Raw genomic sequence first — 57,671 nt, forward strand, 5'->3', positions numbered from 1 at the left:
CATGACCCAAAAACACGACAACTACATCAACGGCGCCTGGGTGGCCGGCAATAGCTACGCCCCCAACATCAACCCGTCGAACCTGTCCGACGTCATCGGCGAGTACACCCAGGGCGACGCCGCCCAGCTGGATGCAGCCGTGCAGGCGGCGCAAGCCGCCTTCCCCGCCTGGTCGACCGGCAATGTGCAGGCCCGCGCCGACGCACTGGACAAGATCGGCACCGAAATCCTGGCCCGCCGCGAAGAGCTGGGCACGCTGCTGGCCCGCGAAGAAGGCAAGACCAAGGCCGAAGGCATTGGCGAGGCCACCCGTGCCGGCAACATCTTCAAGTTCTTCGCTGGCGAATGCCTGCGCCTGACCGGCGAGATCGTGCCCTCGGTGCGCTCCGGCGTCGGTGTGGAAATCACCCGCGAACCGCTGGGCGTGGTCGGCCTGATCACCCCCTGGAACTTCCCCATCGCGATTCCTGCCTGGAAGATCGCCCCGGCCCTGGCCTACGGCAACTGCGTGGTGTTGAAACCCGCCGACCTGGTCCCCGGCTGCGCCTGGGCCCTGGCCGAGATCATCAGCCGCAGCGGCATCCCTGCCGGTGTATTCAACCTAGTGATGGGCCGTGGCTCCGTCATCGGCGATCCGCTGGTCAACCACCCTGGCATCAGCGGTATCAGCTTCACCGGCTCGCAAGGCGTGGGCGGCCGTATCGCCCAGCAGTGCGCGGTGAACCTGAAGAAGGTCCAGCTGGAGATGGGCGGCAAAAACCCGCAAATCATCCTGGACGACGCCGACCTGAACCAGGCCGTCGAGCTCAGCGTGCAAAGCGCGTTCTTCTCCACCGGCCAGCGCTGCACCGCATCCAGCCGTTTGATCGTCACCGACGGTATCTACGGCAAGTTCGTCGACGCTGTGCAAGCCCGCATGGCCACGCTGAAGATCGGCGACGCCCTGGCGGCCGGTATCGACATCGGCCCGGTGTCTTCGCTGTCGCAACTGCAGCAGGATCTGGACTACGTGGCCATTGGCCAGGCCGAAGGCGCCCAGCTGGTGGCTGGCGGTACCCGCCTGGAGCGCACGACCGAAGGCTTCTACATGGCACCCGCCTTGCTGCTGGACACCACAGCTGCCATGCGCATCAACCGCGAAGAAGTGTTCGGCCCGGTGGCCAGCGTGATCCGCGTCAAAGACTACGAAGCCGCACTGGCCGAGTCCAACAACACGCCGTTTGGCCTGTCGGCGGGCATTGCCACTACCAGCCTCAAGTACGCGACCCACTTCAAGCGCCACAGCCAGGCCGGCATGGTGATGGTGAACCTGCCGACCGCGGGTGTGGACTACCACGTGCCGTTTGGTGGGCGCAAGGGCTCCAGCTACGGTTCGCGCGAGCAGGGGCGGTATGCGCAGGAGTTCTTCACTACGGTGAAAACCGCCTACACCGGAGCCTGATCGGTATGCAGCGTGTCGTCTTGTTTGGTGAGTGCATGTTGGAACTCCAGGGGGAGGCTTTTGGCAGCATGCAGCAAAGCTTTGGGGGCGACACCCTCAATACCGCCGTCTACCTGGCGCGTTGCGCTACCGGCCTGCAGGTCGGCTACGCCACCGCGCTGGGCGACGACAAGCTCAGCGCTGGCATGCTGGCGCGCTGGCAGGCCGAGGCGCTCGACGTATCGCTGGTGCAGCGCCTGCCGGGCCGCATGCCCGGCCTGTACCTGATCGAGGTCGACGCGCACGGCGAGCGCAGCTTCAGCTACTGGCGCGACAGCAGCGCTGCTAAAGCCTATTTCGACGCCGAGCAGACGCCGCTGGAAGCCGCGGCCGACTCCCTCGGCGCCCTGTATCTCAGCGGCATCAGCCTGGCGATCCTGCCGGCTGCTGGCCGCGAACGCCTGTTTGCCCTGATGGCCCGTTTGCAGGCCCGCGGCACCCCGGTGATTTTTGACAACAACTACCGTCCGCGCCTGTGGGCCAGCCGCGAAGAGGCCCTGACCAGCTTTGAGCGCGCCTACAGCCTTTCGAGCATCGCACTGGTCACGGCCGACGACGAACAAGCCCTGCGTGGCCTGCCGCTTCTTGACGACGCCGTCGCTGCCGCCAAGGCCTTACCGTGCCCCGAAGTCGTCATCAAGCGCGGTCGCAACCCGACCCTGGTACGCACCGCCAGCGGGTTGCAGGAAGTGGCGACCGAGCTGGTTGCCAAAGTGGTGGATACCACCGCCGCTGGCGATTCATTCGCCGCCGGCTACCTGGCCGTGCGCCTGCAAGGCGGCGATGTGGTGGCCGCGGCCACCCAGGGCAACCGCCTGGCCGGACGTGTCATCCAGCACCGCGGGGCTTTGATCCCCATGGATGTGATGACCGACCTGGTGCTATCGAATAAATAGCTGCTTGCGCAGGTACTAGCTGCGCTGCAGGGCTTTTTTCTTTAAATATCTAGAATCACTAAGGTACCGTGGCTGCCCGGCGCCACCGCATGCGGTGTGCCGGCCGGCACCATGTACAGCTCGCCTGCGGCCACGGTCACCGGTGTGCCTTGCACGGTCAACTGCATCTCGCCCTCCAGCACCAGCAGGCCTTCGGCGTAGTCGTGGGTTTCGTCGGGGTAGTCGCAGCTGTCCATGCGCAGCACCTTGATGCGGGTGCTGCCGACATGGGCCTGGATTTGCGAGGTCCAGGCCTGCGGCAATTGGGCGGCGATGGCGGTGAGCGGGATAAGCGGCATGGGCTGTTTTACACCAGCCGCGCCACATGTTCAGCGATGGCCAGACAGCTGGTCAGGCCTGGCGATTCGATGCCGAATAAATTGACTAGACCCGGCACGCCATGTACTGCGGGGCCCTGGATCAGGAAGTCTTTCGCCGCCTCGTGCGGCGCCTGGATCTTCGGGCGGATGCCCGCATAGCCGGGCAGCAGGGCGCCATCCGGCAGGCCGGGCCAGTATTTGCGCACCTCGGCATAAAACGCCTCGCCCCGTGCCGGGTCGACCACCAGGTCATCCGGCGAATCCACCCATTGCACATCCGGGCCAAACTTGGCCTGACCGCCCAGGTCCAGCGTCAGGTGCACGCCGAGCCCTGCGGCTTGCGGCGCCGGGTAAATCAGGTGCTGGAACGGCGCGCGGCCCGCGAGGGTGAAGTAATTGCCCTTGGCGTAATAGCTGGGCGGCACATGGCGTGGGTCCAACCCTGCGCAGCGGCGGGCCAGTGCCTGGGCCTGCAGCCCGGCAGCGTTGACCACCGTGCGGGCCTGCAACTGCGTGCCGTCTTCTGCTTCCAAAATAATAGCGTCTTGCGCAATCTGCATCTGCGTCAGCGGGCTGTTAAGGGCCAAAAGTCCGCCTGCGTTCTCCAGGTCGCCCAGCAACGCCAGCATCAGCGCGTGGCTGTCGACGATGCCGGTGCTGGGCGACAGTAGCGCGCCCGAGCATTCCAGCTGCGGCTCCAGCGCGCGAGCGGCGGCGCGGTCCAGCAGCTGCAGGTCGTCCACGCCATTGGCGGCGGCCTGCAGGCGGATTTTTTCCAGCTGCACCAGCTGGTCGGCGTTGGTGGCGACGATCAGCTTGCCGCAGCGCTGGTGGGCGATGCCGCGCTCGGCGCAGTAGGCGTACAACAGCTGCTTGCCCTGCACGCACAGGCTGGCCTTGAGCGAGCCCGGCGCGTAGTAGATGCCGGCGTGGATGACTTCGCTATTGCGCGAGCTGGTGCCAGTGCCGATGGCGTCGGCCGCTTCCAGCAGCAACACCTCGCGCCCCTGCAAAGCCAGCGCCCGCGCCACTGCCAGGCCGACCACACCGGCTCCTATGACGACTGCATCCACTTGGTCCATCACTGCAGCTTATCGCGTTGGGCCAGGCCGGGGAATATCTTCAACCACAGGGCCGCCACCACCAGCGTGCCTATGCCGCCCAGCACCACCGAGCCGACTGGCCCGAGCAGGGCGGCGGTGGCGCCCGATTCAAACTCACCCAGCTGGTTGGACGCGCCGATAAACACCGAATTCACGGCGCTGACACGGCCGCGCATTTCGTTCGGGGTTTCCAGCTGCACCAGGCTTTGCCGCACCACCACGCTGACCATGTCGGCACCGCCCGAAATCGCCAGCACCGCCAGCGACAACACCAGGCTGGTCGACGCGCCAAACACCACCATGCACACGCCGTACAGCCCCACCGACAGCAGCAAGGTGCGGCCGACCTTGCGTTGCAGCGGCCAGCGCGTCAGCACGATGGAGATCAGCAGCGCACCCACGGCCGGTGCGGCGCGCAGCAGGCCCAGGCCCCAGGGGCCGGTGTGCAGAATGTCCTTGGCAAACATCGGCAGCAGGGCGGTGGCGCCGCCTAGCAGCACCGCAAACAGGTCGAGCGATACGGCGCCCAGAATCGGCTTGTGCTCCCAGATGAAGTGCACGCCGGCCAGCACGCTGCGCATCGTCATGGGTTCGCGCGGCGGCGGCACATGCTCGTAGCGCAGGCCGCTCAGCAGCACCACGCTGACCGCGAACAGCAGCACGCCGCTCGCGTACACCGCGCTGGCGCCGGCCAGGAAGATCGCCCCGCCCAAGGCCGGGCCGCCGATGGTCGCTGCCTGCATGCCGGCCGCGCTCAGCGACATGGCCTGCGGCAGCAGCGCGGGCGGCACCAGCAGCGGCGTCAACGCCTGCTGGGCCGGCATCTGGAAGGCCCGGGCCGTGCCCAGCACCAGGGAGATGCCCAGCAGCCAGGCGCGGCTGACCCAGTGTTCGTAGGTGGCCAACAGCAGCAGCACAGCGACCAGGGCTTGCAGGCCCACGCAGACGGCGACGATGCGACCGCGGTGCACCCGGTCGGCCACATGGCCTGCCACCAGGGTCAACAGCAGGGCGGGCAGGAATTGCAGCAGGCCGACCAGGCCCAGGTCCCAGGCGCTGCCGGTCAGGTCGTACATCTGCCAGCCCACGGCGAGCATCAGAATCTGTGTGCCCAAGGTGCCGAATACGCGCGCGGTCCACAGGCGCATGAACGCACGTTGTTGAAAAAGGGGTGCCAACGAAAACCTTGGTTGCTATTGAATGAATAGCTGCCAGCGCAGGATCTACTGCGCTAGAGACTTATTTTTACCTTGGAATCAGTGCAGGTGCTGGCCGTTGGGGCCACCGGGGGCGATGTTGAAGAAACCGGTGCCGGCGGTGCCGCTGCCGATTTCGTCTTCGGTGGCTTCACGCACACCGGCCACGCCCAGCTTGAGCCGCAGTGCGATGCCGGCCAGCGGATGGTTGCCGTCCAGCACCACGTGTTCGGGGTAGATTTCGGCCACGGTGTACAGACCTTCGCGCGGCAGCTCGGGGCTCAGGCCTTCGGGCAGGGCGGCGCCGTCGAAGCTCATACCGGCTTCCAGCACATCGGGGAACAGCGCACGCGGTTCCAGAAAGATCAGCTGGTCATTGAAGTCGCCAAAGGCTTCCTCGGGCTCGAGGTGCAGCTCCAGCACATCGCCAGCCACATGGCCTTGCAGGGCCTCTTCGACTTTTTTCAGCAGATCATCGCCGCCGACCAGAAATTCGACCGGTTCGTTGAGTACGTCCAGGTCTTCGCCAAGGGTGTCTTTGAGCGTCCAGGTCAGAGCGACGACGCATTGTTGTGTGATTTCCATACGAGAATTGTCGCAGTTTAGGCAGTTGTTTTAAAACCCAAGGATTTTGATGGACGTCACCCAAATATTGCCTTTGCTGGGCGACCTGAGCCCGCAGCAATTCATGCAGCGCTACTGGCAGAAGAAGCCCCTGCTGATCCGCCAGGCCATACCCGGCTTCCAGGCCCTGCTGGACCGCAGCGCGCTGTTTGCGCTGGCCGAACAAGAAGAAGTCGAGTCGCGCCTGATCACGCAGGCCGGCACCGGCTGGAAGCTGAAGAACGGCCCGCTGCCACGCCGCGCCTTGCCGCCGTTGAAGACCCCCGGCTGGACCCTGCTGGTACAGGGCGTGGACACGCATGCGGCTACCGTGCACGAACTGTTGCAACAGTTTCGCTTTGTGCCGGATGTGCGGCTGGACGACGTGATGGTCAGCTTCGCTACTGACGGCGGCGGCGTGGGGCCGCACTTCGACAGCTACGACGTATTCCTGCTGCAAGCCCACGGGCAACGCCGCTGGCGCATCGGGCGGCAAAAGGATTTGAGTCTGGTGGAGGGAGCGCCGCTGAAGATTCTGGCCAACTTCGAGCCCGAGCAAGAGTTCGTGCTGGAGCCGGGCGACATGCTGTACCTGCCGCCGCGCTACGCCCACGACGGTGTCGCGGTCGGCGAATGCATGACCTATTCCATCGGTTTTCGGGCGCCGCGCCGCAGCGAACTGGCCCGCGAGCTGATGCAGCGCATGGCCGAGGAGGCCGAGGATGTGGTCGGCGAGGCCTTGTACAGCGATGCCGGGCAGCCGGCGGTGGAGCATCCGGGCGCAATTCCCGCATCTTTACAAGACTTTGCACAGACCGCTTTGACGGCTTTGCTGGACGATCCTACGGCGCTGCAATGTGCTTTGGGCGAGGTGCTGACCGAGCCCAAGGCCCAGGTCTGGTTCGAGTCGCAAGAGCCGCCCGCCAGCCTGGACCAGGTGGCGCTGGACCCGCGCACCCGCATGTTCTACGATGCCCACCACGTGTTCATCAATGGCGAAAGCTACCGCGCCGCCGGCCGCGACGCCACCTTGATGCGCCGCCTCGCCGATGCGCGGAAACTGGGCCCCAAGGAGCTGGCCCGCGCCAGTGCAGATGCGCGGTCTTTGCTGCTGTCATGGTGTGCGTCCGGCTGGGTGCACGCGCACTGAAAAGGTGTTCTATGGACGACTCGCAAACCCCTTCTGAAGCACCACCCCGGCCCACGGGGCGCTTCCAGGGCCGGGTGGAATTTCAGCAGCGGGTGCGCGATGCTTTCGCCTGTGCGGCCCACGAGGGCTGGCGCGAAATCGTCATCTGCGATCCCAACTTTGAAGATTGGCCTTTGGGCGAGCGGGCGGTGGTCGAATCCCTGCAAGCCTGGGCCCGGCCCGGCCGCCAGTTCACGATGCTGGCCATCGCCTACGACGAGGTGGTGCGGCGCCATGCGCGGTTTGCGGTCTGGCGGACCACCTGGTCGCATCTGGTGGACTGCCGCTCGTGCCGGCAGGCCAGCCCGCAGGATCTGCCTAGCGCGCTTTGGAGTCCGGCTTGGGCCATGCGCCGGCTGGACCTGGAACGCAGCGATGGCATCTGCGGCGACGAGCCCCAACGGCGCCTGCTGCTGCGGCAAAGCATCGACGAATGGCTGCGCAAAAGCAGCCCGGCGTTCCCGGCCTCCATCCTCGGTTTGTGAGCTTGCCTGTTGCTTTTACGCCCTAGGGTTTTTAAGCATTGCCAAAGAAGAAGCTTATAATCGAGGGCTGAGTTGAAAGAGCTCGAGTGCTTTCACTCGGTCGCATACGCATCCGTGTGATGCCGACGATTTCCGGAAATTGTTTTCCCCTACCTCTTAAGGAATTTTGTAATGAACAAATCGCTTGTACTCGCAGCTCTGATGGCTGCTGTTGCTTTGGCTGCTTGCGGCAAAAAAGAAGAACCAGCTCCTGCACCAGCACCTGCGGTTGAAGCACCTGCTGCTGCACCAGCACCCGCACCTGCTGAAGCTCCTGCAGCTGCACCAGCTGCTGACGCTTCTGCTCCAGCTGCCGACGCAGCTGCTGCAGCCGCTGCTGCTGCTGCCAGCGCCGCTTCGAAGTAATCTTTACTCGATGCATTAAAAGCCACCGCAAGGTGGCTTTTTTTATGGCCAATCGCCAATGGCCGTACAGAGCTTCAAGTCTGTACGGCCATTTTCATGGCCGTGGGTTTACAGACCGAGCCCGGCGCCAGCACCCATCAAGGTGGCAACGCCCATGATCGCAAAGATGGCTGCTGCGATGCGGTGCACCAGCTGGGTTGGCAGGCGTTGCGCGATCCGGTCGCCCAGGATTACGGCGGGCACATTGGCCAGCATCATGCCCAGGGTAGTGCCGGCGACCACCAGGAAGAACGAGTGGTATTTGGCGGCCAGCGCAACGGTGGCGAACTGGGTCTTGTCGCCCATTTCGGCCAGGAAGAACGCGACCAGCGTGGTGCCGAATACGCCAAAGCGGGCGAGCTTGGCGTCTTCTTCCTCAAACTTGTCGGGCACCAGGGTCCAGGCGGCCATGGCCAGGAAGGAAATGCCCAATACCCAGCGCAGGGTCTCGGGGCCGACCAGTGAGGTGATCCAGGAGCCGAGTGCGCCCGCGAAGGCATGGTTGGCCAAAGTCGCGACCAGGATGGCGCCGATGATGGGCCAGGGCCGTTGGAACTTGGCCGCCAGAATGAAGGCGAGGAGTTGGGTTTTGTCGCCGATTTCGGCCAGTGCGACGATGCCGGTAGAGACGAAGAATGCTTCCATGGGGTTCTTTATATATTGGCCGGAATCCAAAACGATTGACCACAACGCTCCCCGGCCATTCCGAAGGCATTATGGTCAAAGGTCTTGCCAAGCTTTCAATATGAACCGCTTGCACCATAGCCTTTCGGCCAAGTATGTTGATACAAGCCCCGTCTTGAGACGGGCGGCTACTCCCCAGTGACCCATCGATGATAACCCAAAATCCAAGGGTAATTACCAGGGTATGTCTCTCTAAACTGCGACCGCCAGCCAGTCGGTGCCCGTGGCGGCCTCTGCAACGCCGAGGGTGAGTCCGCTGCAACCCACGGCTGCTGCCAGAGCCGCCAATGCCAGCTCTGGCCGGTTGTTCTGTTCGCTCAGGTGCGCGGCCATGATGTGGCGCAGGCCGCCGTCCACCAGGGCCTGGGCGATCTCGGCGGCGGCCTGGTTGGCCAGGTGGCCGTACATACCGCCCACGCGCTGTTTCAAGAAGGCGGGGTAGCGCGACGCGGCCAGCAGCTCGGTGTCGTGGTTGCATTCCAGCAGCATGGCCTGGCAGCCCATCAGCTGCTGCAGCACATGGGGCGTGGCGTGGCCCAGGTCAGTGAGTATGCCCAGCTGGGCATCGCCGCTGCGGCAACACAGCTGCAGTGGCTCGCGCGCATCGTGAGGCACGGTGAATGGCGTCAGCTGCAGGCCACCCACGTCGATTGCGCTGGTATCGCGGGCAATGTGGAGCAAGCCGTCCCAGTCGTGCGGACCGATGGCAGCTTGCGTGCCGTGGCTCATCCACACCGGGATGCGGTGCCGCAGCGCCCACTGCGGCGCGCAGCCGACGTGGTCGCCGTGTTCGTGGGTGATGAAGATGGCATCGATCTGCGAGGCCTGCAGGCCTGCCAATGCCAGCCGCTGGTCAAGCTGCTTCTGGCCGAAGCCGCAATCGACCAGCAGCCGGGTGGTATGACCGCCGTGCTGGGCTTCCACCACGGTGCCGTTGCCCGCGCTGCCGCTGCCCAGGCTTTTGAAGCGAAGCACCTGGGAAGCGGTGGTTACTTCAGATCGTCGGCGATGATCTTGACGATGCGCTGGGCATTGGCCGAGGACTCGGGGGCGCCGCTGGCATTCAGCACCGAGACGGTGGTGGATTCGCCCGCGCTGACCACGGCGATGCGGTATTGCAGCGGCGGTGTGACGTTTTCCCTGCTGAACAGCTTGCTGAAGAAGCCGGGTTCCTTCTTGTCTGCATTCGGCGCCACATAGCGCACGAAATACGTGCCTTTGCTTCGGTCGCGGTCTTCCACGGTGAAGCCGGTGCGGTCCAGGGTCAGGCCCACACGACGCCAGGCGCGGTCGAAGCCATCGTCCATTTGGACCACGGGCTGGTTGTTGATGGTGGTCGCGCGGGCACCGGATTTGGCGGTTTCGGGCAGCAGCGCGGTCTTCACGTCGTCGCTAGGTACGCCGAGCTTGAGCATCAGGCGGCGCAGGAACTCGACTTCCAGCTCGGGGTCGGTAGGGCGCGGTTGCCAGATAGTCTGGTCCTTGGCCTGGTTGGTGTAGACCTCGATCATGCCGCGGTGGCTGATGTAGATCTCGGTGCCGCCGGATGCATTGCGCTCCAGGCGGGTGCGGAACTTGTCGCGTTCGCCGGTCGAGTACAGCGACTCAAACACCTTGCCCAGGGTGCTGCGGATGATGTCCTGCGGCAGCTTGGCGCGGTTTTCGGCCCAGTCGGTTTCCATGATGCCCAGGCTGGCCTGGTCTTCGGTTAGCAAGAAGCCGTTTTGTTGCCAGAAGTCGCGCACCGGCCCCCACAGTTGGTCGGCCGGACGGTTGATGACCAGCCAGCGCTGCGTACCCGCGCGTTCGATGCGGATGTCGCCCAGCGAGGAGGCGGCGGTAGGCGTTGCGGCGGCGACCTGGCCCACTTTGTAGTTGCTGGCGGTGATGGGGGCGCCGGGCACCACATAGCGCGAGTCGCGGGTCAGCTGCGTCAGGTCGGGTGGTACGTCAAGTGACGGGCCGGTTTTGGCGCCTGCGCTTTTGTAGTCGATTTTCTCGCCGTCCATGATCGTGCAGGCGCCGAGAGTCAGCGTCAATCCCAGCAATCCAACTCGTGCAATATGGTTCACGTATCGTTCCTAAAAAATAGTATTTAGACCAGGCCGCCGCTGCGCAGCGCGTCTTTGACGGTGGCCTGGAGGTGGGTGGACAGCTGCGTCATCGGCAGGCGCAGCGCCGGGCCGCACAAGCCCATTTCGGCCATCGCCCATTTCACCGGGATAGGGTTGGCTTCGACGAACAGGTTTTTGTGCACCGGCATCAGCTGGCGCTGGATTTCCATGGCGCGACGGACGTTGCCTGCAATCGCGGCCACGCAGAGTTCGTGCATCAGGCGCGGCGCCACATTGGCGGTCACGCTGATATTGCCTTGGCCGCCGCACAGCATCAGCGCCACGGCGGTTGGGTCATCACCCGAGTACACGGCAAAGCCCTGGGGCACATCGCGGATCAGCCACTGCGCGCGCTCAATATTGCCGGTGGCTTCCTTGATGCCGACGATGCCGGGCACCTGGGCTAGGCGCAGCACGGTGTCGTGCAGCATATCGGCGACCGAGCGGCCGGGGACGTTGTACAGCACCATGGGCAGATCGACCGTTTCGGCGATGGCCTTGAAGTGCTGGTACTGGCCTTCTTGCGTGGGCTTGTTGTAGTAGGGCACGACCTGCAGATGGCAGTCGGCGCCCACGCTCTTGGCGAAGCGGGTGAGCTCGATGGCTTCGGAGGTGGAATTGGCACCGCAGCCGGCCATGATGGGCACCCGGCCTTTGGCTTGCTCGACCGACACGCGGATGATCTCGCAGTGCTCTTCGATGTTGACCGTCGGCGATTCGCCGGTGGTGCCGACCACGCCTATGCAGTCCGTGCCCTCGGCGATATGCCAGTCGATCAATGTGCGCAGGGTGGGGTAGTCCACGCTGCCGTCTTCAAGCATGGGCGTTACAAGCGCCACGATGCTGCCGGTAATGGGTGTCATGTCCGCAGTCTCAAACGGGAAAACGGCCATTCTAACGAGAGCGTGTATCGGGTATTCGATAGGCCTTTGCGTTCAAAAATGGCACTGAAAGACCAGATTGCTATTGATTTAATAGCTGCTTGCGCAGATAGACAGTGCGCTAGAGGCCGATTTTGTTCAAAAACAAGCCCACAGCTGGTCGGCCAGCGCCACCAGGAACTCGGGCCGGGTGTAGAGCGCAAAGACGCCGGCTAGCGCCGCCAGGGCGACACACCAGACTAAGGGCTTGGTGGCGCGGCGCATGCTGTCAGGCCGCTTGCGGCGCAGTGCGCGCGCGCTGGATCGGCGCTTCCTTGACCGGCAGATTGACCAGCCCGGCGAACACCCCCAGGGCAATCGCGATGTACCAGACCAGGTCGTAGTTGCCATTGCGGTCGTACAGGAAGCCGCCCAGCCACACGCCCATGAACGAGCCGATTTGGTGGCTCAGGAACACAAAGCCGCTGAGCATAGACATATGCTGGATGCCAAAAATCTGCGCCAGCGCCGCATTGGTCGGCGGCACGGTGGACAGCCACAGCACGCCCATGGTCGCGGCAAAGATGTAGACGCTGGTGGGCGACAGCGGCGCCAGCAGGAAGACGCTGATCACCACCGCGCGGGCAAAGTAGATGAAGGCCAGGATGTTCTTTTTCTGCATCCGCTGCCCCAGCGAGCCGGCCGCGTAGGTGCCGAGCACATTGAACAGGCCGATCAGCGCCAGCGCGTAGCTGGCCACCTGGGGCGACAAGCCTTTGTCGCGCAAATAGCTGGGCATGTGCACGCCAATGAACACCACCTGGAAGCCGCAGACGAAATAGCCGGCCATCAACAGCTGGAAGCTTGGGTACTTGAAGGCCTCTTTCAGCGCTTCGCCAATTGTCTGTTCGCGCCGCACCGGCTGGCCGGCGCCAAAGTTCGGTTCGCGCAGGCCCCAGGCCAGCGGCACGATCAGCATTGCGGCCGCGCCCAGCACCACCAGTGCCTGCTGCCAGCCCAGCTGGCTAATCAACAGACCCTCGGTCGGCACCATCAAGAACTGGCCGAACGAGCCGGCCGCCGCGGCAATGCCCATGGCCCAGGAGCGCTTGTCGGCCGCCACATTGCGCCCGATCACGCCATAGACCACCGCATAGGTGGTGCCGGCCTGGGCCATGCCCAGCAGCACGCCGGCACTCAGGGTGAACAAAAACGGCGTGGGCGCGTAGGCCATGCCGACCAGGCCCAGTGCGTACAGCACGGCGCCAGCGACCATCACCCGGAAGGCGCCCAGCTTGTCGGCCAGCATGCCGGCAAACACGCCGCTGATGCCCCAGGCCAGGTTCTGGATGGCGATGGCAAACGCAAAGGTTTCGCGGGTCCAGCCCTGGGCCTGGGTGATGGGCTGCAGCCATAGGCCAAAGCCGTGGCGTATGCCCATGGACAGCGTGACGATGGCACCGCCGCAGATCAGCAGTTGGGCAAGTGAAAGAGAGGGGGAGGGACGGTTCATCCTCTGACTGTAGCCAATTTGCCGGCTATAGGCAGTAAGGCTGTGGTTGTATCCAGTGTTTGCTGCCACAAACCACTACAATCCGCGCCTATGGCAACCCAAAACCCCGTCACCCCTGCATATTCCGAAAGCTCGATCCGCGTACTGAAAGGCCTGGAGCCCGTCAAGCAGCGCCCGGGCATGTACACCCGCACCGACAACCCCTTGCACGTCATCCAGGAAGTGCTGGATAACGCGGCCGACGAAGCCTTGGCCGGCCATGGCAAGAAGATCCGGGTCACGCTATTCCTGGACGGCTCGGTCGGTATCGAAGACGAAGGCCGCGGCATTCCGTTCGGCATGCACCCCGAAGAAAACGCTCCGGTGATCGAGCTGGTGTTTACCCGCCTGCACGCGGGCGGCAAGTTCGACAAGGGCAAAGGCGGCGCTTACAGCTTCTCCGGCGGCCTGCACGGCGTGGGCGTCAGCGTGACGAATGCGCTGGCGCTGCGGCTGGAGGCCATCTCGTACCGCGAAGGCTCGGCCGCTAAGCTGGTGTTTGCCGGTGGCGACGTGGTCGAGCCGCTGCAGGTGCGCAAGGCCGAGGCCGGTGACCGCAAGTCCGGCACCAGCGTGCGCGTCTGGCCGGATCCCAAATACTTCGAAGCCGTGGCCTTGCCCATGGCCGAGCTCACCCATCTGCTGCGCAGCAAGGCGGTGCTGATGCCCGGCGTCACCGTCACCTTGACTGTCGAGAAGACCAAGGATGTGCAGACCTGGTTGTACAAGGGCGGCCTGCGTGACTACCTGACCCAGACGCTGAATGGCGAGCTGGTGATTCCGATGTTTGAGGGCGAGGGTTTTGCCGACAACGGCCACGAAACCTTTGCCGAAGGCGAGGGCGCGCAATGGTGCGTGGCCTTTACCGAAGACGGCGCACCGGTGCGCGAGAGCTATGTGAACTTGATTCCCACCACGGTGGGCGGTACCCATGAACTGGGTTTGCGCGACGGCCTGTTCACCGCGGTAAAGAGCTTCATCGAGCTGCATTCGCTGCTGCCCAAGGGCGTCAAGCTGTTGCCCGAAGACGTGTTTGCGCGCGCCAGCTTTGTGCTTAGCGCCAAGGTGCTGGACCCGCAATTCCAGGGCCAGATCAAGGAACGGTTGAATTCGCGCGATGCGGTGCGCCTGGTGTCCAGCTTCGTGCGGCCGGCGCTGGAGTTGTGGCTGAACCACCATGTGGAATACGGCAAAAAGTTGGCCGAGCTGGCCATCAAGGCTGCCCAGTACCGGCAGAAAGCCGGGCAAAAGGTCGAAAAGCGCAAGGGCTCGGGCGTGGCCGTGCTGCCCGGCAAGCTGACCGACTGCGAAAGCCGCGACTTGGCGCAGAACGAGGTGTTCCTGGTCGAGGGCGATTCCGCCGGCGGTAGCGCCAAGATGGGCCGCAACAAGGAAAGCCAGGCCATCCTGCCGCTGCGCGGCAAGGTGTTGAACACCTGGGAGGTCGAGCGCGACCGGCTGTTTGCGAATACCGAAATCCACGATATCTCGGTGGCCATCGGTGTCGATCCGCATGGGCCGAACGACACGCCCGACCTCAGCGGTCTGCGCTACGGCAAGATCTGCATCCTCAGCGATGCGGACGTAGATGGATCGCACATACAGGTGCTGCTGCTGACCCTGTTCTTCCGCCATTTCCCCAAGCTGATCGAGGCCGGCCATGTGTTTGTGGCGCGACCACCGCTGTTCCGGGTCGACGCGCCTGCCCGCGGCAAGAAACCGGCCTCCAAAGCCTATGCGCTGGACGAAGGCGAACGTACCGCCATCCTGGACAAGCTGCGCAAGGAAGGCGTGCGCGAAGGCGCCTGGAGCATCAGCCGCTTCAAAGGCCTGGGCGAGATGAATGCCGAACAGCTGTGGGACACCACCTTGAACCCGGATACACGCCGCCTGTTGCCGGTTCAGCTGGGGAATGTTAACTTCGCACAAACCGAGAACCTGATCACCAAGCTGATGGGCAAGGGCGAGGCTTCGTCGCGCCGGGAACTCATGGAGCTGCATGGCGATGCGGTGGAGATCGATGTCTAGCTGCTTAGCAGCCTTGGGTTGAGTTGTGAAAATTATGAATAAAACTGGCCTCTGGCGCAGATTCTGTATAGGCTTTGCGCTATTAATAGTGCAGCAATGGGCGTGTGCGGACGTATGGGGCTATATCGACACCCAGGGCGTGGCGCATTTCGCCAGCGAGCGGGTGGACGAGCGTTACGAGCTGTTCTACCAGGGCGACGAGAGCTTTGACACCACCCAGGGCGTGAAAGCCGCCGCCGCGCAAACACCTGCCGCGCCCGGCGCACCTCCCAAGCTGCTGGCGTTTTTCGATATTTCGCCCAGCTACAAGCTGGTGAAACACCATCTGCTCGAGGCCTCCAACAAGCTCAGCATTGACTATGAGCTGCTGCAGGCCTTGATCGTGGCCGAGTCCGGCTTCAACAGCACGGCGGTATCGCCCAAGGGCGCGGTCGGCCTGATGCAAATCATGCCGGCCACCGCCGAACGCTACGGCCTGGTGGGCGACCCGAAGAACAGCATCGAACAAAAGCTCACCGACCCCAAGACCAATATCCGCATCGGCTCGCGCTACCTGAGCGACCTGATCCGCATGTTCCCCGGCCAGCTGGACCTGGCCGTGGCCTCGTACAACGCCGGCGAAGGCGCGGTGCAGCGCGCGGGCAACCGGATTCCCAATTACAAAGAAACCCAGGCCTACGTCAAAACCGTGCTGCAGCTCTATAACGGGCTGAAGCCGCCGGTGGAGCAGCGCCGCCAGCCTACGCGGGTGCGCATGGAGCTGTCTGGTGGGGCTGTTGGTCGCGGCAATATGCCGTCCAGCAGCCAGCCTGTGCTGGTGGGCCTGCCCTGAATCCCGTCTGCTCCACAGCTGTCTGATCCGTCTGCGCGGCAGACAGCCGCTGCCTCCCATTCCCATTTTTTGCACTGAAGTTTTTGTTCCATGAACGACCAACCCGAACTGGACCTGCCTCCCAATCCACCCGGCGAGCCGCCCCTGCCTCCCGTTGATGAAGCGATCCCGCTGGCCGCCGATGGCGACGATGCTCTGAGCCTGGCCAGTTACGCCCAGCGCGCCTACCTCGAATACGCGCTGAGCGTGGTCAAGGGCCGGGCCATCCCGGACGTGACCGACGGCCAGAAGCCGGTGCAGCGGCGCATCCTGTACGCGATGTCGCGCATGGGCCTGGGCTTTGGCGGCGCGAATGGCGCCACCGGTGCCAAGCCGGTGAAGAGCGCCCGTGTCGTCGGCGATGTGCTGGGTAAATACCATCCGCACGGTGACCAGGCCGCTTACGACGCCATGGTGCGCATGGCGCAGGATTTCAGCCAGCGCTACCCGCTGATCGACGGCCAGGGCAACTTCGGCAGCCGTGACGGCGATGGCGCAGCCGCAATGCGCTACACCGAAGCCCGCCTGTCGCGCATCACTACCTTGTTGCTCGACGAGCTGGACGAAGGCACGGTCGACTTTGTGCCCAATTACGACGGCTCTTTTGAAGAGCCGCAACAACTGCCGGCACGCCTGCCGTTCAACCTGCTGAATGGCGCCAGCGGCATCGCCGTGGGCCTGGCGACCGAAATCCCCAGCCACAACCTGCGCGAGATCGCCGATGCCTGCGTGGCGCTGATCAAGACGCCGCAGCTGAGCGACGAAGAACTGTTTGCCATCGTGCCCGGCCCCGACTATCCGGGCGGCGGCCAGATCATCAGCAGCGCCGCCGACATCGCCGACGCCTACCGTACCGGCCGCGGTTCGTTGAAGGTGCGCGCGCGCTGGAAGATAGAAGACCTGGCGCGCGGCCAGTGGCAGCTGGTGGTGAACGAGCTGCCGCCCGGCGTCAGCACCCAGCGCGTGCTGGAAGAAATCGAAGAACTCACCAACCCACGCATCAAGGCCGGCAAGAAGGCGTTGAGCCTGGAGCAGACGCAGCTGAAGGCTTCGGTGTTGTCGGTGCTGGACGTGGTACGCGACGAGTCGAACAAGGACGCGGCCGTGCGCCTGGTGTTCGAACCCAAGACCAGCCGTATCGAGCAGCAGGAGCTGATCACCGCGCTGCTGGCCCACACCAGCCTGGAAACCTCGGCGCCAATCAATCTGACCATGATCGGCCTGGACGGCCGACCGATGCAGAAGGCCATGCGCCAGATGCTGCAGGAATGGATAGCCTTCCGCCAGACCACGCTGCAGCGCCGCTCACGGCACCGGCTGGACAAAGTACTGGCGCGCATCCACATCCTGGAAGGCCGGCACCTGGTGCTGCTCAATATCGACGAGGTCATCGCCATCATCCGCCAGGCCGACGAGCCCAAGGCGGCGCTGATAGAGCGTTTCAAGCTCAGTGAGATCCAGGCCGAAGACATTCTGGAAATCCGCCTGCGCCAACTGGCCCGGCTGGAAGCCATCAAGATCGAGCAGGAGCTGAAAAACCTGCGCGAAGAGCAGGCCAAGCTGGAAGACATCCTGGCCAATCCGGCCGTGCTGCGCCGCCTGATGGTGAAGGAAATCGAAGCCGACGCCAAGCTGTTTGCCGACGCGCGCCGCACCCTGATCCAGGCCGAAAAGCGCGCGGTGGTCGAAGTCAAAGTGGTCGATGAGCCCGTCACCGTGGTGGTGTCGCAAAAAGGCTGGGTGCGGGCACAAAAAGGCTGGGCCAAGGACCGGGCCGCAAATGGCACGCCCGAGTACAGCTTCAAATCAGGCGACGCGCTGTACGGCACCTTTGAGTGCCGTAGCGTCGACACCCTGCTGGTATTTGGCACCGCCAAGGACAAGGTCGGCCGCGTCTACACCGTACCCGTGGCATCGCTGCCCGGCGCGCGCGGCGACGGCCAGCCGGTGACCACGCTGATCGAGCTGGAAACCGGCACCCAGGTGGCGCATTATTTTGCCGGCCCGGGCAATGCCACCTTGCTGCTGTCCAGTTCGGGCGGCTACGGGTTTTTGGCGACGGTGGACGACATGCTGTCGCGCCAAAAAGGCGGCAAGGCCTTCATTACCGTGGGCGAGGGCGAAACGGTGAACCCGCCGTCGCATGCCAACGGTGGTGGCGGTGGCCAGCCGGTGCCGCCGGCAACCCATGTGGCCTGCGCATCGGCCGGCGGGCGGATTCTGACCTTCGAGATCACCGAGCTGAAGAACCAGCCCAAGGGTGGCCGCGGCCTGATGCTGATCGACCTGGAAGACAAAGACGTGCTGGCCGGCGCCGCGGCCTACACCCGCAGCATCCGCATCGACGGCATTGGCCGGGGTGCCAAGCCACGTACCGAAACCCTGGAGATCCGCAGCTTGAACAATGCGCGCGCTGTACGGGGCCGCAAGGGCAAATTGGCCGACCTGGGCTTCAAGCCGAATGCGGTGTTGCGACTGGAGTAGTTCGCATTAGCTTTTGTATACATAAGCTGACTTCTCCGGTGTGAATCTGTCACAATTTGTTGAGAGACAAATTCCGTGCACCACAAGGAGAAATCATGAACTTCAGCAATCTGCGGGTGGCTGCCAAGCTCTGGCTGGCAGTCGGGGTGATCGTTACGACGCTGCTGGTTCTGGTCGGCTTGGTGAGCTTCAGGCTCGCCAAGCTGGAAGCAGAAAGCTCGGCAGAACAAAGCGCCATGGTCCAGCGGGTCATGCAGTCGACCAAGTGGTCGGGGCTGACGGCACTGAATGCCGTGCGGGCGGAAGCCTCCCTGCTGAGCACCGACCCGGTGGTGGCGTCCACCTTCAAGGACCCGACTACGGCCACCAGTGCCCAGATCACGGAAATCCAGAAGAGCATTGCCGACAGTGCTTTGAGCGATGCTGACAAAGCGCAGCTGGAAAAAATTGCCACCAGCCGCAAGCTGGTGCTGGACAGCCGGGCCCGGGCCCAGCAGCTGAAGAAAGATGGCAAGGCCGAGGAAGCCCTGGCGCTGTTGCAGGGCGAGGTCAAGTCGGCCGTCACCGCTTACCTGGGGGAGCAGCGCAAGTTTGTGGAGATGCAGGAGCAGTCCTTGCGCCAGTCCGAGGTCGATGCCAAGGACGGCCGTGCCCTGCTGTTTAACTTGGTGAGCGCAGGGCTGGCGCTGCTGGTGCTGTGTGTGCTGGCCGGGGCCTACTGGCTGATCCGCAGCATCCAGCAGCCATTGGAGCAGGCCAATTCGGCCGCGGCGCTGATTGCCGAGGGCGATCTCAGCATGCAGCTGGAGTCGGCGCGCAAAGACGAATTTGGTGATCTGCTGCGTTCCCTGGGCTCGATGAGCAGTTCGCTGGGGCGCATGGTGCACCAGGTGCGCGAAAGTACCGACAGCATCGCCACCGCCAGTGCCGAGATCGCCAGCGGCAACAACGACCTGGCGGCGCGCACCGAGCAGACTGCCAGCAACCTGCAAGAAACTGCGGCGTCCATGGACAACCTGACCCAGACCGTGCGCCAAAGTGCCGACAACGCCCACCAGGCCAGCACCCTGGCGGCCAGCGCCTCCAGCGTGGCGCAAAAGGGCGGCGATGTGGTCAAGCAGGTGGTGGTCACTATGGAAGAGATCAACGCCAGCAGCACCAAGATTTCAGACATCATCGGTGTGATCGACGGCATTGCGTTCCAGACCAATATCCTGGCATTGAACGCCGCGGTGGAAGCCGCCCGCGCGGGCGAGCAGGGCCGCGGCTTTGCAGTGGTGGCCAGCGAGGTGCGCAGCCTCGCGCAGCGCAGCGCCCAGGCGGCCAAGGAGATCAAGGGCTTGATCGGCACCTCGGTCGAGAAAGTCGAGTCCGGCGCCCGGCTGGTGGCCGAAGCCGGTACCACCATGACCGACATCATGCAGTCGGTGAAGCGCGTCACCGATATCGTGGGTGAGATTTCCGCTGCTGCCACCGAGCAAAGCTCGGGCATCGGCGAGATCAACCGTGCGGTGGTGAACCTGGACCAGATGACGCAGCAGAACTCGGCCTTGGTCGAGGAAAGCGCGGCCGCCGCCAGCAGCATGCGCGAGCAGGCCACGCAGCTGGCTGCAGCGGTGTCGGTGTTTAAAGTGCACAGCTCCATGCGCAGCGCGCCGGTCCACCGGCCTGCAGCGAGTGTGAAGAAGGCGGTTGCGCCGGTGTCCAAGCCCGTTGCGGCGCCCGCCATCAAGCATGCACCAGTGGCGGCGGTGAAGCGCACTCCGGTAGCCGCTCCGGCGCGGCCAGCTGCAACCGGCCCCGTGGCCCGTTCGCTGGCGGCACCGACGGCCAAGGCCAAACCCGCTGCCGTACCCGCCGGAGGCGAAGGCGAGTGGGAAAGCTTCTAAGCAAGCCGCTGTTTTAAGCGGGTCGCTTGAGTGGCTGCTTAGCCGACTTCGGCGATCAGGTCGATTTCCACGCAGCAGCCCATAGGCACCTGGGCCACGCCGAAGGCGCTGCGCGCATGGGCGCCTACGTCTTTGCCAAACACCTCGGCAAATAGCTCGCTGGCGCCATTGGTCACCAGATGCTGCTCGGTGTAATCGGACGTCGAATTGACCAGGGACATGAGCTTGACGATGCGGGTGATCTTGTTGAGGTCGCCCACGGCGGCATGCAAGGTACCCAGCAAGTCGATGGCGATGGCGCGGGCCGCGGCCGGGCCTTCGGCGGTCGTCATGTCTTTGCCGAACTGTCCGACCCAGGGTTTGCCGTCTTTCTTGGCCACGTGGCCGCTGAGGAACACCAGGTTGCCGGTGCGCACAAACGGCACATAGGCCGCCACGGGTACCGCTACGGGGGGCAGGGTGATATTCAGTTCTTTGAGTTTTGCGTACACGTCCATGGCGATTCCTTTTATAGATAAAAACGGCGGTTGCCGCATAGGGGTATTGCGCAAGCAGCTACTATTTCAATAGCAGATGCTGGCTGCAGCCTATTGCCACTGCATCGGCGGTGGCGACCAGTTGCTGGCTTGGCTTTGGCTTTGGGATTGAGACGAGGATGCATCACCGCTACGCTGGCTTTGGCTGGCATCGCCCGGGCGCTCCGGCGCTGCGGCCACTGGCTCCAGCGGCATCACCGTCACGGCCACGCTCAGGGTGTGGCTGGCGCCACCGTGGATCACGCCACGCATGGGCGACACATCGGAGTAGTCGCGCCCGGTGGCCAGGGTCACATAGTCTTCGCCCGGGGTGCGGTTATTGGTCGGGTCGAAGTCGCACCAGCCCAGGTCGCCGGTCTGGTCCGGCACATAGACCGAGGCCCATGCGTGCGAGGCGTCGCTGCCGATCAGCCGGGGTTGGCCTGGCGCCGGGTGGGTCAGCAAATAGCCGCTGACATAGCGCGCCGGCAAACCCATGGCGCGCAGGCAGGCGACCATGATGTGGGCGAAATCCTGGCACACGCCCTTGCGCAGCGCCAGTGCTTCAACGGCCGGGGTGTTGACCTCGGTGCTTTCCGACGAATAGGTGAAGTCGGTGTAGATGCGCTCCATCAGGTTCTGGGCTGCAGCCAGCAATGGCACGCCGGGGCCGAAGCTGGGCCGGGCGTAGGCCGCAAAGTCGGGATGGCGCGGTACATAAGGCGAGGCAAATACAAATTCGGCCGCGGCATTGAACTGGGCGCCGGCCCGGTAGCGAAAGCGTTCGCGCACCTGCTCCCAGGTCAGCGCGCTCTGGGCCCAGATGGGCTCGCTGGTGCGTACCAGGCTGCGGGCGACCACGCTCAGGTGTTCGTGAACCGCCTGCAGCGAGAAGAACGAACACAGGTTGCCGTATACGTCGAGCGACTGGGTCAGCTGGCTGGGCGTGGGGCCGATCTTCAGCGTATGACTCAGCAGCTGCTGGTGCGCCGTGCTGGGCGGGCGCAAATGCGCCACATGCTGCGCGGTTTCCACCGCAGGCTGGTAGGCGTAATGGGTTTCGTGGGTGATTTCTAGCTGCATGGCAAACCAACCTTAACACGACTTGTGCGGCGCCCCCAGGGCGGGGCAGCGGCCCCATATTTGGGCGCCGCGCAAGCTGAAACTCAGGCCCCCAGGCTCTTCTTTGCGTCCCGTGAATGGGTGAAGTAGGTGGCGCTGATTTCGTCGGACACTGCATACGCGCATTGCGTGCACTGCGCCAAAAGGTCGGTCAGCACCCGGTAGTTGCCCTGGGCGTCGACGCTGCAGAGTTCGGCCAGGTCCCAGTCGGCGGGGGACAGCACCCGGTTCGACATCGGGCTGAGCTCGCCGGGCGGGCTGCCCGCCAGCTTGGCCAGCCGGCCGCGCAAGGTGTGTGCAACCCAGGCCAGAGAGCGCGGGTTGTCGCGGTCCAGCACCAGCAGATCAACCAGCGCCGCCACGTCGCGGCTTTGCTGGTACTGCGAGTGGAAGGTAATGGTGCTGTCGAACAGCGCCACCATGGCCTCGAAGCCACCGGTATTGGCCAGCGAGCCGGCTTTGAAGCCGCGCGCCAGCGCGGTGGACAAGAAGCCCAGGCGCTCGATGTGCCGGCCGATGCTGAGCAGGCGCCAGCCGTCGTCGCGGGTCATGCGGTCGGTCTGTGCGCCGGTCATGGCGGCCAGGTGGGTGCTGGTGGCTTCCAGCACGCGCAGTGCTTCCATGGGCGAAAAGTCGCCGTCCTTGGCATTCTTGGCGCAGCGGCTGAAGAACTTGTCTTCGGCGCGCACGATCACGTTCCAGTGCTCTTGCGACAGTCGCTCGCGCAAGGTGGCGGCCGACTGTTTGATGGCCCGCAGGTTATAGCCCACGCTGGGCACGGCGGCCGGATCGGCCAGGCCGGCGATCAGCGAGCGCTCGAACACCCGGCGTGCCTGCAGCGGCGATGGCACGGCCGCCAGCACCAGGCCGTGGCGGGTGGCCATATCGTGCAGCCAGACCAGGAAAGGCGTCGAGGTCTGGTCTTCGCCGCTCAGGCCCTCGAGGGTGACGCGGGCCAGGCGCAGGCTGTTTTCGGTGCGCTCGGCATAGCGGCCCAGCCAGAATAGGTTTTCGGCGGCGCGGCTGGTGACGCGGTGGCTGCGCCGGGTGACCAGCTCGGGCGACAGGCTGGCCTGCAGCAAGGTGGTGCGGTCGACTTCGCCCTGGGTTTGCACCCACACGTCGGCACTGCTGCCGCCGCGCTGCATAGATGCCACGCTGTCACGCACATTGACCATGCGCGCTAGTCCGCCGGGCAATACCCGCCAGGACTGCGGCCCGTCGGACACGGCAAACACCCGCAGCATCATCGAGCGCGGGGCGATGCGCGCCGGCTGGTTTGGCTGCGCGCTCCAGGTCGGCATTTGCGACAGCGGCAGATAGGCTTGCACCGTGTATTCGTCGCCCTGGCGCAGGATGCGGCCCGCCCATTCGTCGAGTTCGCGGCGCGACAGGGTGCGGCCCAGCACTGCGTCAAAAGCCTGGCGGCTGGCCGCCCCCTGGTAGGTCGGCTTGATCACGCAGTTGGCCAGCTCGGGCAGGGCGGCTTCGGAAGCCGCGCGTTCGCCGCACCACCAGGTGGGCAGGGCGGGCAGCAGCAGTTCCTGGTTCAGCAAGTGCCGGGACAAAGCCGGCAGAAAGCCCAGCAGCGCCGGGGATTCCAGAAAGGCCGAACCTGGTGGGTTGGCCATCACCAGATTGCCGGCGCGGATTACCTGCATCAGGCCGGGAACTCCCAGGCGTGAGTCGGGCCGCAGTTCCAGCGGGTCTAGGAACTGGTCGTCCAGGCGCTTGAGCAGGCCGTGCACCGGCTCCAGGCCCTTCAGTGTCTTCAGGTACAGGCGCTGGTCGCGTACCGTCAGGTCGCTGCCTTCGACCAGGGTCAGGCCGAGGTAGCGGGCTAGGTAGGCGTGTTCGAAATAGGTTTCGTTGTAGGGGCCGGGGGTCAGCAGGGCGATGTGCGCATCCTTGCCGGCCGGGCTCATGCGCTTGAGGCCATCCACCAGGGCCCGGTAGGTCGCGGCCAGGCGTTGGATGTGCATGGCCTCAAACGCCTGCGGGAATAGCCGCGAGATCGACAGCCGGTTTTCCAGCAGATAGCCGAGTCCGGACGGGGCCTGGGTGCGCTGCGACACCACCCACCAGTTGCCGTCGGGCCCGCGGGCCAGGTCGAAGGCGGTGACGTGCAGATGCGTGCTGCCCAGGGGCTGCACGCCGTGCATGGAGCGCAGGTAGCCGGGGTGGCCTTGCACCAGGGCGGGCGGCAGCAAGCCGCGCGCCAGTAGCTGCTGCGGGCCGTAAATATCGGCCAACACCCGGTCGAGCACCTGCACCCGCTGCAGCACACCGGCCTCGATCTTTTGCCAGCTTTCGGGTGAGACGATCAGCGGGAACAGGTCGAGTGACCAGGGGCGCTGCGGGTTGTCGGCATCGGCGTAGACGTTGTAGGTTACGCCGTTGTCATGGATCTGGCGCTGCAGTTGCTCGGTGCGGTGGTTCAGGTCGGCAAAACCACTGGCACCCAGGTGTTCAAAGAACTGGTTCCATTCGGTGGCCAGCGGTGTGCGCTCGGCCGGCGGCTTGGGCAGCAGCCAGGTATCGGCCGGCCGCGACTGGCCCAGCAGCTCGTCAAAATGCCCGGCCATGGCCGGCCGGGCCAGCGCCAATGCGAGCGCGCGGGGGTCCTCCGAAGGCGGCATTTGAAAAGGGGGTAGGTTCAGGTTTTCCACGATTCACCCGATTGTCACATCAGATATGGACAACCCGGCGCGCACAAATACCGCTTCTCCCTCTCCAAGTGCAGGCCGCCGGTTGAGCGGCATGCCGCTCACCGCCGCAAGTCGAGGGTGAACGGAAACTCCCGGCTGCCCGGCACATTGATGGTTGCCGGCGGCACGCTCATCACGCCCGGCGTGTGGCCCATGCGGCTGAAGCGCGACAGGCGTCGGCTTTCGGCCGTGTAGGCATTTACCGGGAAGGTGTCGTAGCTCAAGCCACCGGGGTGGGTGACGAAATACTGGCAGCCACCGACCGAGTGCTTCATCCAGGTATCGACGATATCGAAGGTCAGCGGTGCGTGGATGCCGATGGTGGGGTGCAGTGCCGATGGCGGGTTCCAGGCGCGGTAACGCACGCCGGCTACGAACTCGCCGGTGGTGCCGGTGGGCTGCAGCGGAATCGCCCGGCCATTGCAGGTGACCACATAGCGGCTCTGGTTGAAGCCGGTGACGCGGACTTCCATGCGTTCCAGCGAGGAATCAACATAGCGGGCGGTGCCGCTGGAGGTGCTTTCCTCGCCCAGCACGTGCCAGGGTTCCAGCGCGTTGCGCAGGGTCAGCTCCATGCCGTGTGTCTTCACATCGCCAACCAGCGGGAAGCGGAACTCCAGGTGCGGGGAAAACCAGCTTTTGTCGAACGCGTAGCCGGCCATGTTCATCTCGGCGATGACATCGTTGAAGTCCATCTCGATGAAAGTCGGCAGCATGAAGCGGTCGTGCAGCTCGGTGCCCCAGCGGGTCGCGGGCGCCTGGTACGGCGTCTTCCAGAAGCGGGCCACCAGGGCGCGCAGCAGCAGTTGCTGGGCAATGCTCATGCGGGCGTGTGGCGGCATTTCGAACGCGCGGAACTCCAGCAGGCCCAGGCGGCCGGTGGCGCTGTCGGGCGAGTACATCTTGTCGATGGAGAACTCGCTGCGGTGGGTGTTGCCGGTGGCATCGATCAGGATGTTGCGCAGCGTGCGGTCGACGATCCACGGCGGCATCTCCTGGCCGTATTTCTCGCGGTTCTTGGCGACCTGCTCGACGGCGATTTCCAACTCGTACAGCTGGTCGTTACGGGCTTCGTCGACGCGGGGCGACTGGCTGGTTGGGCCGACGAACATGCCGCTGAACAAATAGCTCAGGGACGGGTGGTTGTGCCAGTAGACCAGCAGGCTGGTCAGCAGCTCCGGCTTGCGCAGGAACGGGCTCTCGGAAGGCGTGGCGCCACCCATCACAAAGTGGTTGCCACCGCCGGTGCCGATGTGGCGGCCGTCGGTCATGAACTTTTCGGCGCTCAGGCGCGATTCGAAGGCGGCGTTGTACAGGAACTCGGTGTTGTCCACCAGCTCGCCCCAGGTGGTCACGGGGTGCACGTTGACTTCGATGACGCCGGGGTCGGGGGTGACGGCCAGCAGCTTCAGGCGCGGGTCGCGCGGGGGCGGGTAGCCTTCGATGACCAGCTTGACGCCCAGTTGCTCGGCGGTGTTTTCAATCGCTGCCAGCAGCTCCAGGTAGTCTTCCAGCAGCTCCAGTGGCGGCATGAAGATATACAGCACGCCGGACTTGGTGCCGATGGCTTCGGCCTTGGGGCCGCTGGCGCGGCGCGGGTCGCGCACTTCGACGCACAAGGCGGTGCGGCCCACCCAGTAGGCCGACTCGTTGCGCGCCGGAGCGCGGGTGAAGCTGGCTGGCTCGGTTTGCAGCGGCGAATGGGCGCTGGCCAGCGGCGGGGTGTCGCCGATGGAACGGGCGGCGCCATCCTGGCGTTGGCGCAAGGCTTCGGGCTGTGGGTTGACGCCGGCCTGGTAGGGCAGGTTGGCGCGCTCGGTCAGCGTCGGAATCGAGTCTGCTGCCTTGCCCGGGCGCAGCGGGCCGCCCACGGCGGTGGCACTGCTGGTGAAGCCGGCAGCGCGCGCCGCTGCGCGGTTCGCGTAGCGGGCATACATCGAAGAGGATTCGGGCAGGCCATCGCGGGGTATGGACGGGTCTTGCTCGATCATGTAGGGGTAGTCGGCTTCGCTGACCCAGGGCAGCGAATCCAGCGGCAGGCGCAAGCCCATGGGCGAGTCGCCGGGCATCAGGTACATGCGCTCGTCGCGCAGGAACCAGGGGCCGGTGGTCCACACCGGGCCGGCCAGGCGCGGGCCATCGGCGGGCTTGACCGGCAGCACATAGCCGACCACCGCATCCAACTTTTGTTCGAAGACGCGGCGCAGACGCGCGCGTTCCATCTCGTCGCCGAGCTTGGAGTCGAACGGATCGACATTCACCGGCAGGCGGCGTTCGCGCCACAGGTAGTACCAGACGTCCTCGTGGCCGGGCAGGATGTAGTCGGTCTTCAGGCCCAGGTTTTGCGCCAGGCGTTCGGTGAAGCGGCGCGCGTCTTCGCTGGTGTAGTTCGATGCCACGCGCTCGTCGGCAAACAGGGCGGGGTTGCGCCACACGGGCTGGCCGTCGGCACGCCAGAAGATGTTCAGCGCCCAGCGTGGCAGTTGTTCGCCCGGGTACCACTTGCCCTGGCCGAAGTGCAGAAAGCCGCCCTGGCCATACTGGTCGCGTAGCTTTTGCACCAGCTCGGTGGCGAAGCCGCGCTTCGTGGGGCCGAGCGCGTCGGTATTCCATTCGGCTGCATCGCGGTCGTTCACCGCCACAAAGGTGGGCTCGCCGCCCATGGTCAGGCGTACGTCGCCAGCGACCAGTTCGTCGTCCACCTTGTGGCCCAGCACCTGGATGTCGGCCCATTGTTCGTCGGTATAGGGCTTGGTGACGCGTGGCGATTCGTACAGGCGCGTGACCTGCATGTGGTGTTCGAACTCGACCTCGGCCTTGTCCACGCCGCCTTCAATTGGTGCAGCGCTGGAGGGCTGGGGTGTGCAGGCCAGCGGGATGTGGCCTTCGCCTGCGAACAGGCCGGAGGTGGCGTCCAGGCCGACCCAGCCGGCGCCCGGCAGGAAGACTTCGCACCAGGCGTGCAGGTCGGTGAAGTCGACGGTAGTTCCGCTGGGGCCGTCGAGTGCTTTTACGTCGGGGGTCAGCTGGATCAGGTAGCCGGAGACGAAGCGCGCGGCCAGTCCGCAGTGGCGTAACAGTTGCACCAGCAGCCAGCCGGAATCGCGGCAGGAGCCACTGGCTTTTTCCAGCGTTTCTTCGGGCGTCTGCACGCCGGGTTCCATGCGGATCAGGTACTTGATGTCGTGCTGGATCTGCTGGTTGATAGCCACCAGGAAATCATTCGTCGGCTGGGTCTTCAGGTCGAGTTTGTCGAGGTAGGCCTGCACCATCGGTGTGGCCGGCTCGGTGACCAGATAGGGCGAGAGCTCTTCCTTCAGGCCTTCTTTGTACTGGAACGGGAAGTTCTGGGCCTCGGGCTCCAGGAAGTAGTCGAACGGGTTGTAGACCGCCATTTCGACCACCAGGTCGACGGTGACCTTGAATTCGGTGGTCTTCTCGGGGAACACCAGGCGGGCCTGGTAGTTGGCGAACGGGTCTTGCTGCCAGTTCACAAAATGGTTGGCGGGCTCGATCTTCAGCGAGTAAGAGATGACATTGCTGCGGCAGTGCGGTGCGGGACGGAGTCGAATGACTTGGGGGCCGAGGTTGACCGGTCGGTCGTACTTGTAGTGCGTAACGTGGTTCAGTGCGGCATGGATGGACATGTAGGTGTCTCTTGGAAGCTTCGAAAAAGATGTCCTAGCAACGCCAGGGACTGCACGCATACTAGCAAGTCCTGAGCCATGAAACATGACTAAGGCATGGCGACTTGGACATAACTTGATGCAAAACCTCTGGCCCTCGGAGATCAAACGTGTTGCCTGGCTAGCCCCTGGTTTGTTGGGCTGGCTGCTGGGCACTGCGCTGCAGGTGGCGCAGCCGGCCTTGTGGCCGCCCTGGGTTTATATAGGATTTGTGCTGCTAGCGCTGATTCTGATTGCGCTAGCAGCTATTAAAAGAATAGCTATTCGATTCCATCGCAGGCGCTGGCTGCCGGCTTTGCTCTGCGGTTTGCTGCTGGCCTGGGGATCGTGCGGTCTGCGCGCCGGCTATTTTTTGCAGACCGCGTTGGCGCCCGATCTGGAAGGACGCGACGTGGCCGTGGTTGGACTTGTCGCGGCCATGCCACAGCCCAGCGACACGGGGCTGCGGTTTCGCTTGCAGATCGAGTCGGCGCAGGTCGATGGCCAGCCGGTGGTGGTTCCACCGCGCATTGACCTGGCTTGGTACGGCGGCGTGCTGGCTTCGGGCTGGGGTGGCAGTGCGCAACTGCTGGAGTTGCAGCGCCAGCCCGATGCACTGCGCGCCGGCGAGCGCTGGCAAATGACGGTGCGCCTGAAGGCTCCGCATGGTGGCCGCAATCCGCATGGCTTCGACTTTGAACTCTGGCTGTGGGAGCAGGGCGTGCAGGCCACCGGCTACGTGCGCGCCGGCCCCAAGGATGCGGCTCCGCAGCGCTTGGCGCGCACCTGGCAGCACCCGGTGGAGCAGGCCCGCCAGGCGGTGCGCGATGCGATCTACCAGCAGGTGGCGGACCGGCGCCTGGCCGGGGTGCTGGCGGCGCTGGTGGTGGGCGACCAGGGCGCCATCGAACGCTGGTGGCTTACATTAAAGTTCTGCTCCGGGATGTCGTTGATTTATAAGGATTTTTTCACTTTCACAATTTTGGAGTGACATTAAAACCTTGCTCCAGTAAAAACTGATTGAAAACTGAAATGACATTAAAGTTCTGCTCTCGAAAACGCCTGTTGAAATTAGTGAGCCTCAGCGGTCGGAGCTGGCGCTCATAAATGCAAAACGCACCATGTAGGCGTGTAATCTGGGCGACGCTGCCAGTACATTCAGGCAACTGGTTGTCACGCAAGGGGCCACTCGGACATGAAAATCTCACGTGAAGAGCTTTATCGCCGGGTTTGGGCGACACCGGTTCGAACCCTGGCAAAAGAATTCGGCATTTCTGACGTAGGCCTGGCCAAGGTTTGCAGGAAGAATCACATACCGCTGCCGCCAGTTGGGCATTGGATGAAAGTACAGCATGGGAAGGCCGTGTCGCAGCCAGCACTGCCACCTTTAGAGGCCAAAGAATTGGTTTTTGAGGCGAATTCCAATCGATTCCATATGCCAGCCATGCCGGATGTGCAGGCCTTGGCCACCAAGGTCCCCGAGTTGGACTTCACGGTTCCTGACAAGGCAATAGACCTCGGGCCCATTGCCGCACAGACCCACAAAGCACTGTTGGCGGCCAAGCCTGACGCTCGTGGGTTGGTGGCCTGCGCTGGGTCTAGCGCATTCAATTGCGCGGTCAGTCCCGATTCGGTTTCTAGGACTGTTCGCATGCTGCACGCCATCGAAGTGGCATTGCCGCAGCTCAATGCCAGGCTGACCAGCGCGGGCGGCCACTCCCCATTGGTGGTCGAGTACGAGGGCACCACGGTCAGGATGCGGGTTATTGAGGCGTACACCCGGTCGGAAACCAAAGTGCAGAACAGCAAGTACGAATGGGACTACACCAAGACGTACAGATACCATCTGACAGGCCGTCTCACCTTTGAAATCGAGGAGTGGTTCGACGGACAAAAGCGGTGGTCTGATACAGCACGGCAGTCCATGGAGGGCAAGCTGGGTGGTTTCATCCTGAGTCTGGTGGACGCCGCCAAGGCAATCATTCAGCGCAAGCTCGAATGGGCGGAACAGGAGCGCTTGCGCGAGGAGGCTGCCCGTAAGCGTGATGAGGCCGCCAGGCGCCTCAAGGAAGAGCAGGCCTTCCGGCAGCAGTTATTCGACGAAGCTGCGCTCTGGCACAGATGCGAGGCGGTCCGGCAATATCTTGACCACGTTCGGGGGCGGTTCGCTACCAGCAAACAGCCAATTTTGCAGAGGGATATGGACTGGCTGGAACACGCTGAATTGGTGCTAGCCGACATGTTGCCGCTCGAGAGGCGACTGGCCCAAGCAACGGCCCCCTCCGCCTAATATTCCCTCTTGGCTGCTCGAAATCGACATAGGCATTTGATTTCAAAGTGTTTTGGCCAACAGCTTATTGACACCTGCTACCGATAAAAAAAAGCACCCAAGTTGATGACTCAGCGGTATTAAGCAGCTGCAACTCTGCTTGCGCGCTTTTCGAATGACTGCACCATCTGGTGTGAACGAAAGTGCGCCGAAAGATTGCTCTTCATTTGGTCGGTGATACCGGAGGCGGCAATCATGTCAGGCCACTTAACGACCGCCGCAGCAATGACCTTGCGCAGGACCGCTGCCATCGGCTTTTCAGGTAGTCCTAGGATGGCGCAAAACTGGCGTAGTACCGCGGGCGAAAGCTGGGGTTTGCCAGGCGTGGCGATGCCAGGCTCCGCCTTGAGCTTTGGCTTGACCCCTGGTGTGTCGGGCGGCAGCAAGTGCAGCGCGTGGCCCACTCGCTTGGCGTAGGCCGAGTAGCCAACGATGTCATAAGCGCCGGGCAGCTCGGGGTGGTGGCCATCGGGGTAGCGCAGGCCGATGTTTTTCAGGTGCATGTCAGGATTGCCGAGCAACTCGTTGACGAGCAAACGGCGCAGCAGTTCGGCGACGCCTTTCTCGCCGAACAAAGCGTTCAGCACCAGGGCAACCTGGGTATAACTCGCTTCCCGGTACTTGTCCTCCGGCCATACACCCAGGACCTGCGCAAAATCCTCGCAGTGCACACGGCCGGGGCCGTCTCGGTCATAGCGGTTCACAGCCAGGAACAGTGTCTGGGCATCCGTTTCGTCCATGTCATAACCATGCTCGACCGCCAGCAAGGCAAGGGGCGCCAGCCGGGCTTCGCAGACGTTCACGCCAGCGGCACCTGCCAGTTGAAGTGAAAGGTGCTCAAGCTCAGGCAACTGCGGCTGGCCGACCACAGGCAACTTGGCGATGATGTGCGCCTCGCCGGTCTTTGTGCGTGCAACATAGCGGCCGTCCTTCAAGGTGACCGCCACCTTGGGCTGCACACCGGACAGAGACACGCCTTCTTCAAGGGGTTCAGCCGTAACAGACATCTCCAGGGCATCCTGGTTCTGGGTGATGTAGCGGTTGAGCGTGTCCCGGTCCAGGTCCACGGGTAGCGCGTAAACAAAGCCGGGCAGGTCTTTGCCGCAGGCTGCAAGAATCTCGAAATGGTCCTTCGGGTCACAAGCACGCAGTTCGGCTATACGGTCCCGAAAGACACCTTCGGGCAACAGGTTCTGAAAAAGCGCAGGCAGCAACCAACCGTTGCGGTTCGAGAACCTGCCGTTGAGCAGCCGCGAGGTGATGTCCGCCCAGAGGGTGCGCTGTGCTTCGGGGTTGGCCACACGCAGACTCGAGCTTAGCAAAAGGCCCGCAGGGTTGGTGGCGAAGCCCTCATCCGCCACGAATCGGGTAGTGACCGCATCGTGGGCCAGGTGGTACTGAAACAGTACACCGATGCGGTGGGCGGCATCCATACCTCCGAGGAAGATGGCCAAGGCTTTGACGTTCATAGACGGGGCTCCTCGGCACAGACGCCAGGCACTGTCGCGCGCTCCAGCGCAGCCTGAACCACGGACTTGACGGCCGGCTCGGTCACGCTGCCCGCATGCACCGCGGACGCTACCGACTTGGGTACCAGAACCATCTCCAGCCCCAGTCGGTCTGCCACGGCTAAGAGCGTGCCGAGGCGGTAGTCGCGCGAACCGTTGAGCATGAGCTGCAATGTGCGGGGCGGCAGGCCCGCGCTGGCGGACAGTTCGGCCTGGGTGATGCCATGGCTGCGCATTTGTTGGCGTAGCAGCTGGGCGACTTCGGAATGGCTTTTCATGGCTACTTTGGTAGTATTTCTTAGACTAACAATACTTATGTAGCTAATACAAGTCAAAAAAAAGCTAGCTAAGTAGTTGTTTTATAAAAAACTACTTTTGTGGCTGTAAGTTTCCGATGAGAGCAAGAGGTTTCCATCAGGGCCTCGACGTCATATGCGAGTGGCCGAACTTGGACTGTAAGCATGCCGGCCTTCCGATTTGACAGTCCGCATTTGAGAAACTGGAGGGACTGCTTCGAGCCCATTTCGACTGTCGGTTGTGCGGCAGAATACGGCCAATACCAGTCAGTGACTGTTTGAGAAAGCGGACGCTCAGCGTCTGAATTAACTGGACTGCGCGGCTTTTCGCGCAGGTTCAGTTAAATTATGGTTTATACCCCGCGCCACGCAATGTTGAATATAGCGAAACTGCCTTGTTAAGCAATTTCATGTATGGCACGGAGCCAAAAATCATTTCCTTAGCATCCTTGTAAGAAGCAAGAGCCTCGTGAAAGTCTCTTTTTTGCTCGGCCATGGATAAAGAAAAAAACATTGCGCCAGTGGATGTTGCGCGGGGTGTTTGTGGCGGAATTTTCTCGTTCTTTGATTGGAGGTCATCCATGATGACCTGTTGCATTTCGCTCTGCATGCTGGATTTTAGGAGTTGAGTTATTGAGTAGATTTCTTGATAAATTTGCTCTCCAAAGGCTATTACTTCTTCTGGCGTTGGTATGTAGCCTTGATGGACTACCTTGTTCCTTAATTCTGGAATTTTCTTGCTGAGCACGTAGTTGCTACCAAAGGTTATTAGATGAAGAAAAAGAAAGCCTCCGATTTGGCGCTCGGACTGTTTTGATACTTGCTTAAATGTTTCTTCAAGAGCCTGCTTGGTGATTACGTTCTTTTTACAAAAGACTTTAATCGAAAACTCAAAAAACCTTTCGTAAGCTGCCGAGAGACTTGACGCTGCCTCAATCGTATAGCCCTCAAGAAGTGCGTTTGCAGCTGACTCAAGTAGAATTTCGAATTTTTGGCTTTGCAGTAGAACTGCAGATTTATGTCCTCTGGAGCACTCTATATAAGCCACTGCCTCCTCATAATAATCTGAAAATATCGGCTCGAATGACGGATGCCCCAGTTCTTTTTGGCATTCCATACACGGTGCGATAATTTTCATTCTGCAATTTCCCTAGGGGTATAACATGTTAGCGCGCCGCCATCTGGCGGCGCGTCCGAGTTTAGCGACGAGTTAGGCAGCCAACCAGTCAATTTATTATGATTAAAAATATATTCCTTATTTATGCACGCAATCTCATTAGCCATTTTATGAGCCAAGGCTTCTATATCACCTCTCATTGACTGAATAATTTTGTCTGAATGCTCCCAGCACTCTTTTTGAAGTTTCAATATTTGCGTGTCATCCAGCTCTTCTGCTTCGTCAGGGTGGCATACGCCTCGTAGAATAAAAAGCAACTCAGTGATTGTTTTGTAGTCGTCTGAACCATCGGTGCGCAGCAAACCTTCGGCAGTGTTTGCGTCTTTGTTTGTTATTGTCAAAGTTTGAGCAATAACACCAGCAAACAAAACGGCAATTCTATTTTTTAGATATTTTTCAATAAATTGCGTTGGGTTGGAGTTAAGCCTTGGAAATATTTTTGACGACCCGTAGTGGCCAATATTTTCTCCGTCTTTTATTATTTTTATCCTTACTTCGCCAACCTTAAAATCAAGATTGCGCGCGACGACCCAATGACCGGCCTCGTGGAAGCAAACCCCTAATTTGATTTCATCGGATTTCATTGATTGTTGTTTGTAAAATGCCATCGAGTTTTGCTTAACGTAATGTATCCCGCAAAACCCGCAGGATAAGCTGGACGATACGGGATATTCTGGACAGGGCTTCGTCCTGAGAGTGGCTTGCAGCTTACGTTTTTAACGACCTTACGGTGCAAACATCCAGGTATAAAAAATCCGTGAAACCCGGCATGCTTCACTGGGGATACCATAGCTGCGAAGAGGTGAAATCGGGGCGCTCACAGGGCAAGGTTGTGACCGCGGAAACGCGGGGTAGCGCATCGCAGACCCCTTTGGAGAGCGATGCCCGCTGCCGGCTTTGGACCCATACCGGCTGTACGCTTTGCTCCAAAGCGGGCGCTCAAGTCACAAATTTCCCGAGCGAACCGTGTCGTCAACCGAGCCCAACTAACCGACTGCCACTTTCCAATTCGCAGCGAGCACCGCATCGCGATAGACGTGGAGAGACTGCTGAAAGCCTTGACGAGTTCAGCCGCGTGGCCTCGAGTAGTTCATGTACTCATCGTTGTAGAGCGCCGTGCGAAGCTGCTGCGTCAGCCCGGCGATGCGAAGGTGAGTCTGGTGAATTGCCTCATCGTTTTGCGGCCCCGTTTTCGTCTCGCCGTTGTAGGTGAAGAGACCGGACCAGTCCAACTCGTTACACGCCTGCGCTGCGCGAATACTTTCAAGGAAATAGCGGCGGTCTTGTTGTTTAAACGTATTGATTGCAGGGAGGAACCCGACATAGTCAGCCAGGAAGACAAGAGCCAAAGCCGGTAACCCCCAAACGGCGACCGTTTCCCACTCACCTGCAAACAAGCCAAGTACGCCCGGCAGCGAGAGGAAACCGGCCACGATGCAAATCAGAATACCTAGTCGCAACCGCCAACGCGCTTTGCTCTGAAGGTCGTCCTGTGTCGAGTTGTTTCGAATAGCATCGAGTCTCGTTTCAAAGGGCACTTGATTCTGCAACTCGTTGGCGCTGCTAGGGCAGTAGCCATGCAGTGACTTGAGGTAGAACACGAGCGTCTCCACCTGCTCCGCAGACAAGGTCGTCAGTCGAGGAAGAATCGGTTCAACTACCCGCCAGAGCCCCTCGTCCTTTTCGACGTACCCAAGATACGCGTTCTGCATTCCTATCTCCAGAGTTCAACCCCACGGGCAGTCTAATGCACCATACGCGAAGCACGGGTGCGCACGCTGCGAATGTCGTCTTTCCGGTGCAATTCTGCAGCGAGACCAACCGACTGCTCTTGGCCGACATTCCTTATGGAGTTAACTCTTGGGAACAACTACTGACCCACCACCAACCAATGCTGGTCGTTACAATTAAAGTTCTACTCGGGAGGTAGGCCAATTGAATCAGCGGGTCTCAGCGGCCGGAATTGAGGCCGATAACTACTAAACGCACCATGTAGGTGCATCCATTTTGAGTGGCGGATTTAAGCTGTCGCGCGCTGGTTCATATCAAGTGCGCATCGTCATCAGAATTTCCAGCGATGGCATAAGTGTTTCTCGGGAACGCCAATTCCGCTCAGCGAACCGTGCGTTGTTACCCGTTCCCGATTTCGGAGCCAATGTTCGCCAGCTTGTGCAGAAGTTTATTTTCTGCAAAATTGCGTCAAAGAGGTGACGTTGGTTAAGGATTTCACGGGCTCTTTCTTGTCCTTTAAGGAGGGTCGGAGCTATCGCAGTCCACTCTAGGTCAGATACGCCCAGCTCACCATTTTTCCCAATGGGAAATTTGCTGATTTCTGCCAAACTACTTTTTAGTTTCCCGTCATAACTCACATTTCTCAGGACAAAATCTTGAGAGCATCCTGTCGCCCCCGGAATGGGGTCCTCATTGGCATGCACGGCCATTACCTTCATCTCCGTCACAAACAAGATGCCTCCCACGTTCAGACCGTGCATAGTTGCTCTCGCGCTGCCGAGGGGCAGGCTCATGCCAATTTCGCCGCGCATGGCGAATTCGTGGACTGATGACGCAAGTCGGATTGCGGAGGGGAAAAGCGTCATCCATGAAATGCATTGATTCACTTCCTCTCCTGACCGGTACGTCCCGCGCCAGCTTGCGTCAACAACAACCTCGGTTGGTGTACGGGTGTAGTCTAAGAACCGAATGCGGTCTAGGGCTTGAGGACGGAACATTACGGGCAACAAAAACTTGTTCGGACGAAAAAGAGCTCTCATAAGCACAAGTGCTGGAAAAACAACTCTTACGCCGTCAAATCTACATTCGAACACCTGGTGTCGATTTGGTAATTTTTGTGGCGCGTGTAGACCCAAAGCGTCCAAGTATTCGTCCGCGTTTACTGCTACGAGCGCGCTGAAATCAAGCGTACCCTTGTGCTTAACCAATTGCGAACATTTAGGCACCCCACACGTGCCTAACTCCAGAAGGTTACCAATCTCCAAGTCCCCGTCACGACTTGTACCTTCGACTACCAGCTGCCCATTTTTTACCGCTATTCCGAATGCCCATTCCATTTACAACTCCAGTTACTGGAGTTGTGTAGAACCGCATGTTTAGCCTGGTCAGGTAGGCTTGTTGTACAGGCGTTTTCGTCTGCCAAGTTGGCGTTCGGACTGGTCTGATGCCTTAAACGCTTGAACGAGGGCGTTGGTTTTCGGAAACTTTTCTCGGTGATGCCGAAATTTCTCCCAGATGCCAATCGTTCGCAACAGCGCCTGGACTGTCAGACGAACGCCGTTTCGTGTTGCCTTCTGCAGCTCACGTTGGAGCGCTTTTGCTGCTTTGGTATCCAGCGCGACACTGTCGCCCGACCTTGGACCAGGCCGCGAGTAGCTCCCGGTCACGTTAAGGGTCTGGCTGCTCTCGGCATTCAGGAAGATTTGCATCAGAACGTGCTTTACAGGTGCGAAAGGAATGCCTGAGCCTTCGCGTGACATCAACGAGGGCCATGGGCCCGCTGCCCCTTCCATAAATTGAGCACCACAATCTTTCAGGAATTTTTCCCCATAGAACCTCAAAATATCTGCTGTTAACACCCTGCTTGCTACGGCACCTCCTTCAATCCGATATCCCTTCTCCAACGATTTGGTGCGGTAGACGTAATGCCAATCCATCTCTAAAGGCGTAACGGCCTTCAAGGCCGCTATGGATACCTCGGTGACCGCCTGCAAAATGAAGCTGGGCGCGATATCGGAAATCGACTTATGTCCAAAGGGAGTGGGGAAGTGGATGAAGCTCTTATTCAGATTCCGCTTGAGACGCATGTCCGTTTCATGCAGACGTACACCGTGTTGGGCACAGATATGGACGGCGGGAAGCATGTGCGAGCGGTGCCAATAGGTTTCACCGTAAGTATTGAGGTCTTCCGTGATGCACTGTGGGCACACCCTGCGAAAAGGGACTCCGTAGGTGACCGACTTGGTCAGCGAGCCAAGACAATCCGTTTGAACATTCAGTTCCAGCGCTTTCTTGCGCAGACGTTCCCGTTCCTCCTTTGGCATGAACGCTACCGAATAGGGAAATACAGTATGTTCATCCAAAATCTGGTCAGGAGATTTTCCGGTCAGTAAGCCGAGCCTATGAAAACTCGACGGCATCAGGAACGAACAATAGCTCCTGGAGCTTTGATATATGTTTTCTAGCATGCGCTTCGGTGGAAGCCCTGTATGCACGCAACCGCGGGCGATGACGCTGCCCATAATCTCATCTGGATAGGGGCTGGGCAAGCGTATCAAAAGTCAAAGAGCTCCTCTAGTTGAGGTGCAAGTCCGAGCTCTTTCATCTCAGTTAGTACGTCCGACTTCTTTAGGTGCGCAGCCTGTATCGCACGACGGTAGTCATTGGGGCGGTCGTCAAAGCTAACCACTTCGAACGCCTCGGGCGTATCCTTCTTTTTGCTGGTCTTTTTGGGCGTAGTTAATGCCTTCATTGCCTTCTGTGCGCCTTCAAGAACAGACAGTAATTTGCCTTCTTCCAACGTACCCACCGCCGCTTGAAGGGCATCTTCCTCGCCAAAGCCCATAGACGTGAGTCCCTTGGCAATGCGGTCGATATAGTTCCCCTCCGTCGATTTAACGGAATACAGTGGAGACGCTTTGCTCTTGAGCTTCATGTCCATGCCCTTAAGAATTTCCTTTAAGCCTATTGGCGCAATATCGTCATAGAGGGAAAGCTTGGCAATGTCGTCATCCCGGAGTGCATCAATCATTGGGTGCATAAGCTTAAGCTCCCGGTTGTATACGTCTACCAGCAGTTCTGCCGTCAGGGTCTCTGACTGGTCAAGCATTGCACGTGCCTGTGCAGACGCAAACAGTTTGATGGCGATGTCGATGACGCCCTGAGAGTAGTAGTACATCACCTGGGCAAAATGCGCATTGAAGGGCACTGGCTTCCGGACCCACTGAAACTTCCAGAGTTCAATTAGAAATCTTGTCCACTCGCTGGACTCGCCGTCAGCCTCAACCTCGCGCAGTCGGTCCCAGGTGGCGATTCCGTACCCTGTCGCACGTCGAGCGGTCCGAAAGTCTAGCCCAAGAATCTGGGTTGCCTTGTTTGTGCCGATGAACAGAATGGGGCACTTCAGTTCATTTGTGGCCGACACAAGCTCCGTCATTACGGTTTGGGCACCTTTATGTGAGTTTGAGAGGTTCTGCACTTCATCGCAAATCAACAAACCTACCAAGTGTGTGTTTAGGACTCGTGCTACGTTGCGCATCATCACGTCAGCACCCGGCTTGCCGCGTACAGCGTACTCTTCGTAGTAGTTGGCGCCAGGAATGAGTGAGTCGAGTTGATGCAGTATTGCGATGGCCAAGCCTTTGATACTAGAACCGTCGCTGGGCATCTCTACGTGCAGGTACGGGATTTGGTACAGGTTTAGGTCGTTTTCACCGTGATAGATGACTTTGGGGATGTGCGCTGTAAATCGGTCAACGGTGGTGGTTTTCCCCATTCCGGAAATTCCAATGAGCGAAGTTGACTTCTGTGTCACTATGGACGTGGCCGACTGGCTGAAAGTGATACCCTTTTTCTGGTTATCGTAAAGCCGTTGGTAAATCTGGGCATGCCCCGCTGTACGAGGGGCGCGACCGACATAGCCAGAGCGCATTAAAGAATCCAGGGCGCGAGCAAGCTCTATGTGCCGGGAGAGCGGGACGCAGAAGGTGGACAGGCTTGTGAGCATTTGAAAGCGCTCAAAGGTTTCCCACTCGCGCTGTTCAGGGTCAAATTCTGGGGACAGCTCTAGGGCCTCTGCAAGACTTGCGTCGCTCATGCTCGGTGGAAGCGCTTCAATCAGTGGGTTCCCCTTGTACTGCGGCAGACGCTGTGCCGTGTAGGTTGCCTTTACGCATCCAGGACTGAGTTGGTGCAAGTTATCCATGGAACATTCTCTTTCGTGCTTCTATTGCCAATTCTTCCAGCGTTGGCGGCTTCTTTGAGTTCGTTGCGGAGGTCGCGCTGTTTGCGGGAGGGGTTGTTACTTGATTTGGTTTCTGGTTTGATTTGTCTTCGACATCTTCAGCAACAGACTTTGAAGACGTGGGGGAGTTGGAGGACTTCGCTGCCGAAATGGGAACCACCTGCGCAGAATCCCCGGTTTGAGGTCGTTCCATCATTGCAGTTGCCTCTGCACGTTCATTGCGCTCCTGACTCAGTTCTGCCTGGCGGTCGGCTTTAGTGTCGGCTTTCCTGGCAGACCTAGATGTCTTGGACTTGACGTTGCTAAGTCGCTTCTTCGCGGCGTCTACGATGGGCTTTGTCTTTGTAATCAGGTCAAATGCTGACGCGTTGTGCGAATGCTCAACCTCAGGCATGACTGCTTTCCTCAGTTTTTCGTAAAACGCGACTTCTGCCAGGGATAATCCCTTGTACTTGATGCTCCTACCTGACAAATCAGCACGAATGGGTTGTCCGTTGGAGACTGAAACGTGAACATAAATGCAGTTTGCGCTGCGGGTGTCGAAAGACACCTTTATTGAGTAGTGCGATTTGCGTGCCTTTACAAACCATCCTTCGGCTACGGCCTCGGGACAGGTGTAGTAGCAGTCACGAAACAGAATTCCTTCAGCAGTTACCTTTGCGTTCTCGCGGGGAAGTAGCGCATATCGGACAGTGGATTCTTTGTACTTGGCCAAGGCACCCATGCGTAAGATGACATCTTCGTTCCATAGTGATATTGGGTTGGCAATAACTCCGGCCGACATTTGCTTTAACGTATGGGGGTAGGCTCGGATGGCCTTTCGGTTATGGGCGATGATGGCGCTCAAGATGATGAAGCCAAAATCCTTCAAAGTCAGGCAGGCATCCTTCTCATAGTGCTTGCCGCGTCTCTTTGTTGCGTTCGACGGCGGGTCATACGCGGGAGTGATGTCATGAATGGCACCGTGCGTCAGTTTGAATCCACATTCAACCAGGGGTTTCCAATCAGGTCTTTGTCCAGGCACGTTTGTTACGATTAGCCCCAGGTCATCAGAAATCTGAGAGCTGGACTTGGAAATCATCTCGCCTCTGTCCGCTAGAAATTCCTTTGGCATGACGCCATGTGCAGGCCAGTCCTCCGGGTTGTAAGGAACGCCATAGAGAGAGCACAATTCATTTTTGTCAGCTGCAATGCTCAATATCGATTCCATGGCGCAAATCCAACTGGCATTCTCTAGGCCTATATAGAAGCCCACAATGAGGCGTGACCACCTGTCAATAATGAGATAGTAGGTGGGTTTTCCGACTATCTTGGTCACGTCCGCGGTGGAAACCAAATAGACATCACAAATGCTTGCATCGATTTCGTAGATATGCCCGACACCTAAGCAGTCCATTGCAATGGTGCCAACTTTTGCACGGTGGTCGCGCTCGAAATCCTTATCGCCTTCTCGGCTTCGCAGCCGAGATTCAAGGTTGTAGTTGGTATCCAGGAAGTGCCGAAACTGACGTTTTGAAGGGTAATCGCCAATGCCCTTGAGGCAAGTTTTCCCGTTGCCGTCCATGTAGTTGTACTTTGTGGTCAGCATATGGTTGTAGGCATCGACGACGGTTGTACGTTTGTCTTTGAGGTATTTCTTCTTAATTACGTCCTGAAAATTTCTGATATCACTGTCTGAGAGCTGGAAGGTGTTGTGATTACCACTTGGCGCTCGACCGCGGCCGGCTGTTACGTGAACTTCAGAGCGCCCTGAGCGGTGATAGTTGGCAAGAAGAGCTTGGGGAGTCTGGCCACCTTGCCAGTAGCGACGCAGGTCCTTGTGCAATGTGCGTTCCGAGCAGCCCAACTGGGCAGCACGCTCATAGATGAGGGCCGAACGTCTCTTTGAATCGAATACCTGGGGCCTATTGTGGTCCGCTACGATTGGTGCAATACGAGCCATAGCCGCATCCCGTTTGAGGGCGGCGGCTTTGCTTGGTTCCAGCCGAACTTCGCCCTCAATTTCGATGGCACGTTGCTGTGTCACTACCGCTATAGGCATTTCGAATGGCCAAGCTAATTTGTCATGTATGTCAATTACATAGGCGCAACCTGTCTCCGCGCTGGCGTAAAGGAGCCTGAGTTTGCGGCCTTGGTGATTGAATATTTCGTTCTGAAAAAGCATCATGCAACTCCTACAGCGCGTAGCTGGCCGCGTTGTGCGGTCATGACGAAGGCCGAAAGTGGCTCTGCTGCCAAGTTGGAGGAAGAAAGGTCCACCTTCAGGACGCGTTCGTGCATGAGCATTTGGGCAATACGCAAGCCAATTCCTTGTTCTAGGCCGTGGCGTTCGTCAAATGCCTTGCAGTAATCTGAAAGTACCGTTGCCTGGTTGAGAGACGGGCTGCTCAAGTCTGCTGCCATCCGAGCGGTGAGTCCACTGAAGAATCCCAGGCGGGGCTCAGTTTCACCAGGCTTCAGTAGCGCAGAGCGTATCCAATCTATGTTGTCGGATTTTTGGCGAGGAATTTGCGAATGAAAGATTGCGTGGTGTGGCACACCGTTGAGCTCAAAGTAGTTCCTTTGAATCTCAAGTTTCAAGAGGGACTCTTGGTCGGACGCCTCTTCATCACGTTTGGCATTTAGCGCCATGAGGGACCTATTCCCGGTAATCATCTGTGTGACTAAGAAGTCCACGGTCATCACGGTTGCAACGTGTGTGCCCGGGTAGTGGGGATGCCTCAGGCCTAACTGCTGAGCAATCGTCTGGGTCGTTGCTCTGTCTAACGGGTACTGCTCTCGAATATCGACTACGCTGGGCATCCACTCCAAGACTAGAAAGAGTCGGTATTCGACGTCAGACAGCAACTCGTGGGTGCGGCCTGTCTTGTGGCTGAAAACCCGTCGCGAGCGGCCCAGGCTGCTTACATCTGTGACGCTTAGCCAGGGGATGTAATCTTTTCCCAGTCCACGCCCGTTTCCGGCGGCTTCAAGACTTTGAATCTTTTTTTCTGTCCACTTAATAGGTCTTGCCATCTGCGGTTCCTTACTTTGAATATCAAGCTGCTCATGCCTGAGGGCTTGAGCAGTAACTCCAACGTCTAGAAACCTGTTTCAGCGTTAAATCTATGTATTTCAATTTAGCGTCAGTATTGATATGAATATGTTCCAATAGATGGGAATATGTCTAATACGACATTGTAACAATAAATGTCATATATGACATTTAAATATTTTTATCGTTATATATGTACCACTTTTGACAAATGACTAATTGGGATAGAGAAGCCAAACTCCTGCTTAAAGGAGAGCTGGCAAGGCGCGGCATAAGCTACAAAGTGCTTGTGGTAAAGCTTAAGGTACTGGGTGTGACGGATACCGAGGGTGCCATTGCGAACAAGATTTCGAGAGGAACGTTCTCCATGACGTTCTTCCTTCAATGCATGAACGCAATTGGTGTGACCGATGTGTCAGTAGCGGTAGTACAGACAGGGGTACCTAAGTCGACCGAGGTGTAGTCCTGGGGAGTAACTCGAAGACTGGGCCACGATGAGCTAACTCGTTTTTTGACACGCTAAATTTCAGCAGTCAAATTTCCACTGGTAAGTAGCCTGGAGGACCTTAGCTACAGGCTTAGTTATCCAGCGTTGTAATCGGGCAAACTATTACTAGACATCCGGATGCTGCCAGTCTGCATAGAGCATCTTTTCCACTTCCAACATCGTTACGGGGTGCTGTTGCAACAGAGTAGTAAGTTGAACCTGGTCCAGGAGCTCAACGGAGTTAAGTGATGCGTTCTCCCGCGCCTGTGGGTTGAAGAATTGGTTCGTTAAGCAGACCTTTTCGAACACGATACCTGGATGGCGGCGTTTGTAGAAAGCCTCCCCAGTGACTACGTCTTTAACTGCTTCCCAGCTCAAACCTGCGCCATCACGACTGCTACTTTTCGCCTGTATTAGCTGTCCGCGGCCGGATGCCAGGGCGACTACATCAATGCCGTTGTCGTTGCTCCCTGGTGTCCGATAGCTGGAATAGCCACGCTTGTTCCAAATTACACCGGCTAAGCATTCGAAATGCTGCCATTCCATGCGTAAGGCTACGTCAATAGTCACACGTTCATCGAGGTTTTCAATACTTGCATCTGGAACGACGTCGACTAGATTGAAATCACTGGGGCCAACATCTCCCGAGCCATTCAACATGTCGTCCGCAAGACTTCGCTTATAGGTCAATAGGTGGTCAAGTTTGACATCGAAAGTGGTGAAGTCATCAGCAGTCACCACAGGGTAGTAGACGTAAACGTCCTTCTTCTGACCAATTCGGTAGGCTCGGTCTGTGGCTTGGTCTTCTTTGGCCGGATTCCAAGTACGTGTGTAATGAACTACATGGTTCGCTGCCTGAATATTCACGCCGAATCCAACCGCTACAGGGGACAAGACAATTACGCCGAATCCAGGTTTTTCCTGAAATGCCTTAATGCGTTTCTGTCTGCTGGCCGACGAGGATGAAGATGCGCTCGTATCTCCGTTAATGATGTCCGGTCGAAAACCCAGTTCTGCTTCAATGTAATGTTGCAGTAGCCTCTGTATTTCTCTGAATTCACAGAATACGATAACCTTTTCGCTCTTCGCCTTGATGTTCTTAAGTTCAGTCAATAGCCATGCAAGTTTGGGTGCCTTTTCGCAGTACTCCTTCGTGAGCTCTGGCTTGAATACATTCAGGCCATGGGGACGGGGGTCGGTGCAAATCAGCCTTAGGTAGTGCAGCAAGCCTAAGTGATTTTTAAATGGGGAAACCCCGTCTGGAGCTCCACGTTTTTTAAAGCCGTCGATGGCTTTTGCATACAAATTTCTTTGGGTGTTGGACAGCTGAAGTCTGCGGCACGCGTCGACCACAATCTTCTGTGGCAGGTCCTTTGCCACCTCCGCCTTCATACGTCGAAGAATTTGGGGGGCAATACGGGCGCGAAGTTCGTCGACACGTGCTTTCTCCTCATCAGTCTTGGCTTCAATGGGCCGTCTGTAGCGTTGCCCGAAATCGTTCAATGCACCCAGAAGTCCTGGCTGAACGAAATCGAACAGGCACCACAGGTCCGCTAGCGTGTTTTCCACCGGGGTACCAGTACATGCGATTTTGAAGCCCACGTTCTGTTTCTTGGCAGAGCGGGTAACCATGGCAGCTGGGTTTTTTATTCGCTGCGCCTCATCGCACACCATGAGTGACCATTTCTGAGCCGCAAACGAGAACTCGAGGTCGCGCAGTGTTTCGTAAGTGGTTAGCACGAGCTTCGCACCACCAACCCAACCTGGCTTCAAGAACTTGACGAGACCGTCCTCTGACTGGAGCCGTTGGTCGACTTGAGCACGCGGAACGCGCAAAGAAGACAGGTCATCCCCATAGGCGGTTAGAAGGGGAAGGGCACCGTCAGTCAAGAACTTCTTTGACTCCTCGGCCCAGTTTTCCAGCAACGAGACTGGTGCGACGACGAGCATGGGGTCAATGTTGGGGTCCAACTCAACCAGATATGCCATCAGCGCGAGTAACTGGAATGTCTTTCCGAGGCCCATGTCATCAGCAAGGACAGCCCCGCGTACCTGAAAGTCAGTTTGAAGACTGCAAAGGTGCTGAAGCCAGGCTAAGCCAGCGCGTTGATGGGGAAGAAGCGAGTGTTCTGGCCGAATGGCGCGAGGTATCTTAGGCTCAAGGGGCACTGATGCCAACGCATCGGTTCGAATCTCTTCATACTCGAGCTTCTCGATGTTTGCGATGAGGACAAGCTGTTTCCGAGGGACCACAGCCAATTTTTCTTTGGCATCAGTCGGTACTTTGGAGGGGAAGTTGCCATCTTCGACGTCCTTGAATACCTTCTTAAACGTTTCGGTTATTTTGGTCGCTTCCTCCAGGGGGATGGGCTGGGGTAACCATTCGACTTGCACTTTGTCTTCGCCGGCAGCCTTAGCTGTTGCAACTTGGCGTTCGAGGCGCTCAATGGCGGCTTTGCTGGTAGGGACCGCTACTGGTTCGGTAGTCCCAGCTGGTTGGTAAACAATCATCGGCGTGACGTTTTCTGGGAACCAGCCGTCACCTTCCTTAACTTTTGCGATATGCGCTGAAAAATAGGGCGTTTCTACGCCGATTGAGTCGACACGAGACGAATAGCCGTTCAAGTCGTGGATTTCTGCGTACGACACCAAGGTAGTAGGCGCGGAGCGTCTTTGAAGCGCCGCTTGCAGCAACGCTAGGTCGCGCTCGGCATCTCCCTGTAACTCGAGGTCGAAGCCATTCCAGGCAAGGAGCTGAAAGTTGCGCTCTAGGGCTTGGCGCAGTTTTTTCACAAAGCTGGTGAGTGCTTCGTCGTCGAGCCAAATGGTCTCTGATGACAAGGGGCCATCCGCATTAGCTGTTTCCACTAATAGACCAACCTTGGTTGGGTAACCCGATGCGTCACGCTCGACCTGAGGCGAAAAGCGTTCATAGACGAGACCCGCAGCCTCTCGCGCCTTTTCAAACTGGGTCTCCTCTATAACATCCCCAGCATCGTCGCCAAGCGTTGCGAAAGGGTTCAGTAAGAAGGCTTGGGCCCGGCTACCGGCCACGCGCCGCCCCGGAAGGCGTTTGATTTCCTGTAGAACGGTTCGCACCTTCGGCGATATGAGAACCTGGACGATGCCTTCGGTGGTGGTGATGTCGTACCTGTCGCGGACCGAGCTCTTCGAGTCGAACGAGTCCAACCAGTTCGATGGGGCTCCAGCGAAGAGCGGCTCAATCTCGATGACTTTGTCGTCAGTGACGTTCTCAGACCGCCGCAACCCTATCTCCAGCTTCTCAGGGGTCAGAACGACGGAGCGGTACAGAAAATCGTCTAAGCGCGCGTCGGCAGCTAAAGCCAGTTTGCGGATACGGCCCCAAGCCATACGGTGCGCGAGGTCTGTTCGCTCATCCGCGTGTCGCCTGGCGAATGCGATGACATCCTTGAACAATTCCCACTGGGCTGGCTTCATCAGCTCGGTGCGGTCGTTACACAACATGAGGGGGCCGATAAGCTCCCAGTCAAGGCTCTCACCGGTCGGCTCTTGCCAGGAATCAATGGCAATCGAGAAATCTCGCGCAGTTAGCGAATTGGTGCTCCGCAGTGCAGGCCGGGCTGCGGTCTGGGAGGGAAGTGCAATGGCTTGATTCAGCTCGGCATATTCCGGGCGTCCAAGCGCCGCGTAGAGGTTGTCCCAGGAGAGCACAAGCCCATCTTCTGCCTCATCAAGGAAACCGTCGTCGACTAGCTGCGTGACGTAGCCGTCAAACATCAGGCCAATAGGCTGCGCACCTGCTCTGCTGCCTGTTCGGGACAACACCAATCCCGTAGGGGTCCAGGTGCGCAGCCAGCTGTTCGCCGTTGCCGATGGGGTTTTTTTGAAAATCTTGAACATATGCTTTTTTATTTCCACCAGCCCTTATTCGGCTTGTACTGAAACCCCCAAGCCTCAAGCGTCCTTGTAAAGCCCGGAATTTCGGTGGAGGTTCGCACCCAAACATTGCCACCAAGCATTGTTAGGTCTTCTACCTTTATGCCCAGCGGGCGTGTCAGACGCTGAAGCGCACTCATCGAGTACGCGGGGGTGAGTGCTGAAGCAAGAGCCCATTCGTCACTAGGTCCTGGGCGCGGTGTAGTGGTCGGCGGACGCTGGTGAACTGGTGGTGGTGGTGCTAGCGGAGCAGGAGGCGGTCGCGAAGGGGGGGGGGCACGAACGACGCGGGTAGTCGAGGTACCCGGATAGATGTCGAATTCTTTTTTCAACGTTGCCTCGAACATCTGTTCCCATTTATCCCAGTTGTGAATGCCATCTTGGTGGGTCATCCAAAGAATGCTTTTCGTCTTCTGCTTCAATGAGTTCTGCGCGCCAGCCGCCAGTCGAAGCGCTCGGGAGGTATCGAAGGGGAGTTCGTTGCGAGCATCGTAGCCATAGAGCGCATTACCCATTCCGCTGAACTCAACGGCAACCAAGTTCCCCATTGTCATGATGAAGGCGTTGTTGGAGCCGGAGACGTCCAAGTCACAGACCAAGCCGGCCATTTTCTTGCGCAAAGCGATGAAGTCGGGTTCTCTTGAACTGCGCGCCGCAGAGCCTAGGGCGAACTCAATATTGCCAATAGCCTTGACGTACCTCTTCCAGAATTCCATCCTGCGTGGGTCGCCAAGACCATCGTCCGCCAGTTTTGTGAAGAAGGTTTCAATGAATTCGAGTTTGAGCCAATCTGAAACCATCGACCTGGCTGCTGGGTCAACGCCACCCCATCGTGTCTCGTTCGAGGGTAGCCAGGGATTTCCCCACCATTGCACAGCGGCATCGCGGAGTTCTTGATGCAGATGGGTACCCGGGACCTTGGCGTAGCGGTTCAAGATAAGCGTGAGTCCCCGGTCGCGTAGAACTTCGTTTCGACCGAGCAACTCGAGCAGGCGCCGCATCAGCGACTGAAATTCCTGGTTGCCCAGCGTAGTGGCGCTTTGCACTTGCGAGAGAACAAGTTGCCGCATGAACCAAGAAGCCTTTGCAATGCCAAGCTGTTCGCAGAGCCTATCTACGGCGGATGCATCGCCACGGAGCAAGGCTTCCACGTATGGCTCACAAGGGGTTGTGCTGAAAAGCTGCGTGTTTTCAAGAGCTGTCGCGACCCATTCAGGGTTTAGGTAACGGTCACGGATATCGGATGTCCGCTCGCCTAGGTATTCGCGCAGAACGTTCCAATTGCTTTGGCCTACGACATTGCATTCTGGATGCATTGCGTCGTATGTGAAGTAGCTCTTAACTAGACCCTGGTAGCAGCGGCGAAATGCGCTGGGCTTAGTCCGAAACGTTTCAACGCCATCGAGCACTAGCCGAAAGCGTGAGCGGTCTTCAAGGACACAGGGACCACGTTGAATATGGGGAATGCAAAGTCCCCAGGACAGGAGATACGCGTCCTTGAAGGTCGAAAGCTCCTGTCGCTCCCAAAATTGACGAACCGCGTGAAGTTGGTGGTCTTCAGGCACCTCTGACCGTTGGCTGGATTTGGCCCGCGCCACCATCTCCGCCAAGACGCGGTCTATACCTTCATTGGCCTTAACTGGCTTTGCCCCCAGCTCTGAGCCAGGCAGCAGCAGCGACACAAGTTGGTTTAGAGCACTCATTTCAGGGCGCAGTCCCCAAAGTTGCCGCGTTGCCGCATCACGTCTGCCCGATTTTCGTCAATGCCGAGGAATTCCATACGCATTTCGACGCGGCGGCTTTCCTCGTCAGTGTCCTTTGCTGCATTGAACGAATAACCGCCAACCAGGAACAGGCTACGAACGTCTTCTTTTTGCGGGTCGGACAGGAGGTTGGCTCCGGTTCCCGTCGCGAACATCGTGCAGAGGACACGCTGACTGCGTTGCAAGCTTAGGTTTAGATTGCTAAGGTAAGACCCAGTTTTGTCGGTATAGCCTTCAACGACTACGCGCTTTAATACCCTTTTACCGAGGTCTTCGTTGGCCAGATTCAGGATTTCGGGCACGAACTGTCGGAGTACGTTTTCCTGCTCGGCAGACAGATTCGACTTCCCGAATGCGAAGCGAGCTCTGTCTCCGAAGTCAATTACCCGGCGTTCCTTGTCGACCTTGATGCCGTCGTAGCGCTTTGCAGCCTCGGTAAAGCGAGCAAGGATAAGGTCAATGTCCTTGCGGTGCTGCTCCTCCTTTTTCTCGCGCTCCGACACATTCGTGGTGACTGCAAGGAGGGCAACTCCCATGACGACGAGGAAGAGAACCATCAAGGCCGTCATCAAATCCGCAAACGATATCCAGAAGGGCTTTTCAGCTTCGTCCCGGTTTCCGCGCTTAACGGCAATTCGTGCTCCGAGCATGATTAACGGCGGGCGGGGGCCAAATTACCCATTGCCGAAAGTGTGAGTTCAAGTTCGCTGACGCCGGAGGAAAGCATGCCAACCGCGCTGCTCAACTTCGCATGAAACTCTGTGTTCGCCGTGTCGAGGGTGCGTTTCACTTGTGTCGCAAAGGAAGTATGGGCGTCGCCAAGTACTTTACTGACACCCTCCAGATACTCGTCCGCCTGCAGCTGGGCTGCGCCGAGGCGAGTCGCAGAATTCTCAATACGGGCCAGAATGTCGCCAGTGAGGGTTGCCTCTTTCCGTGCGGACTCTACGGTTGAACGTAGCTCCGTGACCAAGTGACCGACTGCTTCGCGCTGGACTTTGTAGTCGCGTAAAAGGTCCTGCATCGCGGAAGCGCCTGAGGTGAGCGCGCCAGAGGTTTCTGACAACCTGGACGTGACATCTGCCGCTTGCCCTAAAACGGAAGACACACGTTCACCTGCATTTGCGAAATTCCTTGAAGCGGTGCCGAGTTGTTCCGCTCCGGCATTCATTTTGTCGACCGATGTACTGGTGGCGTGCGTCAGCGCTGCGACGCTCTGTGCCATCTGGGTTGACACTGCGCTCATCTCCCTGATAGCGCTTTCCACCGATTCCGACATGCCACTCACGGCACTCTGGGCGCGCTCCGTCATCGCCAGCTCCCGGCTTTGGTTCCTCTCGAACACGCTACTTTGGGAGGTATTTAAGGCAGAAAGCATTTCCGCCACCTGGGTGCCGATTGACTCGAGGGTTGTTTGCAGCTTCTGGTTAGTCTCCGACTGGGACGACGCTACCAACTGGCGGATTTGGTCAACGAAGGCACTAGACTGAGTGTTCATAGCTTCCTGCCGTGCCTCCATCTTCTCAATCGCCTGCGCCATGCGTTCTGCCATAGTGTCAGTTGACCTGCGACTCGATTCTTCGATGTTGGCTACGAGTGTTTGAAGGGTGCTCACCGCTTCCTGAATGCTCCGAGCCGTTTGTTGATTCAGGTCACTTAAGCCAGTAATCTGCCCACCGAAGAGGTCGTTCAGCCGTTGGCTGAAGCTTGCCATTACATCCTGAAGCATACGAACGGCGGAAGCGCTCTGGTCGCCACTTGCAGATTTGACGGTGTTGGCTATGTCCTGTAACGGGCCTTGTAGGCTTTGTTGAATGCTCTCAGAGATGGCTGCACCGAGAGCCTTGTTGTCTTCACGCGTCGCTTCAACCTGTTCGCGCGAGTTTGCGGCTAACCTGTCTGCGAGCGACGCCTGTTGCTCCCGGGCGGAAGAGATTTGGGCACTCGTGAGCTCACGAAGAAGTTCGCCAAGCTCTGTGACCAACGCATCTTTCAGGATTTTCGATTGGCTTGCGGAGTCTTCGGATGCTTTGACAAGTCTTGACAGGTACTCTTCACCAGCACCTGAGTCAAATCTCGCATCGATGGCATGTGCAATCTCTTCCGTCTGGCGGTAGAGAGCTGCAAGGAGAAGCTTTTCAAGAAGCGTGACCACCATCGCGGCGGTAATGGCCGCTGCGGACACTAGAAAGGCTTCGCCAACATAGTGCATGAGCGAAGTGAGGCTTGCTCTAACAGTGGCGGCGTTTTCACTCACCTGAAAGGTTTTTAGACCTTCAATGAGGCCGCTGAATGTGCCAATGATGCCAATACCAGTGAATAACCCGGGAAGATGCTTGAAGAATTCGGTACGTAACCGACTGTCTACAACAAATTGACTATTGAAGTACAGCTCCGCCGGTACCGTAGCGCGCGTTGCTAGAACTACCATTTGCCCATCTCGCTCTTCTCGCTGGATATGCAGCGAGTCCTGGTATTCCTTCCAGAGATGGGCGAGGCGCTTGTCGTTCGAAAAAACCTTCTGAAATTCCGAAGAGGGGTTCTTTGAGTCGAATTTTTTTATGCGGCGCTGTAAGTCGTTCAGCCGAACCCAGTGCAGCGTGCCAGGAACTAAAAAGATAGTTAGAAAAACTAGAATCAGTAAGGTTAGTACGCCGCCCGTGGCTAATACCGGCGCTGGAGTGGTCGCCAGGAATGTTTGGAAGTTCACTTTTTCTTCACTTTTGAATCTGAGTTTTTAACCGTTGTCTTGGACGGGCATGCGGTACGGCGACGAGCGCAAATAGGGACCTAGCGCTAAAGCGTTCTGGAGGTAAATGCGCAGGCTGGTGTTCGTTTTTGCCTGCAAAATGCATTGATGTATCTGTGATGTTCTACCATAGATGTATCGAAAAGCTTCTTGCCTTTGGGCGTATTAATTCCAGGCAGCAGGCATACTGTTTGGTTGAGCCGCTAAGGGATACCGCCCAATGATGGAGGCTGTTTAACTTCCAGATGTTCTGCTGAGATATGACGAGTCGGGAAGGGGGGATGGTTGGGTGCGTCATTTAGGGGGCGTTGCTGGTCAAATCTTGCCTCAGCTCTAAGTTATTCAAATTTGCTCCAACCTTAGCGTCACTAGTTCATCCTCAAAATTGATGATGATTTTTGGCAATATCTGGTGTCGAGAAGCCTCCTAGGATGAGAACCGTTTGCAAATATGGTCAGGCCTGCGCAACGCTGGTTCGGGTACTGTTTGTGGTTGTCTAAACTTGGTTACTTGAATGTGGCATTCAGAACGTCGGCCAATCGTGCTCCGGCAACAGCAAGACGCCGCTCTACGACTGGTGTGTATCGCTGTATGTACGGCAACTCCACCAGGCGCTCAGGGTAAAACCCTTGCTGGGAAACGATGGTGCAGGATTCCTCTGCAGCGTTTACCCCGTTCAAATTCTCTAAGGGCATCCCAGCTGTCAACTTTTGCAGTCGTACGGCCATGGCCTCGGGCTCTTCACTAAGGTTCTTGATGAGCCCTGAGTCCCATACCGCATGCAAATTGCTGCCCTTCAAGAACGCCTGGAGTTGGTACTTATTGCCCCCTTTGTCGTCCTGGTAGCCAGCATGCAGCGGTTGGTGCACATCGCCGACGAAGTGGACCAAGTATTTCAGCGCAGTCAATTTACTATTGTCCGGCGCCCGGGAGCCCAAGATTTCTAGCTGCTTTTTGATGGCTCCCACAACACAGCGACCATCAGGACAATCCCGTTGCTCGACGTATACACAGTCGCCACGGGGAAAGTTGATGTAATGCCAAGGTGCCGTTGATGGGTTACGGTGCTCGTCTGCCCAGGTAGAAATAGACGGCAAAGTGTCTCCGGATTCCTGGGCGAGCAGGCGGTCAACCTCTGCTTTGGCCTTGGGGCTAAGCTGGGACTGCGCAATGAGCGCGATGACCTGGTGACCTTCTGTGCCCCAGGCATGTGCTACCGACAAGGTGGTCAGGACCATCGCAGCACCGGTAAATAGCGTGCGTGTCAGCATCTTCAGTATGGGACTCATCGGGTCAAGAATCCGTAAACGAGCAGAAACCCTAAAAGACCCAGGACGCCCCACAAAAGCAAGGTACACCTTCATGGTTTCTCCTTTAGTGCCAAAGGCCGAACAACCCTGTTGAGAGCCTGGACAGCGCGAGGGTGAGCGAGAAACACCGCAGTCATACCTGGGTGGTTTTGTTATTTGCATCTAATAAGTATACGTTTAAAAAGTATGTTCGTATAATTTATGTATTGATGCACAATATCCAAATGACAAAAAAACACCAGAACCCCTGGATATGGTTCGGCCCGGAGGATGGAGTTCACGGGCTTACGTTTACGGTCGGAATGAGGAGCGCACCCGAGGTGTAGCAGATTGTTTTGTTGAACGAATCGGTGGTGAAGGTCGTTTTACAGAGCTCCAACGGTACTTGAACCTAGCTTTCACCAACAGTTGAACAATTAGCAAGGGAGGAACTGCCAATGTGGCATGACAACGAAACAACGGTTGACTACTTAAATTTTGGAGTGGTCGCAGATGCTTGCACAAACCTTCTCCAGCAAGCAGATGGGTCCCCCATCTCCATCGGAGTCTCCGGGGGGTGGGGCGTTGGAAAGTCTTCTCTTGTGCGGATGATTGCAGAAAGACTGGATATTGCTACGGTACCTGGCGACAACACTTACGTAGTTGTCACCTTCAATCCTTGGTTGTACCAAGATTTTGAAGGGGCCCGTAGCGCCTTGTTGCAGCTCGTAGGCGACGAAGTATTGCGGCGCGCCGCCTCAGATGAAGCAATATTTAAGAAAGCTAAGCGCCTACTGCAACGCATCAATTTGCTTAGATTGGTGCAGATGGGTGGCGAAGTAGCAGCCACAATTGCCACAGGAATTCCTGTTGGTGCCATCGGACGAGCACTCTTCAAAGTCGGGAGTATCTTTGGACCTGACGAAGAAGCCAAAGAGGGGGGCGATGCAAAATCTGAGAAAACCGAGAACGATACTGCGCTGCTAAAGCCAGCAGAGCCTGTCTCGTTACCCAGTGAGATTCAAGCCTTTCGAGACGCACTGGAAGAGCTTCTGCGCGAACTGAAAATCACATTGGTGGTTTTCGTTGATGACCTTGACCGATGTTTACCCAAGACAGCTATATCTACGCTGGAGTCGATTCGACTTCTACTATTTCTTAAGCGAAGTGCTTTCGTGATTGCCGCGGACAACGAATTCATTCGAGGTGCCGTACGGGTCCACTTTGAGGGGACAGGCATCACCAGCGACATTGCCACAAACTACTTTGACAAGTTAATCCAGGTTCCCTTGCATGTTCCTCGGCTAGGTGTAAACGAGGCAAAGGGTTACCTGGCACTTTTGCTTCTGGAGCGAGCCAACAAGGATAACGAATTTGACAGCGAAAGGTTTAAGCGAGCGCTGGCCGCCGTTCCAGAGCGCTTGCGGACCAGCTGGCGCGGTGATGCTGTCACAACGGACTTTCTCCATAGTCTTGTAGACGTGGGAGACTCCCGAATGGTCGGACTAATGGACCTAGCTGAAGGCTTGGCTCCGCTTCTGACACAGTCCAGTGCGGTCAATGCTAACCCGCGTTTGATGAAGCGATTTCTTAATACCGTTTATCTCAGGTCAGCGCTGGCGAAACCACAGGACATTGAGCTGGATATTCGTGCACTGGCAAAGTGGCACCTTGTGGAGCGATGCGACGAGACCTTGGCAAACGCTCTTGCCGCTTTGGTAACTTCGGCATTGGATGGCCGCGTGGATGTCCTGCGTCTGGCGGAGGCTGCGGCTTTGGACGGTACAGCTCTGCCAGAACTATTTAAGAATGATTTCATGACCAGGGAGTGGCTGCAACTTCATCCGGCACTGGGGGAGACTGACCTGCGGCCGCTACTTCATCTGAGTCGAGACACTGCGACACGCGATTTTGGGGCTGATGATTTGACGTCAGAGGGTAGAGCCCTCCGTGACGCCTTTGTTGTTGTCACCAGTGCAAATGAGCCGCTGACGCAGGCTATTCGCAGCGCCGGTTCGACCCAGGCCAGGTTGGCTATGGGCCGAGCTTGGCAGATAAAGGCACCGAAACGCACTTGGAAGCGCGGGGAAGACATTGTCATGTTGGTCGAGTCTTGCAAGGTGTTTCCTGAATTGTCCGCCGACGCGTCTGTACTCTTAGCACAAGCGCCAGTAAGTGAGGTTGGACCGGGGATTATTCCGACTCTTTATGAACAGACCTGGAGCCATTCCGTTATTGACACTTGGGAAAAATCATCGACCGTGGCTACTCCGGTCAAGAACGCAATCAAGGCTAAGAAGGCACGTTAATGGGAACATCTACATCTAGTAAGGGTGGTAAGACCGGGTCTCCCTTTGACCCTGAGTGGCTTGCAGGCGATGGTGGAGGCTCCGGTGCTGGTGACTTGCCTATTACTCCAGATGCTGTTGATGGTGACGCAAGCCCAAATCAAGACACAGATGCCGACTCCGACGGTGCCGATTCTGCTGCAACTGAAGGGGATGCCGCGGCAGACCTAGGAGCTATCGCTCCGAACCGGAGATACGCAGAGGCTCGAACCAAGATGTCTGCGTATTTTTCTGGTGGCGGGCGTGAGTCTCTGCGTTCCGCTACCAAGAGTATGGTCAACAAAGGCATGGGGGGGCCGCGGCGTGCGGCATCCACGATGCGCCGCACTTCGCAAGGGGTTGGACAGTTAGGCCAATTCCTCACTTCAGCTCGTGACCGGACGGACCCAAAGGTTGTGGATTGGGTTGAACGAGTCCGTCAGGCGAATCTGTCAGCAAGTGACCTTGTGCTGGAACTTGTGAAAGAGGTTATCCCAGATACCGGCAGTGTTGACGATGAGTCCCTTCGTAACGCTGCGGCTGAGGCGTTGGGAATGCTTTATGAGTTGGACCCGAACGTGGACATTCTTGCGCTTACGGACCAGCAAATCGCAAATGTGATGGCGTTCACCATTTCAAACGAAGTATGCAATCGAATGGACATGCAACTCGGCCAGACCTACGAACGACTCAAGTTCGACCCCCACGAGGTGCAACTGTACCGCCAGGACATCAAGGAGTATGTGATGGCCGAGGTGTCTGTTGTGATGGGGCGGTTCACGCCGAACAACTTGAATCCTCAGCAGCTTGCGCGCGAGGTATTGGCGTCCTCTTTACAGGTATTCGCTCAATGATGAAGATTATTTGCACAACTGTTGACCACCTTCCCGCGAATCTTGCTGAGGGAGAACGCGCGTTTACTTTTTTCAAAAGTGCAAAGCGTGAAGGCGTCGGAACCATAGCAAAAAGCTGGAGGGGCTCTCTCAAGCGAAAAGGGTTCGCGCCAAGCCCTCAAGTATGGGATTTCGTGCAATTTTGTCTTGCTGTGTGTGCCGCAGACTTGGCTTGTTTGCGTGGGGCCAGTGCCGACGGATGGACTCGTACCATAGAGCTCACTGTTGGGTTGCATGAGCCTTTAAGGTGGGTACCCTGGAAGCAGCATGCCGAAAACATGTTGAAAGTGCTGACGGGCGACTACTGGACCCTGCATTTTGTCGAAGGGGGTGCGCCGCCACCTGATGGTAAACCCGTGCCGGTTGACCGCGACTGTGTGTCGTTGCTTTCCGGAGGGCTGGATAGCCTCATCGGAGGCATTAACCTTTTAGAGCAAGAGCGTCGTCCGATGTTTGTATCCCAGCTTGCGCATGAGGACTCTCAACGTCAGCGCGACTATGCCGCGATGTTGGGAGGAGGTGCAACACATCAGCAGTGGAGTCATGGTATTAGTTTTAGTGGCGTGCGCGAGCCCTCGACGCGGGGGCGTTCACTGGCCTTCTACGGTTTTGCAGTTCTCGCGGCATCTCGCATCGCGGCTTCACCAGTCCAAATCTTCGTTCCTGAAAATGGCTTCATCTGCATAAACCCACCATTGGTTCCTGGTCGAGTGGCTAGCCTCAGCACACGGACAACGCATCCCCTCTTTATTGGGATGCTTCAAGAGCTCTTGAGCGGACTGGGTGTTCGGGTACAGCTTGAATTGCCCTACAAGTTCAAAACGAAGGGGCAAATGTTGACGGAATGCCTCAATCAAGACTTGCTAAGAGCATGGGCTGCGGACTCGACAAGTTGCGGAAGGTTTCGCACGTACAACCGCGTGCATTGTGGTCGCTGCGTGCCATGCATGATTCGCAAAAGCGCGTTTCGTGCCTGGGACCTAGCCGCCGATACAACTAGGTATGTACATTCCTCTCTAGCTGGGTCAGACAAGGCTAGCGGCCCCGATGACCCTATGGCTGCAGCGCTAGCTGTCTTGTCGGTCCAGTCTCAAGGGTTGGACCGATTTCTCGGTGCGACATTGGCATTTGCCTTGCCTGCTGAACGTCAGTCATACAGAGCTGTTCTTTCTCAAGGTATTGCAGAGCTGGACGCGCTACTTAAAGCGGATGGCCTACTGTGATGGATTTTCATTGCCATCTTGACCTCTACCCCAACGCCAGGGAGGTCTACAAGGAAGCTTGCCGCCGGAACAGTTTCACTTGGCTCGTTACGACTAGCCCGAAGGCTTTTGCGGCCACCTCTCGTGCGCTAGAACCATCTACGAATGTCCTTATTACCCCGGGGCTACACCCCGAAATAGCATACGAAAGGTCTCACGAGCTGGACCTGCTGTTGGAACAGATAGTCACCTCACCCGCAGTAGGTGAGGTGGGACTCGATGGTTCTTCAAGGTTTAAAGCTACCTACGACGTTCAACGAAAGATTTTTAGCGCAGTAGTCGCGCAATGCGCAAACTTGGGCGGTCGGGTGCTCAGCATTCATTCGAGACAGGCAGTCAAAGATGTATTAACTGAGTTGAGCCTACATCCACAGTTCGGTACTGCGGTACTGCACTGGTTTTCTGGTACCGCGTCAGA

Annotated in this window: 45 protein-coding genes and 1 riboswitch (1 of these 46 running past the window's edge); of the genes, 15 read left to right on the forward strand and 30 right to left on the reverse strand. The window is 58.8% G+C overall.

What is annotated here, in order from left to right; translation table 11 throughout:
• The first annotated feature begins 1 nt into the window (after position 1).
• A complete protein-coding gene (locus BLT66_RS24930; protein ID WP_092762413.1) occupies positions 2-1,441 on the forward strand; it encodes an aldehyde dehydrogenase family protein in 1,440 nt (479 codons plus the stop codon).
• A gap of 5 nt (positions 1,442-1,446) precedes the next feature.
• Complete coding sequence (locus BLT66_RS24935) at positions 1,447-2,376, forward strand: sugar kinase (RefSeq protein WP_092762415.1); 930 nt, start codon at positions 1,447-1,449, stop codon at positions 2,374-2,376.
• A gap of 41 nt (positions 2,377-2,417) precedes the next feature.
• Here BLT66_RS24935 and BLT66_RS24940 read toward each other — a convergent pair whose 3' ends face one another.
• The 4 genes from BLT66_RS24940 to BLT66_RS24955 all read right to left on the reverse strand — a co-directional run bounded on the left by BLT66_RS24940 (position 2,418) and on the right by BLT66_RS24955 (position 5,619).
• Entirely contained in the window at positions 2,418-2,714 is a 297-nt protein-coding gene (locus BLT66_RS24940) for a cupin domain-containing protein (protein WP_092762417.1), read from the reverse strand.
• Positions 2,715-2,722: 8 nt separating this feature from the next.
• On the reverse strand, positions 2,723-3,817 hold the full coding sequence (locus BLT66_RS24945) for an NAD(P)/FAD-dependent oxidoreductase (protein WP_369821635.1): 1,095 nt from the start codon (positions 3,815-3,817) through the stop codon (positions 2,723-2,725).
• On the reverse strand, positions 3,817-5,016 hold the full coding sequence (locus tag BLT66_RS24950) for an MFS transporter (protein WP_369821636.1): 1,200 nt from the start codon (positions 5,014-5,016) through the stop codon (positions 3,817-3,819). The genes BLT66_RS24945 and BLT66_RS24950 overlap by 1 nt, the downstream gene beginning before the upstream one ends.
• A gap of 78 nt (positions 5,017-5,094) precedes the next feature.
• A complete protein-coding gene (locus BLT66_RS24955) occupies positions 5,095-5,619 on the reverse strand; it encodes an FKBP-type peptidyl-prolyl cis-trans isomerase (RefSeq protein WP_092762423.1) in 525 nt (174 codons plus the stop codon).
• 49 nt (positions 5,620-5,668) lie between these two features.
• Here BLT66_RS24955 and BLT66_RS24960 point away from each other — a divergent pair, with 49 nt between their 5' ends.
• Both BLT66_RS24960 and BLT66_RS24965 read left to right on the forward strand, forming a co-directional pair.
• A complete protein-coding gene (locus BLT66_RS24960) occupies positions 5,669-6,787 on the forward strand; it encodes a cupin domain-containing protein (RefSeq protein WP_092762425.1) in 1,119 nt (372 codons plus the stop codon).
• Between the two features lie 11 nt (positions 6,788-6,798).
• Positions 6,799-7,311, forward strand: a complete 513-nt coding sequence (locus tag BLT66_RS24965) for a hypothetical protein (RefSeq protein WP_092762427.1) — start codon at positions 6,799-6,801, stop codon at positions 7,309-7,311.
• A 31-nt stretch (positions 7,312-7,342) separates the two neighbouring features.
• Here BLT66_RS24965 and BLT66_RS26885 read toward each other — a convergent pair whose 3' ends face one another.
• The 7 genes from BLT66_RS26885 to BLT66_RS24995 form a co-directional block, all read right to left on the reverse strand.
• Positions 7,343-7,732, reverse strand: coding sequence for a hypothetical protein (locus BLT66_RS26885; protein WP_176955165.1), 390 nt, complete (start codon positions 7,730-7,732; stop codon positions 7,343-7,345).
• 92 nt (positions 7,733-7,824) lie between these two features.
• Complete coding sequence (locus BLT66_RS24975; RefSeq protein WP_092762431.1) at positions 7,825-8,400, reverse strand: TMEM165/GDT1 family protein; 576 nt, start codon at positions 8,398-8,400, stop codon at positions 7,825-7,827.
• A 7-nt stretch (positions 8,401-8,407) separates the two neighbouring features.
• Positions 8,408-8,588, reverse strand: a riboswitch (yybP-ykoY riboswitch).
• 43 nt (positions 8,589-8,631) lie between these two features.
• Positions 8,632-9,414 (reverse strand): MBL fold metallo-hydrolase, encoded by a 783-nt coding sequence (locus tag BLT66_RS24980; RefSeq protein ID WP_092762433.1) that lies wholly within the window; start codon positions 9,412-9,414, stop codon positions 8,632-8,634.
• Between the two features lie 14 nt (positions 9,415-9,428).
• Entirely contained in the window at positions 9,429-10,448 is a 1,020-nt protein-coding gene (bamC, locus tag BLT66_RS24985; protein ID WP_092762435.1) for an outer membrane protein assembly factor BamC, read from the reverse strand.
• A gap of 86 nt (positions 10,449-10,534) precedes the next feature.
• Complete coding sequence (gene dapA / locus BLT66_RS24990; RefSeq protein ID WP_092762437.1) at positions 10,535-11,416, reverse strand: 4-hydroxy-tetrahydrodipicolinate synthase; 882 nt, start codon at positions 11,414-11,416, stop codon at positions 10,535-10,537.
• A gap of 156 nt (positions 11,417-11,572) precedes the next feature.
• Complete coding sequence (locus BLT66_RS27320; RefSeq protein ID WP_255407080.1) at positions 11,573-11,698, reverse strand: hypothetical protein; 126 nt, start codon at positions 11,696-11,698, stop codon at positions 11,573-11,575.
• 4 nt (positions 11,699-11,702) lie between these two features.
• A complete protein-coding gene (locus tag BLT66_RS24995; RefSeq protein ID WP_092762439.1) occupies positions 11,703-12,926 on the reverse strand; it encodes an MFS transporter in 1,224 nt (407 codons plus the stop codon).
• Between the two features lie 90 nt (positions 12,927-13,016).
• Here BLT66_RS24995 and BLT66_RS25000 point away from each other — a divergent pair, with 90 nt between their 5' ends.
• The 4 genes from BLT66_RS25000 to BLT66_RS25015 all read left to right on the forward strand — a co-directional run bounded on the left by BLT66_RS25000 (position 13,017) and on the right by BLT66_RS25015 (position 20,237).
• Positions 13,017-14,993, forward strand: coding sequence for a DNA topoisomerase IV subunit B (locus tag BLT66_RS25000; protein WP_092762441.1), 1,977 nt, complete (start codon positions 13,017-13,019; stop codon positions 14,991-14,993).
• 34 nt (positions 14,994-15,027) lie between these two features.
• Positions 15,028-15,825 carry a lytic transglycosylase domain-containing protein gene (locus tag BLT66_RS25005; RefSeq protein WP_092762443.1) on the forward strand — a complete coding sequence of 266 codons (798 nt, stop codon included), beginning with the start codon at positions 15,028-15,030 and terminating at the stop codon, positions 15,823-15,825.
• Between the two features lie 90 nt (positions 15,826-15,915).
• Positions 15,916-18,348 (forward strand): DNA topoisomerase IV subunit A, encoded by a 2,433-nt coding sequence (parC, locus tag BLT66_RS25010; protein WP_092762445.1) that lies wholly within the window; start codon positions 15,916-15,918, stop codon positions 18,346-18,348.
• A gap of 95 nt (positions 18,349-18,443) precedes the next feature.
• A complete protein-coding gene (locus tag BLT66_RS25015) occupies positions 18,444-20,237 on the forward strand; it encodes a methyl-accepting chemotaxis protein (protein ID WP_092762447.1) in 1,794 nt (597 codons plus the stop codon).
• Between the two features lie 38 nt (positions 20,238-20,275).
• Here BLT66_RS25015 and BLT66_RS25020 read toward each other — a convergent pair whose 3' ends face one another.
• From BLT66_RS25020 to BLT66_RS25035, 4 genes are all read right to left on the reverse strand, one after another.
• Positions 20,276-20,734, reverse strand: a complete 459-nt coding sequence (locus BLT66_RS25020; protein WP_092762449.1) for a RidA family protein — start codon at positions 20,732-20,734, stop codon at positions 20,276-20,278.
• Positions 20,735-20,824: 90 nt separating this feature from the next.
• A complete protein-coding gene (locus tag BLT66_RS25025; RefSeq protein ID WP_092762451.1) occupies positions 20,825-21,835 on the reverse strand; it encodes a transglutaminase family protein in 1,011 nt (336 codons plus the stop codon).
• 83 nt (positions 21,836-21,918) lie between these two features.
• On the reverse strand, positions 21,919-24,513 hold the full coding sequence (locus BLT66_RS25030) for a circularly permuted type 2 ATP-grasp protein (protein WP_092762453.1): 2,595 nt from the start codon (positions 24,511-24,513) through the stop codon (positions 21,919-21,921).
• Positions 24,514-24,641: 128 nt separating this feature from the next.
• Complete coding sequence (locus BLT66_RS25035; protein WP_092762455.1) at positions 24,642-28,229, reverse strand: transglutaminase family protein; 3,588 nt, start codon at positions 28,227-28,229, stop codon at positions 24,642-24,644.
• A gap of 118 nt (positions 28,230-28,347) precedes the next feature.
• Here BLT66_RS25035 and BLT66_RS25040 point away from each other — a divergent pair, with 118 nt between their 5' ends.
• Positions 28,348-29,238 carry a ComEC/Rec2 family competence protein gene (locus BLT66_RS25040; RefSeq protein ID WP_255407082.1) on the forward strand — a complete coding sequence of 297 codons (891 nt, stop codon included), beginning with the start codon at positions 28,348-28,350 and terminating at the stop codon, positions 29,236-29,238.
• 204 nt (positions 29,239-29,442) lie between these two features.
• The gene (locus tag BLT66_RS25045) at positions 29,443-30,537 is read left to right on the forward strand and encodes a hypothetical protein (protein WP_143029290.1); all 1,095 of its coding nucleotides are present in this window, start codon (positions 29,443-29,445) and stop codon (positions 30,535-30,537) included.
• 119 nt (positions 30,538-30,656) lie between these two features.
• Here the strand turns inward: BLT66_RS25045 and BLT66_RS25050 are convergent, their stop codons facing one another.
• From BLT66_RS25050 to BLT66_RS25090, 10 genes are all read right to left on the reverse strand, one after another.
• Positions 30,657-32,045 carry a type II toxin-antitoxin system HipA family toxin gene (locus tag BLT66_RS25050; RefSeq protein WP_092762459.1) on the reverse strand — a complete coding sequence of 463 codons (1,389 nt, stop codon included), beginning with the start codon at positions 32,043-32,045 and terminating at the stop codon, positions 30,657-30,659.
• Positions 32,042-32,362 (reverse strand): helix-turn-helix domain-containing protein, encoded by a 321-nt coding sequence (locus BLT66_RS25055; RefSeq protein WP_092762461.1) that lies wholly within the window; start codon positions 32,360-32,362, stop codon positions 32,042-32,044. The genes BLT66_RS25050 and BLT66_RS25055 overlap by 4 nt, the downstream gene beginning before the upstream one ends.
• 364 nt (positions 32,363-32,726) lie before the next feature.
• Positions 32,727-33,518, reverse strand: coding sequence for a hypothetical protein (locus BLT66_RS25060; protein WP_143029291.1), 792 nt, complete (start codon positions 33,516-33,518; stop codon positions 32,727-32,729).
• A complete protein-coding gene (locus BLT66_RS26610) occupies positions 33,515-34,165 on the reverse strand; it encodes a zinc metalloprotease (protein WP_143029292.1) in 651 nt (216 codons plus the stop codon). The genes BLT66_RS25060 and BLT66_RS26610 overlap by 4 nt, the downstream gene beginning before the upstream one ends.
• 459 nt (positions 34,166-34,624) lie before the next feature.
• The gene (locus tag BLT66_RS25065; protein WP_092762465.1) at positions 34,625-35,269 is read right to left on the reverse strand and encodes a hypothetical protein; all 645 of its coding nucleotides are present in this window, start codon (positions 35,267-35,269) and stop codon (positions 34,625-34,627) included.
• Between the two features lie 333 nt (positions 35,270-35,602).
• Positions 35,603-36,625 carry a transposase gene (locus BLT66_RS26615; protein ID WP_143029293.1) on the reverse strand — a complete coding sequence of 341 codons (1,023 nt, stop codon included), beginning with the start codon at positions 36,623-36,625 and terminating at the stop codon, positions 35,603-35,605.
• Positions 36,626-36,673: 48 nt separating this feature from the next.
• Positions 36,674-37,846, reverse strand: coding sequence for a TnsD family Tn7-like transposition protein (locus tag BLT66_RS25075; protein ID WP_369821637.1), 1,173 nt, complete (start codon positions 37,844-37,846; stop codon positions 36,674-36,676).
• The gene (locus BLT66_RS25080; RefSeq protein ID WP_092762471.1) at positions 37,843-39,492 is read right to left on the reverse strand and encodes an AAA family ATPase; all 1,650 of its coding nucleotides are present in this window, start codon (positions 39,490-39,492) and stop codon (positions 37,843-37,845) included. The genes BLT66_RS25075 and BLT66_RS25080 overlap by 4 nt, the downstream gene beginning before the upstream one ends.
• On the reverse strand, positions 39,485-41,695 hold the full coding sequence (locus tag BLT66_RS25085; protein WP_092762473.1) for a hypothetical protein: 2,211 nt from the start codon (positions 41,693-41,695) through the stop codon (positions 39,485-39,487). The genes BLT66_RS25080 and BLT66_RS25085 overlap by 8 nt, the downstream gene beginning before the upstream one ends.
• Complete coding sequence (locus BLT66_RS25090; RefSeq protein ID WP_092762475.1) at positions 41,695-42,546, reverse strand: TnsA endonuclease N-terminal domain-containing protein; 852 nt, start codon at positions 42,544-42,546, stop codon at positions 41,695-41,697. The genes BLT66_RS25085 and BLT66_RS25090 overlap by 1 nt, the downstream gene beginning before the upstream one ends.
• 230 nt (positions 42,547-42,776) lie before the next feature.
• Between BLT66_RS25090 and BLT66_RS27325 the strand changes: the two genes are divergently transcribed.
• Positions 42,777-43,028 carry a DUF6471 domain-containing protein gene (locus BLT66_RS27325; protein ID WP_092762477.1) on the forward strand — a complete coding sequence of 84 codons (252 nt, stop codon included), beginning with the start codon at positions 42,777-42,779 and terminating at the stop codon, positions 43,026-43,028.
• Between the two features lie 150 nt (positions 43,029-43,178).
• On the opposite strand, the gene BLT66_RS25100 is transcribed toward BLT66_RS27325, so the two are convergent.
• From BLT66_RS25100 to BLT66_RS25120, 5 genes are all read right to left on the reverse strand, one after another.
• Complete coding sequence (locus BLT66_RS25100) at positions 43,179-46,934, reverse strand: SNF2-related protein (protein WP_092762479.1); 3,756 nt, start codon at positions 46,932-46,934, stop codon at positions 43,179-43,181.
• Positions 46,935-46,942: 8 nt separating this feature from the next.
• Positions 46,943-48,673: an EH signature domain-containing protein gene (locus BLT66_RS25105; RefSeq protein WP_092762481.1), complete on the reverse strand. Its 1,731-nt coding sequence runs from the start codon at positions 48,671-48,673 to the stop codon at positions 46,943-46,945.
• Entirely contained in the window at positions 48,670-49,383 is a 714-nt protein-coding gene (locus BLT66_RS25110) for an OmpA/MotB family protein (protein ID WP_092762483.1), read from the reverse strand. Before BLT66_RS25110 ends, BLT66_RS25105 begins: the two co-directional genes overlap by 4 nt.
• A 2-nt stretch (positions 49,384-49,385) precedes the next feature.
• Positions 49,386-51,443 carry an anti-phage ZorAB system protein ZorA gene (gene zorA / locus BLT66_RS25115; protein ID WP_092762485.1) on the reverse strand — a complete coding sequence of 686 codons (2,058 nt, stop codon included), beginning with the start codon at positions 51,441-51,443 and terminating at the stop codon, positions 49,386-49,388.
• Positions 51,444-51,988: 545 nt separating this feature from the next.
• Positions 51,989-52,846: a S1/P1 nuclease gene (locus tag BLT66_RS25120; RefSeq protein ID WP_218922659.1), complete on the reverse strand. Its 858-nt coding sequence runs from the start codon at positions 52,844-52,846 to the stop codon at positions 51,989-51,991.
• Between the two features lie 383 nt (positions 52,847-53,229).
• Here BLT66_RS25120 and BLT66_RS25125 point away from each other — a divergent pair, with 383 nt between their 5' ends.
• The 4 genes in view from BLT66_RS25125 to qatD are tightly spaced (each overlapping or abutting the next) and all read left to right on the forward strand, a layout consistent with a single transcriptional unit that may run on beyond the window.
• A complete protein-coding gene (locus BLT66_RS25125) occupies positions 53,230-55,080 on the forward strand; it encodes a KAP family P-loop NTPase fold protein (protein ID WP_092762487.1) in 1,851 nt (616 codons plus the stop codon).
• Complete coding sequence (gene qatB / locus BLT66_RS25130) at positions 55,080-55,952, forward strand: Qat anti-phage system associated protein QatB (RefSeq protein ID WP_092762489.1); 873 nt, start codon at positions 55,080-55,082, stop codon at positions 55,950-55,952. Before BLT66_RS25125 ends, qatB begins: the two co-directional genes overlap by 1 nt.
• On the forward strand, positions 55,949-57,214 hold the full coding sequence (gene qatC, locus BLT66_RS25135) for a Qat anti-phage system QueC-like protein QatC (RefSeq protein ID WP_092762491.1): 1,266 nt from the start codon (positions 55,949-55,951) through the stop codon (positions 57,212-57,214). Before qatB ends, qatC begins: the two co-directional genes overlap by 4 nt.
• Positions 57,214-57,671, forward strand: the 5' portion of a protein-coding gene (qatD, locus tag BLT66_RS25140; protein WP_092762515.1) for a Qat anti-phage system TatD family nuclease QatD. Its footprint extends 274 nt past the window's final position; the window shows 458 of its 732 coding nt (coding positions 1-458); its start codon is at positions 57,214-57,216; its stop codon lies beyond the right edge, outside the window. The genes qatC and qatD overlap by 1 nt, the downstream gene beginning before the upstream one ends.

It is taken from the genome of Rhodoferax sp. OV413 (genome assembly GCF_900104385.1).
Taxonomy (GTDB): domain Bacteria; phylum Pseudomonadota; class Gammaproteobacteria; order Burkholderiales; family Burkholderiaceae_C; genus Rhodoferax_B.

What these genes read in the sequence shown, in the direction of transcription:
- BLT66_RS25105 (WP_092762481.1), bottom strand. Translation starts at nt 48,673, where the DNA reads ATGAGTGCTCTAAACCAACTTGTGTCGCTGCTGCTGCCTGGCTCAGAG.
- BLT66_RS25080 (WP_092762471.1), bottom strand. Translation starts at nt 39,492, where the DNA reads ATGGATAACTTGCACCAACTCAGTCCTGGATGCGTAAAGGCAACCTAC.
- BLT66_RS25040 (WP_255407082.1), top strand. Translation starts at nt 28,348, where the DNA reads ATGCAAAACCTCTGGCCCTCGGAGATCAAACGTGTTGCCTGGCTAGCC.
- BLT66_RS25060 (WP_143029291.1), bottom strand. Translation starts at nt 33,518, where the DNA reads ATGAAAATTATCGCACCGTGTATGGAATGCCAAAAAGAACTGGGGCAT.
- BLT66_RS24995 (WP_092762439.1), bottom strand. Translation starts at nt 12,926, where the DNA reads ATGAACCGTCCCTCCCCCTCTCTTTCACTTGCCCAACTGCTGATCTGC.
- BLT66_RS25100 (WP_092762479.1), bottom strand. Translation starts at nt 46,934, where the DNA reads ATGTTCAAGATTTTCAAAAAAACCCCATCGGCAACGGCGAACAGCTGG.
- qatC (WP_092762491.1), top strand. Translation starts at nt 55,949, where the DNA reads ATGATGAAGATTATTTGCACAACTGTTGACCACCTTCCCGCGAATCTT.
- BLT66_RS25030 (WP_092762453.1), bottom strand. Translation starts at nt 24,513, where the DNA reads ATGCCGCCTTCGGAGGACCCCCGCGCGCTCGCATTGGCGCTGGCCCGG.
- BLT66_RS25125 (WP_092762487.1), top strand. Translation starts at nt 53,230, where the DNA reads ATGTGGCATGACAACGAAACAACGGTTGACTACTTAAATTTTGGAGTG.
- BLT66_RS27325 (WP_092762477.1), top strand. Translation starts at nt 42,777, where the DNA reads ATGACTAATTGGGATAGAGAAGCCAAACTCCTGCTTAAAGGAGAGCTG.
- BLT66_RS27320 (WP_255407080.1), bottom strand. Translation starts at nt 11,698, where the DNA reads ATGCGCCGCGCCACCAAGCCCTTAGTCTGGTGTGTCGCCCTGGCGGCG.
- BLT66_RS25000 (WP_092762441.1), top strand. Translation starts at nt 13,017, where the DNA reads ATGGCAACCCAAAACCCCGTCACCCCTGCATATTCCGAAAGCTCGATC.
- BLT66_RS26610 (WP_143029292.1), bottom strand. Translation starts at nt 34,165, where the DNA reads ATGGCATTTTACAAACAACAATCAATGAAATCCGATGAAATCAAATTA.
- BLT66_RS25120 (WP_218922659.1), bottom strand. Translation starts at nt 52,846, where the DNA reads ATGAAGGTGTACCTTGCTTTTGTGGGGCGTCCTGGGTCTTTTAGGGTT.
- dapA (WP_092762437.1), bottom strand. Translation starts at nt 11,416, where the DNA reads ATGACACCCATTACCGGCAGCATCGTGGCGCTTGTAACGCCCATGCTT.
- BLT66_RS24965 (WP_092762427.1), top strand. Translation starts at nt 6,799, where the DNA reads ATGGACGACTCGCAAACCCCTTCTGAAGCACCACCCCGGCCCACGGGG.
- BLT66_RS24940 (WP_092762417.1), bottom strand. Translation starts at nt 2,714, where the DNA reads ATGCCGCTTATCCCGCTCACCGCCATCGCCGCCCAATTGCCGCAGGCC.
- BLT66_RS24945 (WP_369821635.1), bottom strand. Translation starts at nt 3,817, where the DNA reads ATGGACCAAGTGGATGCAGTCGTCATAGGAGCCGGTGTGGTCGGCCTG.
- BLT66_RS25055 (WP_092762461.1), bottom strand. Translation starts at nt 32,362, where the DNA reads ATGAAAAGCCATTCCGAAGTCGCCCAGCTGCTACGCCAACAAATGCGC.
- BLT66_RS25110 (WP_092762483.1), bottom strand. Translation starts at nt 49,383, where the DNA reads ATGCTCGGAGCACGAATTGCCGTTAAGCGCGGAAACCGGGACGAAGCT.
- BLT66_RS25015 (WP_092762447.1), top strand. Translation starts at nt 18,444, where the DNA reads ATGAACTTCAGCAATCTGCGGGTGGCTGCCAAGCTCTGGCTGGCAGTC.
- parC (WP_092762445.1), top strand. Translation starts at nt 15,916, where the DNA reads ATGAACGACCAACCCGAACTGGACCTGCCTCCCAATCCACCCGGCGAG.
- BLT66_RS24930 (WP_092762413.1), top strand. Translation starts at nt 2, where the DNA reads ATGACCCAAAAACACGACAACTACATCAACGGCGCCTGGGTGGCCGGC.
- BLT66_RS25090 (WP_092762475.1), bottom strand. Translation starts at nt 42,546, where the DNA reads ATGGCAAGACCTATTAAGTGGACAGAAAAAAAGATTCAAAGTCTTGAA.
- BLT66_RS25085 (WP_092762473.1), bottom strand. Translation starts at nt 41,695, where the DNA reads ATGCTTTTTCAGAACGAAATATTCAATCACCAAGGCCGCAAACTCAGG.
- BLT66_RS25045 (WP_143029290.1), top strand. Translation starts at nt 29,443, where the DNA reads ATGAAAATCTCACGTGAAGAGCTTTATCGCCGGGTTTGGGCGACACCG.
- BLT66_RS24955 (WP_092762423.1), bottom strand. Translation starts at nt 5,619, where the DNA reads ATGGAAATCACACAACAATGCGTCGTCGCTCTGACCTGGACGCTCAAA.
- bamC (WP_092762435.1), bottom strand. Translation starts at nt 10,448, where the DNA reads ATGGACGGCGAGAAAATCGACTACAAAAGCGCAGGCGCCAAAACCGGC.
- BLT66_RS26885 (WP_176955165.1), bottom strand. Translation starts at nt 7,732, where the DNA reads ATGCATCGAGTAAAGATTACTTCGAAGCGGCGCTGGCAGCAGCAGCAG.
- BLT66_RS24935 (WP_092762415.1), top strand. Translation starts at nt 1,447, where the DNA reads ATGCAGCGTGTCGTCTTGTTTGGTGAGTGCATGTTGGAACTCCAGGGG.
- BLT66_RS25050 (WP_092762459.1), bottom strand. Translation starts at nt 32,045, where the DNA reads ATGAACGTCAAAGCCTTGGCCATCTTCCTCGGAGGTATGGATGCCGCC.
- BLT66_RS25065 (WP_092762465.1), bottom strand. Translation starts at nt 35,269, where the DNA reads ATGCAGAACGCGTATCTTGGGTACGTCGAAAAGGACGAGGGGCTCTGG.
- BLT66_RS26615 (WP_143029293.1), bottom strand. Translation starts at nt 36,625, where the DNA reads ATGGAATGGGCATTCGGAATAGCGGTAAAAAATGGGCAGCTGGTAGTC.
- BLT66_RS25035 (WP_092762455.1), bottom strand. Translation starts at nt 28,229, where the DNA reads ATGTCCATCCATGCCGCACTGAACCACGTTACGCACTACAAGTACGAC.
- BLT66_RS25020 (WP_092762449.1), bottom strand. Translation starts at nt 20,734, where the DNA reads ATGGACGTGTACGCAAAACTCAAAGAACTGAATATCACCCTGCCCCCC.
- BLT66_RS24960 (WP_092762425.1), top strand. Translation starts at nt 5,669, where the DNA reads ATGGACGTCACCCAAATATTGCCTTTGCTGGGCGACCTGAGCCCGCAG.
- BLT66_RS25005 (WP_092762443.1), top strand. Translation starts at nt 15,028, where the DNA reads ATGAATAAAACTGGCCTCTGGCGCAGATTCTGTATAGGCTTTGCGCTA.
- qatB (WP_092762489.1), top strand. Translation starts at nt 55,080, where the DNA reads ATGGGAACATCTACATCTAGTAAGGGTGGTAAGACCGGGTCTCCCTTT.
- BLT66_RS24975 (WP_092762431.1), bottom strand. Translation starts at nt 8,400, where the DNA reads ATGGAAGCATTCTTCGTCTCTACCGGCATCGTCGCACTGGCCGAAATC.
- BLT66_RS25025 (WP_092762451.1), bottom strand. Translation starts at nt 21,835, where the DNA reads ATGCAGCTAGAAATCACCCACGAAACCCATTACGCCTACCAGCCTGCG.